Origin of the sequence: Pseudoalteromonas sp. S3785, assembly GCF_005887365.1 — a bacterium.
Taxonomy (GTDB): Bacteria; Pseudomonadota; Gammaproteobacteria; order Enterobacterales; family Alteromonadaceae; genus Pseudoalteromonas.
Genome location: NZ_PNCT01000023.1, coordinates 1 through 57,671, shown reverse-complemented (window position 1 = coordinate 57,671; position 57,671 = coordinate 1). Strand labels below are relative to the sequence as shown.

General features: G+C 40.7%; 52 protein-coding genes and 2 pseudogenes (1 of these 54 running past the window's edge). 28 read left to right on the top strand and 26 right to left on the bottom strand.

Annotated elements, in window-relative coordinates; translation table 11 throughout:
- Positions 1–1,261 carry the 5' portion of a type VI secretion system-associated FHA domain protein TagH gene (gene tagH, locus CWC17_RS06495; RefSeq protein ID WP_138541756.1) on the bottom strand. It extends 14 nt beyond the left edge of the window, so 1,261 of the gene's 1,275 nt are visible here — the first part of the coding sequence; the start codon lies at positions 1,259–1,261; its stop codon lies off the left edge, out of view.
- A gap of 484 nt (positions 1,262–1,745) precedes the next feature.
- On the opposite strand from tagH, the gene CWC17_RS06490 reads away from it, so the two are divergent.
- On the top strand, positions 1,746–3,719 hold the full coding sequence (locus CWC17_RS06490; protein ID WP_138612396.1) for a serine/threonine-protein kinase: 1,974 nt from the start codon (positions 1,746–1,748) through the stop codon (positions 3,717–3,719).
- Between the two features lie 171 nt (positions 3,720–3,890).
- Positions 3,891–4,247: a PEGA domain-containing protein gene (locus CWC17_RS06485; protein ID WP_055015760.1), complete on the top strand. Its 357-nt coding sequence runs from the start codon at positions 3,891–3,893 to the stop codon at positions 4,245–4,247.
- 36 nt (positions 4,248–4,283) lie between these two features.
- Here CWC17_RS06485 and CWC17_RS06480 read toward each other — a convergent pair whose 3' ends face one another.
- The gene (locus CWC17_RS06480; protein WP_138612395.1) at positions 4,284–4,655 is read right to left on the bottom strand and encodes a DUF1294 domain-containing protein; all 372 of its coding nucleotides are present in this window, start codon (positions 4,653–4,655) and stop codon (positions 4,284–4,286) included.
- Between the two features lie 53 nt (positions 4,656–4,708).
- On the opposite strand from CWC17_RS06480, the gene CWC17_RS06475 reads away from it, so the two are divergent.
- Positions 4,709–5,239, top strand: coding sequence for a hypothetical protein (locus CWC17_RS06475; protein WP_138612394.1), 531 nt, complete (start codon positions 4,709–4,711; stop codon positions 5,237–5,239).
- Positions 5,240–5,299: 60 nt separating this feature from the next.
- On the opposite strand, the gene CWC17_RS06470 is transcribed toward CWC17_RS06475, so the two are convergent.
- Positions 5,300–5,842 carry a carboxymuconolactone decarboxylase family protein gene (locus CWC17_RS06470; RefSeq protein WP_055015763.1) on the bottom strand — a complete coding sequence of 181 codons (543 nt, stop codon included), beginning with the start codon at positions 5,840–5,842 and terminating at the stop codon, positions 5,300–5,302.
- Between the two features lie 112 nt (positions 5,843–5,954).
- Here CWC17_RS06470 and CWC17_RS06465 point away from each other — a divergent pair, with 112 nt between their 5' ends.
- Positions 5,955–6,542 (top strand): TetR/AcrR family transcriptional regulator, encoded by a 588-nt coding sequence (locus tag CWC17_RS06465; protein ID WP_138612393.1) that lies wholly within the window; start codon positions 5,955–5,957, stop codon positions 6,540–6,542.
- Between the two features lie 92 nt (positions 6,543–6,634).
- Here CWC17_RS06465 and CWC17_RS06460 read toward each other — a convergent pair whose 3' ends face one another.
- From CWC17_RS06460 to CWC17_RS06440, 5 genes are all read right to left on the bottom strand, one after another.
- Positions 6,635–8,755 carry a methyl-accepting chemotaxis protein gene (locus CWC17_RS06460; protein WP_138612392.1) on the bottom strand — a complete coding sequence of 707 codons (2,121 nt, stop codon included), beginning with the start codon at positions 8,753–8,755 and terminating at the stop codon, positions 6,635–6,637.
- A 98-nt stretch (positions 8,756–8,853) separates the two neighbouring features.
- Positions 8,854–10,077, bottom strand: coding sequence for an organoarsenical effux MFS transporter ArsJ (gene arsJ, locus CWC17_RS06455; protein WP_138612391.1), 1,224 nt, complete (start codon positions 10,075–10,077; stop codon positions 8,854–8,856).
- A 29-nt stretch (positions 10,078–10,106) separates the two neighbouring features.
- A complete protein-coding gene (locus CWC17_RS06450) occupies positions 10,107–11,117 on the bottom strand; it encodes an ArsJ-associated glyceraldehyde-3-phosphate dehydrogenase (RefSeq protein ID WP_138612390.1) in 1,011 nt (336 codons plus the stop codon).
- 38 nt (positions 11,118–11,155) lie between these two features.
- The gene (locus tag CWC17_RS06445; protein ID WP_138541766.1) at positions 11,156–11,509 is read right to left on the bottom strand and encodes a metalloregulator ArsR/SmtB family transcription factor; all 354 of its coding nucleotides are present in this window, start codon (positions 11,507–11,509) and stop codon (positions 11,156–11,158) included.
- A gap of 183 nt (positions 11,510–11,692) precedes the next feature.
- The gene (locus CWC17_RS06440) at positions 11,693–12,121 is read right to left on the bottom strand and encodes an organic hydroperoxide resistance protein (protein ID WP_138612389.1); all 429 of its coding nucleotides are present in this window, start codon (positions 12,119–12,121) and stop codon (positions 11,693–11,695) included.
- Positions 12,122–12,249: 128 nt separating this feature from the next.
- Here CWC17_RS06440 and CWC17_RS06435 point away from each other — a divergent pair, with 128 nt between their 5' ends.
- Positions 12,250–12,708, top strand: a complete 459-nt coding sequence (locus CWC17_RS06435) for a MarR family winged helix-turn-helix transcriptional regulator (RefSeq protein WP_138612388.1) — start codon at positions 12,250–12,252, stop codon at positions 12,706–12,708.
- Here CWC17_RS06435 and CWC17_RS06430 read toward each other — a convergent pair.
- Entirely contained in the window at positions 12,697–13,596 is a 900-nt protein-coding gene (locus CWC17_RS06430; RefSeq protein ID WP_249935898.1) for a LysR family transcriptional regulator, read from the bottom strand. The genes CWC17_RS06435 and CWC17_RS06430 overlap by 12 nt on opposite strands.
- 110 nt (positions 13,597–13,706) lie before the next feature.
- Here CWC17_RS06430 and CWC17_RS06425 point away from each other — a divergent pair, with 110 nt between their 5' ends.
- The 3 genes from CWC17_RS06425 to astB all read left to right on the top strand — a co-directional run bounded on the left by CWC17_RS06425 (position 13,707) and on the right by astB (position 17,582).
- Positions 13,707–14,723 (top strand): zinc-binding alcohol dehydrogenase family protein, encoded by a 1,017-nt coding sequence (locus tag CWC17_RS06425; protein WP_138612386.1) that lies wholly within the window; start codon positions 13,707–13,709, stop codon positions 14,721–14,723.
- Positions 14,720–15,823 carry an L-dopachrome tautomerase-related protein gene (locus CWC17_RS06420; RefSeq protein ID WP_138612385.1) on the top strand — a complete coding sequence of 368 codons (1,104 nt, stop codon included), beginning with the start codon at positions 14,720–14,722 and terminating at the stop codon, positions 15,821–15,823. Before CWC17_RS06425 ends, CWC17_RS06420 begins: the two co-directional genes overlap by 4 nt.
- A 412-nt stretch (positions 15,824–16,235) precedes the next feature.
- A complete protein-coding gene (gene astB, locus CWC17_RS06415) occupies positions 16,236–17,582 on the top strand; it encodes an N-succinylarginine dihydrolase (RefSeq protein ID WP_138612384.1) in 1,347 nt (448 codons plus the stop codon).
- Between the two features lie 152 nt (positions 17,583–17,734).
- Here the strand turns inward: astB and CWC17_RS06410 are convergent, their stop codons facing one another.
- Together CWC17_RS06410 and CWC17_RS06405 are read right to left on the bottom strand one after the other, a co-directional pair.
- The gene (locus CWC17_RS06410) at positions 17,735–18,937 is read right to left on the bottom strand and encodes an MFS transporter (protein WP_138612383.1); all 1,203 of its coding nucleotides are present in this window, start codon (positions 18,935–18,937) and stop codon (positions 17,735–17,737) included.
- Positions 18,938–19,071: 134 nt separating this feature from the next.
- Entirely contained in the window at positions 19,072–20,391 is a 1,320-nt protein-coding gene (locus CWC17_RS06405; RefSeq protein WP_249935897.1) for an alpha-amylase family glycosyl hydrolase, read from the bottom strand.
- A gap of 221 nt (positions 20,392–20,612) precedes the next feature.
- On the opposite strand from CWC17_RS06405, the gene CWC17_RS06400 reads away from it, so the two are divergent.
- On the top strand, positions 20,613–21,488 hold the full coding sequence (locus tag CWC17_RS06400; RefSeq protein ID WP_138612381.1) for a LysR family transcriptional regulator: 876 nt from the start codon (positions 20,613–20,615) through the stop codon (positions 21,486–21,488).
- Between the two features lie 269 nt (positions 21,489–21,757).
- Positions 21,758–22,438 carry an SDR family oxidoreductase gene (locus CWC17_RS06395; protein WP_138612380.1) on the top strand — a complete coding sequence of 227 codons (681 nt, stop codon included), beginning with the start codon at positions 21,758–21,760 and terminating at the stop codon, positions 22,436–22,438.
- A gap of 143 nt (positions 22,439–22,581) precedes the next feature.
- Here the strand turns inward: CWC17_RS06395 and CWC17_RS06390 are convergent, their stop codons facing one another.
- From CWC17_RS06390 to CWC17_RS06380, 3 genes are all read right to left on the bottom strand, one after another.
- On the bottom strand, positions 22,582–22,845 hold the full coding sequence (locus tag CWC17_RS06390) for a Txe/YoeB family addiction module toxin (protein WP_004587014.1): 264 nt from the start codon (positions 22,843–22,845) through the stop codon (positions 22,582–22,584).
- The gene (locus tag CWC17_RS06385) at positions 22,838–23,092 is read right to left on the bottom strand and encodes a type II toxin-antitoxin system Phd/YefM family antitoxin (protein WP_055016076.1); all 255 of its coding nucleotides are present in this window, start codon (positions 23,090–23,092) and stop codon (positions 22,838–22,840) included. The genes CWC17_RS06390 and CWC17_RS06385 overlap by 8 nt, the downstream gene beginning before the upstream one ends.
- A 320-nt stretch (positions 23,093–23,412) precedes the next feature.
- Entirely contained in the window at positions 23,413–23,751 is a 339-nt protein-coding gene (locus CWC17_RS06380; RefSeq protein WP_138612379.1) for a hypothetical protein, read from the bottom strand.
- A 193-nt stretch (positions 23,752–23,944) separates the two neighbouring features.
- On the opposite strand from CWC17_RS06380, the pseudogene CWC17_RS06375 reads away from it, so the two are divergent.
- Positions 23,945–24,129 (top strand): annotated as a pseudogene (locus CWC17_RS06375) (short-chain dehydrogenase); the annotation flags it as partial.
- Positions 24,130–24,216: 87 nt separating this feature from the next.
- Here CWC17_RS06375 and CWC17_RS06370 read toward each other — a convergent pair.
- Positions 24,217–24,597: a VOC family protein gene (locus CWC17_RS06370; protein WP_138612378.1), complete on the bottom strand. Its 381-nt coding sequence runs from the start codon at positions 24,595–24,597 to the stop codon at positions 24,217–24,219.
- A gap of 195 nt (positions 24,598–24,792) precedes the next feature.
- Positions 24,793–25,359 carry a GNAT family N-acetyltransferase gene (locus CWC17_RS06365; protein ID WP_138612377.1) on the bottom strand — a complete coding sequence of 189 codons (567 nt, stop codon included), beginning with the start codon at positions 25,357–25,359 and terminating at the stop codon, positions 24,793–24,795.
- A gap of 215 nt (positions 25,360–25,574) precedes the next feature.
- On the opposite strand from CWC17_RS06365, the gene CWC17_RS06360 reads away from it, so the two are divergent.
- Positions 25,575–26,888 carry a M20/M25/M40 family metallo-hydrolase gene (locus CWC17_RS06360; protein ID WP_138612376.1) on the top strand — a complete coding sequence of 438 codons (1,314 nt, stop codon included), beginning with the start codon at positions 25,575–25,577 and terminating at the stop codon, positions 26,886–26,888.
- Between the two features lie 66 nt (positions 26,889–26,954).
- Here CWC17_RS06360 and CWC17_RS06355 read toward each other — a convergent pair whose 3' ends face one another.
- The 3 genes from CWC17_RS06355 to CWC17_RS06345 form a co-directional block, all read right to left on the bottom strand.
- Positions 26,955–27,752, bottom strand: a complete 798-nt coding sequence (locus CWC17_RS06355; RefSeq protein WP_138612375.1) for a response regulator — start codon at positions 27,750–27,752, stop codon at positions 26,955–26,957.
- A 121-nt stretch (positions 27,753–27,873) separates the two neighbouring features.
- Entirely contained in the window at positions 27,874–28,590 is a 717-nt protein-coding gene (locus CWC17_RS06350; protein ID WP_138542373.1) for an SIR2 family NAD-dependent protein deacylase, read from the bottom strand.
- Positions 28,587–29,603 carry a Kelch repeat-containing protein gene (locus tag CWC17_RS06345; RefSeq protein ID WP_138542374.1) on the bottom strand — a complete coding sequence of 339 codons (1,017 nt, stop codon included), beginning with the start codon at positions 29,601–29,603 and terminating at the stop codon, positions 28,587–28,589. The genes CWC17_RS06350 and CWC17_RS06345 overlap by 4 nt, the downstream gene beginning before the upstream one ends.
- A gap of 479 nt (positions 29,604–30,082) precedes the next feature.
- On the opposite strand from CWC17_RS06345, the gene CWC17_RS06340 reads away from it, so the two are divergent.
- From CWC17_RS06340 to CWC17_RS06330, 3 genes are read left to right on the top strand one after another with little or no spacing between them, the layout of a single operon-like run.
- Positions 30,083–32,143 (top strand): TonB-dependent receptor plug domain-containing protein, encoded by a 2,061-nt coding sequence (locus CWC17_RS06340; protein ID WP_138542375.1) that lies wholly within the window; start codon positions 30,083–30,085, stop codon positions 32,141–32,143.
- Positions 32,144–32,151: 8 nt separating this feature from the next.
- On the top strand, positions 32,152–32,685 hold the full coding sequence (locus CWC17_RS06335) for a YfiR family protein (RefSeq protein ID WP_138542376.1): 534 nt from the start codon (positions 32,152–32,154) through the stop codon (positions 32,683–32,685).
- 3 nt (positions 32,686–32,688) lie between these two features.
- On the top strand, positions 32,689–34,722 hold the full coding sequence (locus CWC17_RS06330) for an EAL domain-containing protein (protein WP_138612374.1): 2,034 nt from the start codon (positions 32,689–32,691) through the stop codon (positions 34,720–34,722).
- Here the strand turns inward: CWC17_RS06330 and CWC17_RS06325 are convergent, their stop codons facing one another.
- The 5 genes from CWC17_RS06325 to trhP all read right to left on the bottom strand — a co-directional run bounded on the left by CWC17_RS06325 (position 34,723) and on the right by trhP (position 41,822).
- Positions 34,723–35,358 (bottom strand): methyltransferase family protein, encoded by a 636-nt coding sequence (locus CWC17_RS06325; protein ID WP_138612373.1) that lies wholly within the window; start codon positions 35,356–35,358, stop codon positions 34,723–34,725.
- Positions 35,359–35,456: 98 nt separating this feature from the next.
- Entirely contained in the window at positions 35,457–38,384 is a 2,928-nt protein-coding gene (locus CWC17_RS06320; RefSeq protein WP_138612372.1) for a TonB-dependent receptor, read from the bottom strand.
- Positions 38,385–38,708: 324 nt separating this feature from the next.
- Positions 38,709–40,034 carry a methyl-accepting chemotaxis protein gene (locus tag CWC17_RS06315; RefSeq protein ID WP_138542379.1) on the bottom strand — a complete coding sequence of 442 codons (1,326 nt, stop codon included), beginning with the start codon at positions 40,032–40,034 and terminating at the stop codon, positions 38,709–38,711.
- Positions 40,035–40,166: 132 nt separating this feature from the next.
- Positions 40,167–40,421 (bottom strand): YfhL family 4Fe-4S dicluster ferredoxin, encoded by a 255-nt coding sequence (locus CWC17_RS06310; protein WP_138542380.1) that lies wholly within the window; start codon positions 40,419–40,421, stop codon positions 40,167–40,169.
- 9 nt (positions 40,422–40,430) lie between these two features.
- Positions 40,431–41,822: a prephenate-dependent tRNA uridine(34) hydroxylase TrhP gene (gene trhP, locus CWC17_RS06305; RefSeq protein WP_138612371.1), complete on the bottom strand. Its 1,392-nt coding sequence runs from the start codon at positions 41,820–41,822 to the stop codon at positions 40,431–40,433.
- A gap of 217 nt (positions 41,823–42,039) precedes the next feature.
- Here trhP and ndk point away from each other — a divergent pair, with 217 nt between their 5' ends.
- The 9 genes from ndk to der all read left to right on the top strand — a co-directional run bounded on the left by ndk (position 42,040) and on the right by der (position 52,872).
- Positions 42,040–42,471: a nucleoside-diphosphate kinase gene (ndk, locus tag CWC17_RS06300; RefSeq protein WP_004586996.1), complete on the top strand. Its 432-nt coding sequence runs from the start codon at positions 42,040–42,042 to the stop codon at positions 42,469–42,471.
- A gap of 184 nt (positions 42,472–42,655) precedes the next feature.
- Positions 42,656–43,786 carry a dual-specificity RNA methyltransferase RlmN gene (gene rlmN / locus CWC17_RS06295; protein ID WP_004586995.1) on the top strand — a complete coding sequence of 377 codons (1,131 nt, stop codon included), beginning with the start codon at positions 42,656–42,658 and terminating at the stop codon, positions 43,784–43,786.
- A gap of 126 nt (positions 43,787–43,912) precedes the next feature.
- Entirely contained in the window at positions 43,913–45,808 is a 1,896-nt protein-coding gene (gene pilW / locus CWC17_RS06290; protein WP_138612370.1) for a type IV pilus biogenesis/stability protein PilW, read from the top strand.
- The gene (locus CWC17_RS06285; RefSeq protein WP_138612369.1) at positions 45,805–46,701 is read left to right on the top strand and encodes a RodZ domain-containing protein; all 897 of its coding nucleotides are present in this window, start codon (positions 45,805–45,807) and stop codon (positions 46,699–46,701) included. Before pilW ends, CWC17_RS06285 begins: the two co-directional genes overlap by 4 nt.
- Before the next feature lie 5 nt (positions 46,702–46,706).
- Positions 46,707–47,825, top strand: a complete 1,119-nt coding sequence (gene ispG, locus CWC17_RS06280) for a flavodoxin-dependent (E)-4-hydroxy-3-methylbut-2-enyl-diphosphate synthase (protein ID WP_055016093.1) — start codon at positions 46,707–46,709, stop codon at positions 47,823–47,825.
- Between the two features lie 396 nt (positions 47,826–48,221).
- Positions 48,222–49,502, top strand: coding sequence for a histidine--tRNA ligase (gene hisS, locus CWC17_RS06275; protein WP_055020187.1), 1,281 nt, complete (start codon positions 48,222–48,224; stop codon positions 49,500–49,502).
- A 19-nt stretch (positions 49,503–49,521) separates the two neighbouring features.
- A complete protein-coding gene (locus tag CWC17_RS06270) occupies positions 49,522–50,142 on the top strand; it encodes a YfgM family protein (protein ID WP_138612368.1) in 621 nt (206 codons plus the stop codon).
- A 10-nt stretch (positions 50,143–50,152) separates the two neighbouring features.
- Positions 50,153–51,331, top strand: coding sequence for an outer membrane protein assembly factor BamB (gene bamB, locus CWC17_RS06265; protein ID WP_055016096.1), 1,179 nt, complete (start codon positions 50,153–50,155; stop codon positions 51,329–51,331).
- A gap of 74 nt (positions 51,332–51,405) precedes the next feature.
- Entirely contained in the window at positions 51,406–52,872 is a 1,467-nt protein-coding gene (gene der / locus CWC17_RS06260) for a ribosome biogenesis GTPase Der (protein WP_055016097.1), read from the top strand.
- Positions 52,873–52,983: 111 nt separating this feature from the next.
- Here the strand turns inward: der and CWC17_RS06255 are convergent, their stop codons facing one another.
- Both CWC17_RS06255 and CWC17_RS06250 read right to left on the bottom strand, forming a co-directional pair.
- Positions 52,984–53,484 carry a TFIIB-type zinc ribbon-containing protein gene (locus CWC17_RS06255; protein WP_138612367.1) on the bottom strand — a complete coding sequence of 167 codons (501 nt, stop codon included), beginning with the start codon at positions 53,482–53,484 and terminating at the stop codon, positions 52,984–52,986.
- 39 nt (positions 53,485–53,523) lie between these two features.
- Positions 53,524–54,111: a DUF4202 domain-containing protein gene (locus CWC17_RS06250; RefSeq protein ID WP_138612366.1), complete on the bottom strand. Its 588-nt coding sequence runs from the start codon at positions 54,109–54,111 to the stop codon at positions 53,524–53,526.
- Positions 54,112–54,339: 228 nt separating this feature from the next.
- On the opposite strand from CWC17_RS06250, the gene CWC17_RS06245 reads away from it, so the two are divergent.
- The 4 genes and pseudogenes from CWC17_RS06245 to CWC17_RS06230 all read left to right on the top strand — a co-directional run.
- On the top strand, positions 54,340–56,067 hold the full coding sequence (locus CWC17_RS06245) for a DUF885 domain-containing protein (protein WP_138612365.1): 1,728 nt from the start codon (positions 54,340–54,342) through the stop codon (positions 56,065–56,067).
- Between the two features lie 49 nt (positions 56,068–56,116).
- Complete coding sequence (locus CWC17_RS06240) at positions 56,117–56,827, top strand: winged helix-turn-helix domain-containing protein (RefSeq protein WP_138612364.1); 711 nt, start codon at positions 56,117–56,119, stop codon at positions 56,825–56,827.
- A 151-nt stretch (positions 56,828–56,978) separates the two neighbouring features.
- A complete protein-coding gene (locus tag CWC17_RS06235; RefSeq protein ID WP_138612363.1) occupies positions 56,979–57,287 on the top strand; it encodes a transcriptional regulator in 309 nt (102 codons plus the stop codon).
- A gap of 72 nt (positions 57,288–57,359) precedes the next feature.
- Positions 57,360–57,671: pseudogene (locus tag CWC17_RS06230) on the top strand (IS982 family transposase); the annotation flags it as partial.

Below are 57,671 nucleotides of genomic sequence, written 5' to 3'. Positions count from 1 at the left end.
GAGTTTTATCATTATAAGCCTTTAAAAAATCGTCAGATAACGCCATGGCACCTTTGGCATTTACGTCCTGTGCTAACTCTTCATGAAGGCTTTGGTATATCTTCCAACATTTTGCTTCTGACTGGCCTGGAATAATTTTTAATACATTCGAGTTTTCGTTTACTTGCTGGGATATCTGCTGAGGAGAAACCTGCTCTAAAATCCCTTTAAGTACACCATCAGCTCCTGCTAATAAAGCATGTTCATGTCTTCGAGTATCAGTAAAGCTTTCTTTAATCGATTCACGAGACGACAGGAAGCTTGCACTATTTCTGATGAATAAATTCTGAATAACATCATCAATATCTGCAGAAAACTTAATCGGGTTATTTTGTTTAGTTTGAAACATGGTTTGATTCAAGCGTAATTGATTTTTTACCAAAGCTCGTTGTCTTAATGACTCCATTAACTCGTTTAATAATAAATTTAAGCTTTGACCCATTTCGAACCACAACTCAGGTGTATTGAGAGCATTTTGAAGCTCAGCTTTAACACCTAAACCTTTTAAAAACGCCTCAGATAAGGCGGAATTAGCGCTTGCGGTACTAGCCTGTGTTTGCGATTGTTTTACTGGCTGCTTAACGGGTTCTGGTGTTTTTTGAGGCTCAACGTTAACGGGTTGCTCTGCCACTGCAATATCATCAAAATGGTTTTGCGGTGAGACTGACACATCAGGGTTCATTAGATGTGATAATTCATCCCAATTTTCAGGAATTTGATTATCAGGCTGTGCCATGCTTTCTTCTTTCATTGAAACAGAAGGCATTGACTCATCTAAAATAGATTCATTTAAAAATAAATCACTTGAAGAAAAATTATCTATTTCGGGTGCTGGAGCACTATTTCTTAGTGCAAAGTCATCCGTATTTGAGCGGGCTTCTGTGTATGCTGTCGTAGATTGAGAATCAGCTAACTCGACTTCAATTTGAAAATCCCCCACAGTAATCACATCACTGTGGGCTAAACGGTGTTTATTACCTTGACCAAGCGCAGACACGCCAAAATTAACAAACGTTCCGTTAGTGGAGGTATCGTATAAATAAAACGAATCGCCTTCTTTTTCGATACGGCCGTGTCGGCTAGAGATTATTTTTTCAGGATCGGGCAAATGCCAATCGCACGTTTCGGACCGGCCGAAAATAAGGGAGTGTTTAGTTGTTTTAGAAGCTTCAATTTCAGGCGAGAGTCTATGATAACTAGTTATATTTAGTATCAGTTCCATTTGATAAGTTAGTCCCATAAATCTACATTTTCAGTAGGATAAAGTAGAAGCGAAACTATTGTCAACATTGAAATTAATATATAAAAATATACACAGATATTTAAATTTGAAGACAATGATAAATTTAATAAACCTAAAAATATGAAATCCAATAATTAAACTCCTGTTTGAATGTTCCTTTTTCAGCACACTTTCGCAAACTTTATCTCATGAAAATTAAAGTGAATGATTATCGCTGAATGTACCTTTAACGCCTTTTGCAGCTGTTTTAAGGAAGTTATTTTTTAAGTTTAAAAATAAAAATAAGTTTTAAGTGAGTTTAAACAGACGACGTAACCGATTTTGTATGAAACTTCTACGCCAGAAAGATTGCTAAAGTAATCTTTTTTTGTAAAAATACTGCAGTTATCAAAGGGAGAATTGATAAAAACGATAAAAATTCACCTTTGCAATTATTTATATATACACAATAAAAGGATTTATAATGAGCGGTATCAATAACTCTAACGATAAAACTCAGATAGCGTCGCTTGATTCAAATCTCAAAAAGCCACAGGCTAAAAATAAACTCAACCTAATTGGTAAAAAAATATCAGCTCGTTACTTGGTTGAAGAATTAATTGGCCAGGGCGGTATGTGTTATATCTATCGTGCAAGGGATTTATTTTTAGAAAGCCCAAGTCGCCCTGAAGTATTTGTTGCAATAAAGGTGTTACTCGAGGAGTTTTCACACTCAGAAGAGGCCATCACTCTCCTGAAAGATGAAACCACTAAAACACAACAGTTAGCCCATCCCAATATTGTTAAAGTGTATTCTGCAGGTTCAGATGGCGATCTTCATTATGTAACGATGGAGCTTGTTGAAGGCGAAACACTTGAGCAAATAATAAAAAGAAACAAACCCACAGGTATGGTGTTTAAAAAAGCGAAGGTGATTTTAGAACAATTAGCTAATGCCCTGATTTACGCGCATGCACGCGGTGTCATCCACAATGATTTAAAGCCATCAAATATTATTTTTGATTCTAACGGCAACTTAAAAGTGCTTGATTTTGGTATTGCAAAACATAAAACCATTGAAGATGCTTATGCTGTTCAAAACGAGCAAAATGCTGCTGTTGTAGGTGGTTACACTCCCACCTATGCAAGCCCAGAGCAACTTAAAGGAGCTGAGGCTTCAGTTAAAGATGATGTGTTTTCTTACGCATGTATAGCGCTTGAACTGTTAAGCAGCAAACACCCATTTAATCGTGTAGCAGCTGATAAACTAGCAAAAGATACCTCAGCAAAACGCCCTAGTAACTGTCCGTTATGGTTATGGGGTAGCTTAAACAAAGCAATTGCATTAAACGCGTCTGATAGATTAAGCTCGCTCAACCCCGTTTTAGCTAAATTAAAGCAAAATTACAAACCGGCTGTCGCATTAGTCGCAAGCTTGGTAATTGCCTCAGTATTGGCAGGACAATATTACTTATCTAATAACAACACTGTAAAACAGCTCGAAGCTAAGTTAGACAATGCTCAAGCTATAAACCAACAAGTAAAAACATGGATGTCATGGAATGGCCCCAGCATACTCGATAAACTTTCTGAAATACCGCCTCAATACGACGTTCTAAAACAAGGGTTATTGCGTGTAAATCAAGAGAGTGTTTTGCAAAGTTTCGATGGTATGGCTAATCAGATAAACAATAGTGGTGGCAAGTTTAAGAACTTCGACGAAACTATAGATGTTTACACGCAAGCACTTGAATACTACCCTGACTCGGAAAAGCTCTCTGTACAGCTTGAGAGTATTTTAAGAGAAAGGCAATCTATAATTTTTGATATTACATCACGAATTAATCTACTTTTAGAACAATCTCGTTATAACGAAGTTGATAATAATAGTATTCCTCAGCTAATTATTGATTTAAAACAGGTTGATGACACCTACGTCTATCAACCTTCGCAAATTCACTTTGATAATTACAAGCTAGCGCTCGAAAAAGCTATAGAAGAAGACAACGTTATTGAACAAAAATCGTTATTAAACGTAGGGAAAGCTATCTTTACTGATACGCAAAAACAAGAGCTGCAATTTGCTGAACTGCTCAAAAGAGAGGCGGCAATCGACGCTCTTAGCTCGTATCAAGAAAGAATCAATAAAGGCCTACAAGCTCAATTTCCAACAGCGGATGCTATTGTATTTTACCAGCCACGCTTTGATCGCTACACAGAAAAACTTGAAAGCGTTGAGCAATACAAAGAACTATTAGAATTTGAAGAGCAAATTAACGTGGAGTCAGTGGATTTACCATCAGACTTTTCGCTTTTGGTTTCTTTAAAACAGGAGTTATCTAAACGATACATTACAATGGCGAATACCTTAATGAAGAGAAAGATGTATCGTACTGCCGAGCAACTAGTAGAGCGAAGTGAAGCCATTACTCAATCACTTGATAATGTTTTATTGTAACTTATTAACTATAAAGCAAAGCGATTGTGGCTTTGCTTTTACAATACACTTTAAAAGTTGATGAACACTTAGTTTTACCGACGAAAGTCAAGGATGACGAGTTAAGCTAACGCTTGTACTCCTCCATGATATTTCGCAATTTTAATTACTATAATGATTTATGGAGTACCAATGAAAAAAATAACCGCACTAGCAGCATTACTCATTTTAAGTGGCTGTGCAAACACTTCAAATATGAATGAAACTGAACAAAAAGTTGAAGACAATGTTGCCGATGTTCAAGCTGAAGTAGCCGAGGTGGTTGCTCCAATCTCACTTACCGTAATTACTAACCCTAATGACGCGCGCGTGCGTATTATGAATATCAAACCGGTATACCAAGACGCGATTGAACTAAAAGAAGGTGAATACGATATTGAAGTAAGCAAGCCTGGCTACCAAACTTATCGTAAGTGGGTCGTGGTTGATAAAAAAACCATACTTACAGTTAATCTAGATGAAGTAGCAAAAACTGAAGCTGCAAACTAAACGCCATGTAAATGTATTTATGCCTTTAAATACGCATTAATTTAAAGGCATAACTCTCGCATTTTTTTCAAACAATATAATACCCCCTATTACACTCACATTCCCAAAAATACATAGCCATAACACCACTATAAAACGTCGCTTTTGCGATTTATGCCTAAGCCATTGCTGTGCAATGAGTGCACCGGGCCAACCGCCAAGTAGCGCCAGTATATGTAGCGTGCGCTCTGGGGTGCGGTTTACTTTTTTATGCGTTGATTGCTTTGCTTGTCGTTTATCCCAAGCGTACATTATAAATGTGATTAGGCTTAACGCACTTACATAAACTGGCAAATATTGTGATAGATACGCGAGCCAAATCACAGCCAAAAAAAGCAGTGAGAAGATGATTAATGTTTTCTTTATCAATTCATGATCGCCTATACTAAAAAGAGTTAAACCAAAATAATAAGAGCCAAATTATGACATACTTTAAAGCCCTATTTTTAGTATTATGCTTATACGTCTTTAATAGTTACGCCGCTGATACCCCAAGTAACCTTGATAAAGAACTCGCTGTATTTAAACCTTATTTAGGTACTTGGCAGGCCGATTTTAAAGTGCCTGAGGGAGCCAAACCAGTACAAGATGTTGGTCGATGGGAGCGAGCATTAAATGGTAAAGCGATACATACCAAGCACTCTATTAATGAAGGTGAATATGGTGGTGAGTCGATGATTTTTTACGACAGTAAGAAAGAGTCGTTGGTGTTTTACTATTTCACTACCGCAGGTTTTTACACAAAAGGCACCATGAAAGTGCTTAGCCCTACCCAATTTGTCGCGTATGAAGAGGTAACAGGGAGTAAAGAAGGCATTACTAAAGTACGCTCGATAAGCGAGCTAAAAAACGATGCGTTTGTTGTTTCAACGTCTTATTTAAAAAAGGGTGAATGGACTAAACCTGAGCAACGTACATACACACGCAGCACTAAAGCCGTTAAATTTAAATAACGTTGTATTTAAAACACAAAAAGGCAGCTCAGGCTGCCTTTGTCATTTATAAAGCCGCTATTATTTAGCAAACTTTTTAAATGGTTCATCAACGGGTGTATCAGCAAGGTGGTTAGTGTAGTTGCTCATTACTTTTTGCGATAAACCAACAATAATTTCTAGTAGTTGCTGTTTACCGTAACCTGCTGCAAAAAATTTCTCAATTTGCTCATCGCTAATTACGCCGCGATCACGCGTCATTGCAAGTGTAGTCTCACGCAAAGTTTCAAGTTTTGCATCTGCTAGTGGTGTTTTGTTTACTAGTGCATCTACAATATCTTGGTCAACTTTCATTGAAGCGGCAATTGCGCTGTGCGCTGGTACACAGTAATGACACTCGTGCTCAACGTTAATTGTTTGCCATACCACAGTTAACTCTTCTGCGTTAAACGACGTTTTTTGAAATAGCTCATGCAGTACTTGGTAGCCTTTAAGTAACGTAGGCGCCTCTGCCATTACTGCGTGAAGGTTAGGCAGCATGCCAAATGCGGCTACTGAATCAGCCATAAGCGATTTTGATTCTTCAGGTGCGTTGTCTTGGGTATATAACGTAAATTCTGCCATGTTCTGCTCCAATAAATTAATGTGTTTGAGTAACTTCGAGACACATACTATTTGATTTTGAGCGACTGTTCAAGTTAAAATTGAGCATACGTTCAAAATAGTTGAGATTAAAATGGCTAACAAAGTTAAATTTGAGCGCGATAATGTAATTCGCGTTGCAAGCCAATTGTTTTGGGAAAAGGGGTTTAACGCCACCTCAACCCGCGATTTACAAGAGGCCATTAACATGCGCCCTGGTAGTATATATGCGGCGTTTGGCTCTAAAGAAGGCCTATACAGCGAGTCTTTAAAAGACTACACAGTACAAATGAAAAGCCAAATTGATGGGTTTTTAGCAAGTTCTGATTCTGTTTTAGGTGGTTTGCGTGCGTTTGTTGAAAACGTAATTGTCAAAACCAAAGACTGTAGCCCAAGTGCTATTTGTATGCTGGTAAAAGCAAACAGTGAATTTGCAGAAAAAGATGCCTCATTATATGAGCTGAGTTTAGACTTATCGGCAAAGTTTGAAGCCTACCTAACCAGCTTGTTTGCTCAAGCTATTAAAAATAATGAGCTGAGCAGTAAACTTACGGCACTTGAATATGCGCAGTTTTTTCAGGTGCAGTTTACTGGGCTACGTGGCTATTTTAACCGCCCGGGCGTTGATCAATTAGCGCAGCCGATGATCGACCAAATGTTTACCTTGATCAAAAAGCTATAACTTTTCGCATTACTCACAGTTAAAGTCTCAACTAAAAAAGCGGCTAATTCGCACGAATTAGCCGCTTTTTTATTTTTGAGAACAAACTTCACTTATGTTTTAAGTTTATTTAGCTCGCTATCTTGTTGCGCTACCAATGCATTAAGCGCTTCATTACTATCGCCCGCTTGGGTAGATAAGTCAGCAAGCTGCGATGCGGCATCAGAAATAAGCGTAAGGTTACGGTTTATTTCTTCTGTTACTAGGCTTTGCTCCTCCGCTGCGGTGGCAATGTGGGTAATTTGATTTGTAATTTCATCCACTTTTACTACAACACTATGCAGCGCATCAAACGCTACTGAGGTTTCGTTTACTGCACTTTCAGCACGTATAACACCATTTTCAATAACGGTTGATGCGTTACCTACTTCTAACAATAAGCTATCAATCAGTTGGCTAATATCATCGGTAGATGAACGTGTTTTAGAAGCAAGTGCACGCACTTCATCGGCAACCACTGCAAAGCCTCGACCATGTTCGCCAGCTCGCGCAGCTTCAATGGCGGCATTAAGTGCAAGTAAGTTTGTTTGCTCTGAAATGGTTCTGATCACATCTAAAATTTGCGTAATATCTTTACTACGCGACGCCACTTTTTCAACCGCTTGGTTGGCTTCTTTTATTTCTTCAGACATGGTTTTAACTTGGCTCATAGCCGATGATAAGCTCGACTCACTACTTACCACTAAACCATTTATTTCATCCGCTTGTTGAGCAGATTGCTCAGAGGCTCTGGCAACTTCAAGTGCGGTGGCGCTCATTTCGTTCATGGCCGTTACTACGCTTTCAATTTCTTGAAATTGCGATTGCACGTTATGTTTTGTATCAATAGCAATATGCTGTGCTATTTCGCCTTGCTGCTTAGTTTGTGCTGAAACATCTTTAAGCTCTGCAATTAAGCCTCGCAGTTTAGCTAAAAAGGCATTAAAACCACCGGCAAGCGCTATTAGCTCTGCGTGGGTGTCAACATGCAGTGTATGCGTTAAGTCACCTTCTGAGCTGGCAAGGTTATCAACACGTTGTTGGATTTGCTCAAGCGGTGCAACCACGCTACCTACTACTATTTTCATAATAATAAAGGCAATTACAGCTATCACACCGCCCGTTATTAAAATAACTAAACCTAACTGGTTTGCCGAGTCGCTCATATTTTTAGCTAACGCATTAGGCCCCTCTAGTGCTAAATTACTTGGCACTTCAATAAGTAAGCTCCAATGAGTGTTAGCAAGTTTAATATTTATAGGGTAATTAACCAAGTATTCATCCGCTGTTTTTATTAACGTGTTCTGGCCTTTAGTATTAGCAAGTTCGCTGTAAGTATTGCTGCTAACAGCTTCTTTAAACGGACGGCCTAATTTAGATTTATAATGACTGCTGCCTACTATTAATCCCATATCACTTAACAATGTAACCTTGGCTTTACCATTATATAACTCACTAGAAAGCTGCTCTGTAAGGCCCTGAAAAGTTGGTAGTGTTAAATCAACACCCGCTAAACCAATAAAGCGGCCTGATTTAATAATTGGCACTGTTAATGAAGTAAGCATAACAGAATCGCCAGAGGGGATTTCGTAAAGGTACGGTTCCATAATACAAGGCTTAAGTGTATCTTTTGCACACAAGTACCAGTGGGCCTCGCGAATACCAAACTCGTTTAACGATGTTAAATATTTATCAGCGGCATTAGCTACTTTTTGTTGCTCAATATTGCCGTTTTGGTCGCGCGTTATATACACCTCTAACGTGCCATCGCCATTAACAGAGTGTTTAAAACCTTGCGTAAATTGCGCGTCTTGCCCATCAAATGCGTTAGCTTCAAACTGCGAATAAATAGACGATAAAAATTGATTTTTCTCTAAAATAGAGCGATTAATGCTCACCACAGTATCACGATTTAGCGTTTGAGTTTTAGCCGCATCACCAAGCAATGCAGCTAAAGAATTAGGTACTCGGTAAGCTTCATTTATAAACCCAGCTATTTTTTCACCGTAAGCAGCCGCATTTGCATTAAGCTTTTGCTCAACCTCAGCCACTATATAATTTTCAGATTCTTTTGCGAGCGCTTCACTGTTTGATGACATTTGCCACCACAATACGCCAGAGAGAACTAGCACTGTTAAAAATGTACTACCTACGGTTATCCACAATAACTTTTTTGCTAACGAGATTTCTTGCACTTAAATTACCCTTTAATTAAAACTACGGGTACAGTTTAGTAGATCTTAAAAATGAAGCTATTAAAATCGTTACACTAATAAAAAACTAATACAAACGTTTAGCTTTTATTTTTGATTAAAAAGGCCGTGGCTATAGAGGCCAAAATAAGCAAAATTACACTTACCCATAAACACGCTACAAAACCATAAACCTGAAATACCCACCCTGAAAGCACCGTGCCTAGTAAACGCCCCATTGCATTGGCCATATAATAAAAGCCAACATCAAGCGATACACCATCGCTTTTAGCAAAGCTGACAATTAAGTAACTATGCACTGAGGAGTTAACAGCAAATACACCGCCAAAAATAAGCAAACCTATAATCAGCGTGGCATGAACGGCCACCTCAAGTTGCATAAAAAGTGCTAATAGTGCTGTTACACCACTTAGCAGCAACACCCATAAATAGGCATGTTTAACGGTATCAACACTTGAGTTACTGGTGCCGGTAATACGCGGCGCTTGCGATTGCACGCCGCCATAACCAATAACCCAAAGCGCCATAAAGCCACTAACCCACCAAAAGTTCCAATTAAACTGCTGGGCTAAATAAATAGGTAAAGCCACTACAAACCACACATCACGCGCGGCAAACAAACATAATCGCGCTGCGCTTAATAAGTTTATTGCACGAGATTTAGAAAAAAGCTCTTTAGACTTGGGCTTATTTTTAGCCTTGCCCATGTCGCCTTTTAAAAATACAACGCTAATAATCCACGCAATAGTAAGTAGTAAAATAAGCGCCTTCAAAGCACCTACAAAACCCAATACCGTAAGGAGTAAACCACCTAAAAAGAAGCCGACCCCTTTTAACGCATTTTTTGAGCCTGTTAAAATAGCCACCCATTTATAAAGCTGGCCTTGTCCGCTTTCTCCCTCGGGCACTAAGTGTTTAATGGCGCTTTTGGCGCTCATTTTATTTAAATCTTTGGCTATGCCACTAAGCGCTTGTGCTGCCATAACATAAGCCACTGTGAGCCACTCACTTGGCGCGCATAACATGGCAAGGGCTATTATTTGCAGCGCCAAGCCAAAGTTCATGGTTTTATTAAGGCCTAAATGAGCCCCAAGCCAACCACCCACTAAATTGGTGATCACACCAAAAATTTCGTAAAACAAAAAAAGCATGGCAATGGCCAGTGCACCATACCCTAACTGATGAAAATGCAGCACCACCAGCATACGCAGTGCGCCATCGGTTAAGGTAAATGCCCAGTAATTACCGGTTATAATTAAATACTGTTTTATTGCTGTAGGTAAATTAGCGAGTTGCTCAAACATGGTTTACGCCCTTAAAACCTTTTAAATGGTTAAACCAAGTTGCTTTTAGCAACTTTAAGCATAAGCTCGGCGGTACGATTAGCGTAGCCCCATTCGTTATCGTACCAAGCGTATAATTTAAGCTGGGTATTATTTATAACCATGGTAGAAAGCGCATCAATAATGCTACTGCGTGGATCGGTTTTGTAATCTATCGATACCAGCGGTTTTTCTTCGTAACCTAATACACCTGCAAGCTCGTTTTTAGATGCTTGAGCAAACCATTCGTTAACCTCAGCGGCAGTTACACCACGCCCAAGCTCAAATACACAGTCGGTAATGGATGCGTTAGTTAAAGGTACGCGCACGGCATGGCCATTTAACTTACCTTTTAACTCAGGGAATATATGTGTAATAGCTGTTGCACTACCGGTTGTAGTAGGTATTAAACTTGTCCCGCACGAACGGGCGCGGCGTAAGTCTTTATGTGGCGCATCAATAATCGTTTGGGTATTGGTAATATCGTGAATAGTGGTCATTGAGCCGTGTTTAATGCCTACTTTTTCTTGTAGTACTTTTACAATGGGTGCTAAACAGTTAGTCGTACACGACGCCGCAGTCACAATTTTGTGCTCATCTGGGTTATATAAATTATCGTTAACCCCCATAACCACATTTAAAATGCCGTCTTCTTTTACTGGTGCGGTTACTACAACGCGCTTAACACCTTGTGCTAAATATTGCTTTAACAGCTCAGTGGTTTTCATTTTACCGCTGGCTTCTATTACTACATCGCAATCAGACCAATCGGTATCACTAATGGTTTTGTTATTGGTAACGGCAATAGTGTGTTTGCCCACACTAAAGCTATTTTCGTTTGCTGTAACGCTGTGTGCTAAGCGCCCATGCACTGAGTCAAACTCTAATAAATGAGCATGTGTTTTAGCATCGCCTGCAACATCGTTTACTTTAATAAATTCTACTTCTGGCCATTCTAATGCTGCGCGCAGTGTTAAACGTCCCATGCGGCCAAAGCCGTTAATACCTACTTTAATTGTCATAATAAATACCTTTAGTAAAGTTATATCAATTTGCTTAATTAACAGCAGCTTGCTGCACGCTCTGGGCGATTCCCCATAGCATTGAGTCGATTTAAATCATCGCTAAAAAACGCAGAATTTTCGTTTCGGGTTTGTGTTAGTACGCTAATAGCCCACTCAGGCAAGGCTTTGTTAATGCTGTAGTAAACCCATTGATTTTGCTTGCGGTCGCTTAATAAGCCACATTGCCTAAGCTGCGCTAAATGGCGCGACACTTTAGGTTGGCTAAGCTCAAGCGCGGCAACAAGCTCACACACACATAGCTCTTGCTCATGGCTAATTAATAACATGGCTTTTAAGCGCGTATCGTCGGCTAAGCATTTGTAAAATTGAAGTGGGTTGAGTTGTTCCATAGCATCCTCGTTTAGTTAGTGTGCATACAATAAAACAAAATGAGAATATATGAAATATTGAATATACGATTTTTCGTATATTTTTTAGAAGGGTTTAATTAATATGAACTTTGCTAAATTTCAGCACACAAAAAAGCCCAGTGGCAAACCACTGGGCTATTACAATGCTAAGTAATCAGTTAATTAAATAACCGAAAGCTCTACTTCAATGTTGCCGCGTGTAGCGTTTGAGTATGGGCATACTTGGTGTGCTTTATTTACAAGCTCTTGCGCTGCTGCTTTATCCATATCACCGAGCGATACTGCTAATTTAACTGCAATGCCAAAACCGCCTTCAATCGCGCCAATAGATACTTCAGAGTTAATATGCGTGTCACTTGGTAAATCAATTTTTTCGCTACCTGCTACAAATTTTAGTGCGCCAATAAAACACGCTGCGTAACCTGCTGCAAATAACTGCTCTGGGTTAGTGCCTTGTCCGTCGTCGCCACCTAGCCCTTTTGGGGTTGATAGGTTTACATCTAAACGGCCATCGTCAGATTTAGCTACACCTTCACGGCCACCGGTTGCAGTTGCTTTTGCTGTGTAGGCAACGTTTTGTAATACATTCATAGTGAACTCCAAAGTTTATCAATTAATTTAGTTTGCATGCAAAATAATAGGTCAAGTAATTAGAGATTGCAAATACTTTGCATGCAAATTAAAATGTTTTTTGAATTTAAGGTATTTAGGAGTTAGGTATGTCGTTTGAGCAATTAAAATTAAAAAATCAGCTGTGTCATAGGTTATATATGGCATCAAATAGTATTGCCCGCGCTTACCGTGAGCCTTTGGCTGCACTTAACTTAACGTATCCGCAGTATGTAGTAATGATGGCGCTGTGGGAGCAAGACGAAATAACCATCGCGCAGCTAATAGATAAAACCGCTATTGACGGCGGCGCTATGACCCAAATACTCAAAAAAATGACCGAAAAATCTCTGCTGGCTGTTATTAAAGACGAACACGATAAGCGTAAGCGCCTAATTCAGCTTACCCATCGTGGGCAAGCCCTTAAAAACGAAGCCGCTGATATTCCAAAAAATATATTATGTAAATTTGAAAGTGTAGATCCCACACAAGCCAAACAGCTTATGCAGCTGCTTGATTTAGTGGTAAACGATTTAAATACTAAAAGCGACGATGAATTAGCCAACTAACGCGATTATTTTTTGTTGAATAAACGCCCTAAATGCGGTGATCACTGGGGTCATTTGGCGTCGATCGGCGTACATCATATAAAGCGGTAGCGGATCGCTTTGCCACTCTGGGCATAAATGAACGAGCTCCCCACTTGCTAAATCGTCAATGACATCCAAGTACGACTTATACGCAATGCCTTTGCCCTCTAGTGCCCAGCGCCTAACCATTTCGCCATCGTTTACTATGTGTTGGCAATTTAGCTGCACTTTTTGCACCGCGCCATTTTTATAAAATCGCCACTCTTTAAACACTTCGCCAAAGCGCATAAACGTAATGGTAGTGTGCTGCGTTAAGTTAAGGGGATGTGTAAGCAATCCAGTTTTTGCTACGTACTCAGGAGAGGCCACTAAAATACGCGCATTATTTAAAAAAAGTGGCGCTGCAATTAACTGTGAATCTTTTGGTACGCCAAAGCGCAATGCAATATCTATCGATTGGCTATAAATGTCGCTTACTTCGTCACTTAAGTGCAATTTAAGTTTTACATGCGGGTATTGCGCTAAAAACTCATTAAGCCATTCGCTTAGTTTATTACGCCCTAAATCGCACGGGGCCGATACCTGTAGCGTCCCTGTTACTTCACCTACTGCAGTTTGTACTGCAGCTACCCCTTGTTGAATAAGCGAAAGGGAGTCTTTGGCGTAACTTAAAAACTGCTCCCCTGCCACACTTAAGCGTAAACTGCGGGTAGAGCGAATAAACAATACGTTCCCTAAGTCTTTTTCTAGGCGCTTAATAGCCGCACTTACCGCCGCTGGAGTTTGTGCGTTTTGCCTTGCGGCTTCAGAAATACTGGCGCAACTAGCTACATCTATAAAAGTTTGAATATCGTTAAATGATCGCATATTTTCAATAAAAATTTGAAAGTGCTTTAGTTTTTCATGTCTTTTTCTATTTTTCAACTGAGCTATAGTATTTACATATTAAAAAGTACTTAAAATCATCAGGAACGCGCATGAAAGCATTTGGCTACACAAAAAACACTAAAACGCTTACAGCAAGCTCTATACAAGCTATTGAACTTGATACCCCAACCGCCACCGGGCACGACTTACTTATTGAAGTAAATGCTATTTCGGTAAATCCTGTAGATACAAAAATACGTGCCAATGTAGCGCCAGAGCAAGGCTACAAGGTATTAGGTTGGGACGGCGTAGGCATAGTAAAAGCCGTTGGCGAGTCGGTTTCGTTATTTAATGTGGGGGATCGCGTATTTTACGCCGGCGATTTATCGCGCCAAGGCAGTAATGCGCAATTTCAATTAGTTGACGAGCGTATTGTAGGGCGTGCGCCTAAAACATTAACCGACGCACAAGCCGCAGCGCTGCCACTAACTAGTATTACCGCCTACGAAATGCTGTTTGATCGCCTGCAAGTGCCTAAAAATAAGAAAAATACTCAGCAATCTATTTTAGTTATTGGCGCCGCTGGTGGCGTTGGCTCTATTTTAATACAGCTTGCCAAACAGCTTACTGGGCTAAACGTAGTAGGTACTGCATCACGCGAGCAAAGCGTAACCTGGCTTAAAAAGTTAGGCGTCGATCATGTACTCGATCATTCTAAAAACTTAAACGAGCAGCGCAAAGAACTGGGTTTAGCTGAGTTTGATTACGTTATTGGCTTAACCCATACCGACCAATACCAAGACCAAATAGTGGAGTGTATTAAACCTCAAGGTAAATTTGCGCTAATAGACGACCCTGCATCGTTCGATATTTTAAAATTTAAGCGTAAGTGTATATCGGTGCATTGGGAGTTTATGTTTACCCGCTCGCTATTTACTACAGCTGATATAACAGCGCAGCACAACTTACTTAATGAAATTAGTGAGCTTATAGATTCAGGTATACTTAAAACCACGCTTGGGCAAAATTTAGGCCCAATAAACGCCGCTAATTTATATAAAGCGCACCAAATTTTAGAATCGCACACATCACGCGGTAAACTTGTTTTAGAAGGCTTTGAAGCATGAATCAAATTAAAAAAATACTTTTAGCAGCAGCCTGCAGCACCGTGTTTTTAACCAGCAGCACATTTGCTAATACCCAAAATACTAACACCAATTTAAACACAGTCGCCACATTCGACGCTCAGCACCCACCGGGTAACATTGCTATTACGCCATCGGGTCGTAAGTTTTTATCGGTGCATGGTTTTTACGGCCAAAAACAAAAAATTATGGAGCTATTAAGTGATGGCACCACCAAGCCCTACCCTAATGAAGAATGGGCATACGCGTATAAAAACGGCAAAGGCTTTTACGATGTACTTGGCATAAATGTATCAGCCGATGGCGTGTTATGGATGCTTGATACATCAGGCCCTGATCATGCTGGGCGTTTAGTAGGATGGGATACCAATAAAGAGCAGCTGCATAAAATAATTTACTTAGCTAAACCCACCATTACCGACACCTCGTTTTTAAACGATTTAGTCATCGATAATAAACACGGTGTTGTATACATCGCCGATACCGCACAAGGCAGCCAAGCCGCTATTATTACCGTAAATTTAAAAACAGGTGAGGCGCGCAGAGTATTACAAAATAGCCCATACACCACAGCCGAAAACATCGATATGGTCATTGAAGGGCGCACCATGAAACTAGGCGGCCAACCAGCTCGTTTAGGCGTAAACCCAATCACACTCGACCCAAGCGAACAGTGGCTTTACTTTGGCTCTATGTCTGGCACGTCGGTTTACCGTATTGCCACCAGCGATATTAACAATAAAAGCCTGAGTGCAAGCACCCTTGAGAGTAAAGTAACGCGTTACGGCACTAAACCCATTTCAGATGGTATTATTGTTGATGGCGGCGGCAATGTGTATGTTACCGACATAACCAACGGCGCAATTGGCGTAGTAAAACCAAGTGGTAAATACCAGGTATTATTTAAAGACGAGCGCTTAAGCTGGCCAGATGGCTTTAGTTATGGCGCCGATCATAAAATATATTTTACCGTAGATGAGCTACATCGCTCGCCAGTATTAAATGACGGTAAAAATGCCAGCCAAGGGAAATTTAGTGTGCTGTCGTTCGACCCGCTAGTAAAGGGTAAAGTAGGGCGCTAAATACAGCGTATAAACCATACGCCACGCACCCGCTGCGTGGCTTTTTGGTGCAACTTTTAAGCCTTTTAGCCCCAGCATGGTGCTAAGCGCTCAAATGTTATTTTTAGTGTTTTAATAAATACCTGATTTGTATTCATAAAATATTCAATTAACAGTTGGCATAATTCTTTCAAAGTAAAAATGTGTTCAGTGAAACTTTCAAGGAAAATACCATGGCTAACCTATACCACACCCTTTACCTTCTATGGCGTTTAGACATTAGCGTATGGCAGGTAAACGATCCGAGTAATACCCATACCACGTGCGACAAAGAGCGAGTTTACAGCCGATAAATTTCGTATTTATAGGCTTTGCAAGCGCGGCCATTGCGTTGTATTGTTAAGTAACTAAAAACAATATGATTGGAACGTGTATGCACGCCTTAGAAGTAAATTTTGATGGCTTAGTTGGCCCTACTCACAACTATGCGGGTTTATCGTATGGTAACGTTGCCTCGTTAAATAATGCGGCAAGTTTTTCAAACCCTCAAGAAGCAGTGTTACAGGGCCTTGAAAAAATGAAAGCCATGCACGACAAAGGCCTAACACAAGGTGTGTTTGCGCCCCACGCACGCCCCGATTTAAACGTACTACGTCGCTTAGGTTTTACCGGCAACGACTCGCAAGTTATTCATAAAGCATTTAAAGCAGACCCAATTTTATTGCGCGCGTGTTATTCGGCCTCTGCAATGTGGACCGCCAATGCAGCTACTGTTTCACCTTCGCCAGATACCCTCGATGGCAAAGTGCATTTTACCTCAGCTAATTTAAACAATAAGTTTCACCGCTCACTCGAGCCTGCTACAACTACCCGCTTACTAAAAGCCATGTTTAATAACGATAGCTATTTTGCACACCACACGCATTTACCCGATCAGGGCTTTTTTGGCGACGAAGGCGCGGCTAACCATACCCGACTTTGCGACAGCCACGGCGAGCAAGGCCTAGAAATGTTTGTATTTGGTGCAAGTGCCTTTAACAGCCAACTACCAAAACCGGCTAAGTTTCCTGCAAGGCAAACACTAGAAGCCTCAGAAGCCATTTGCCGATTACATAATTTAAAAGAATCGAGCCAAATTTTACTGCAGCAAAAGCCAGATGTTATAGATCAAGGCGTGTTTCATAACGATGTAATTGCAGTAGGTAACGCAAACGTACTGCTTTGCCACCAGCAAGCATTTTTAAACCAACAAGATGCCCTGCAAGAAATTCGCGATGCCTACACCGGCAGCAAACAGCTATACATAATTGAAGTACCTACCGATAAAGTAAGCATTAGCGATGCAGTAAGCAGTTACTTATTTAATAGCCAATTAGTAAGCCTAGAAGATGGCTCAATGCTATTAGTCGCGCCACAAGAGTGCCAACGTAATAGCGCTGTAAACGCCTACATTGAAGAAATGATTTTAGCGGATAACCCAGTAAACCAAGTGCAGTTTTTTGACTTGCGCCAAAGTATGCAAAATGGAGGCGGCCCTGCCTGCTTACGTTTACGTGTAGCCCTTAACCAACAAGAGCTAAGCGCAGTAAACCCTGAGGTTATTTTAACCGATACTAAATACACTCAGCTTTGTGACTGGGCAAAGCGTAACTACCGCGATAAGCTAGGCGCAAGCGACTTTGCCGATTCAGCCCTACTTACAGAAAGCTACCAAGCACTGGATGAACTAACCCAACTGCTTAATTTAGGTTCAGTGTACGACTTTCAATTAGAAGGTTAATACCTCGTCAGTAAAACTAATGCAAAAATAGCGAGCCGAAGCTCGCTATTTTTATTTGGCTTATGCTAATACATATTTAAGCACCTTTTTTAACATCAGCCACGCGCTTTACCGTTAAACAGTACGATAAGTTCGTCAATACCAGCGTATATTCAACACGTTTGTACTGTTGCTTGCTGCCGGTTTAATTGCAAGTAGCTTAAAAACCACATTACCAAGCCGCCTAAAAACAACGCAGCTGCAACATAACCCGTTTGATTAGGTGCTGCACCTTGTGCGATGACAGCCCCGCCAACCCAAGGGCCAATAGCATTTGCGGTGTTAAATGCGCATTGTACTAATGCACCTATCATTGCATGGCCCTCTGGGGCGACATCCATTAATAAAGATTGAATAAGTGTTGCCAAACCCACACTGCAACCAATTAAAAATATAACCGTATACAGCAACCAAATATTGTAACTTGCGCTAACGTAGGCAATGGCAAATACAATGGTGCACACCAGTGCAAGGCCGGTGGTTTTAATGGCAGATTTATCAGCCGCTTTACCTAATAGGTAATTACCTAACGTACAGCCAATACCAAACATCACCATGGCGATAAAAATAGTGTAAGGGGCTGTTTTAGTTACATCTAAAATTGTGTCGGCAATGTATGTATAAATACAAAAAACGCCACCAAAGCCAATAATAACAATCCCTAAAATAGACCACACCAGTTTATTTTTTAGTACGCCAAACTCGTTAAGTAAGTTAGATGGTTTTGCGTTATCAATATTTGGCACTACTTTGTATACAAATATAAACGCAATAAACGCTAAAACGGCAGCGCCCCCTAAGCAATACCGCCAGCTTAGGTTTTGCCCCACCAAGGTAATAATAGGCACGCCAACAATGGTTGCAATGGTCAAGCCCATAAATACTTTTGACATAAAGCTTGCCCGTTTACCCGAAGGAGCGATATCGGAGGCAAGCAAAATAGCAGCACCAAAATAGGCGCCGTGAGGTAAGCCACTTAAAAAACGAAAAACAACAAGCTGCTCTAGTGAGGTTGCTAATGCACTCAAACCATTAGCAATACACATTAAGCTTAAAAAAATCAGCAAAGCTTTGCGTTTTCGCATGTTGGCCGTTGTAAGCATTAATACCGGTGCGCCAACTACAACGCCAATCGCATAGGCGCTAATAGCATAGCCACTTTGCGAAGGGGTTGAGCCAAACGTTTCACTGATCAGCGGCAGCATAGGCATCATTGAAAACTCTGATAATCCTAAAATAAATGTACCTAGTGCTAACACTAATAAAATAGCCGCTTTGTTTAACTGATTAGATGCCGATGCAACATCTGCACTCATAGAAGATCCCTCAACTTTGATTTTAAAATAGCGAATAGCCAAACTCTAACCATGCGCAATTGCGGTCGTAGTATGGCTATTTAAAGTGGAAAACGGGTGGCGTCAGTTATAAAAAAATTTTTAAAACTGCACGCTTATTTTACAAATACCTTATAGCCATAAGCAGGTACAGATAGCTGAGTGTCTGCATTTATAACTGTGGCCTTATTTGAAAAATATTCGGTGTATTCACCTAATTGAATTGTTTCATTAAAAGAGACACTTTGCGCTTTATCTGAAAAATTAATGACTACAAATACTTTGTCTTCAGCTTTTTGGCGAGCAAAAGAAAAAATAGCCTTACTGTTGTTATTAGGCACAGGAATCATTTTACCACCCCAATTACCGTTCCAAAGCGCCTGATTTTTATGCTTTAGTTTAAATAATTGTTTGTATAAATCACCCACCGGGTGCGCCTTCCAAGTGATCTCATCTTTTTCAAAAAATGCCAGTGGCCTGTCCAACCCAGCTTCTTGGCCACTGTAAATAAGTGGCATTCCCTCTGCTGTTACTGTTAATACAATACCCGCATTTAAGTATTTGCCATGGCGCGCAAACATAGACTCCTCCCACGAATTTTTATCGTGGTTATCAACAAAGTTCATTTTAATAGCATTATCAGGCCAAGCACTTAACGCATGCGCAAAGTGAGAATACACTGTTGATGCATCGCCATTCCCTTTATTTACATCTACTAATGTATCGTGAAGCTCCCATGCATAGGTCATATCAAACGCTTTTTTATGTAAATCTCTTGCATCCCATTCTGCAAGCATAAAAACAGGTTTTATTTTATCGAGCTCAAAGCGAACAGTGTCCCAAAAGTTGGTAGGAATAAACCCAGCCACGTCTGCACGATAACCATCAATGTTTGCTTCTTTAACCCAATAAATTAATGAGTCAGTCATGTATTTGCGCAGCTGTGGGTTTTCGTAATCAAAATCAATAATATCGGTCCAATCCCACCATGGGGTAGGCTGAAAACTTCCGTTGTGATCTTTTGTGTACCACTCGGGGTTGCTTATTGTGAGGGGGTTATCCCACGCAGAATGATTAGCCACCCAATCAAGTATGACGTACATGCCAAGTTCATGTGCTTGCTCAACTAGCGACTTAAACTCATCCATAGTGCCAAACTCTGGGTTAACGGCTTGGTAATCCTTTACAGCGTAGTAACTGCCTCGTTCACCTTTGCGATTTTTTTCACCTATGGGTTGAATTGGCATTAACCACAGTATATCTACGCCTAAGTCTTTTAATCGAGGTAAGTGCGAGGCAAACGCGTTAAAAGTACCTTCGGGCGTATACTGACGAATGTTAACCTCATAAATAGTGGCATTTTTACTCCACTGAGGATGAGTTAACTCTACATACGGTTGGGGTTCATAAGTATGCAATTTATCTTGCGGTTGCACGGTATTGCATCCGTTTAAAAATAGCAACGAAACAAAAAAAGTAAAAGCATACGCTTTATTTAATATTATATTTTTAAGTACCATTAATGATCTCTGTTGAGTAAAAGTGGCACTATTGTCGAGTATTTAAAAACGAGAACAACCGCCTAAAAACAAAATCACTGTTTACATATAAAAACAATAACTGATAATGTTTTTATATAAACCACATAAGCACTATTATGAAATTAGATGATGTACGCCTATTTGCTGAAGTAGTTAAGCAAGGTAGTTACTCAAAAGCAGCGCTTAGTTTAGGCGTTTCGAAGGGGTATTTATCAAAACAAATAAAGCAACTAGAAGCCCAGCTAGAAAAACAACTATTAGTGAGAAATACGCGCACTATGCGACTAACATCTGCTGGAGAAGTTCTTTTTGAACAATCGAGTAAATTAACCCGGTTTTGGTCCGATACTCAAACGTTGTTAAATAACAACGAAGACTCAATAGCAGGTGAAGTAAAATGTACAGCGCCCGTAGGGCTTGCTCAATATAGCTTATGGCCTATTTTATCTGACGTTATGAATAAGCATAACGGCCTTTCTATTTGTCTTGACACCGGAAACCCTACTCACAACCTAATTGCTGATGATTACGATTTTGCAGTCAGAATATGTAACGCCCCACCTGAAGATATGATTGCCAAAAAAATAGGCCAAGTAAAATACGTATGCTGTGCTTCACCCGAGTTTATTGCACTAAATAACTCCCCTGTTACACCTGAGCAGTTAATAGACTTTCCATGCTTAGTACTCTCGCATTGGAGAGAATGGACATTTTATAAAGAGCAATTAGCTATAAATATTCAGTTACAAGGTAAATTAATGTCATCAGACAACGAGGTGTTAAAAAAAGCGTGCCTAGCACATAAAGGTATAGCGCGTTTACCTCGTTATATGGTGCAAAAAGAGCTAGAAAAAGGGACTCTAGTCAGTTTGTTTAATAGCTACCAAATAGAGACAAAAGATGTATATATTTTATACCCTCAAATAAGCAGCCGACCCAAACGTATAAAGTGCGTTATTGACGCTATTATTGAAGCAACCGAGTTAATTTAACCTAGTATGTATATAAGTCGCTAGGTGATCTTTTATATACCACACTAGGTAAAAACGATTAAAAATCAGCTAATTAAAAAGTGTCACCATTTTTAAATTAAGCAACTTTATGCCTAAAGCCCCCTAATAGTGAGCGCTGAAAATTCAACCTAAAAATATAAACAGCCTCTTCATTCAACCCCTGTTAACCCAGTACTGTTACAGTGAACAGCACGTATTAGATAAAGCGTTCTTATCATTTTGAATATGTAAACATAGGAGAAATAATCATGGCGAAAGAAAAAGTAGTCCTCATTACAGGTGCCTCAAGTGGCATTGGTGAAGCAACGGCCAAAACATTGGTTAATAACGGTCACAAAGTCATTCTTACCGCCAGAAGTGAAGATAAATTAGCTAAACTAGTTGAGTCATTAGGTGAAGATAACGCACTGAGTGTACCTGCAGATGCCACCGACTTTACCGAGCTTGAAAATGTAGTAACAAAAGGGCTCGAAAAATTTGGCCGACTAGATGCCGCATTTGCCAATGCAGGTATGGGCGTTTCAACCGCAGGCACCGAAAAAGGCGACCCCGATGAATGGTCAACCATGATAGACATAAACATTAAAGCCCTACTTTGGACCGCAAAAGCAACCTTGCCCCATTTACGCCAAAACAAAGGTCATTTTATATTAACCAGCTCAGCTGCTGGCCGTAAGCCAATTAAAGGCTCTATTTATGGTGCAACTAAATGGTTTGCTTACGGGTTTGGCCAAAACTTAGCTGAGGAAATGAGCGAGTGGAATGGCCGCTGCACAACCATAGCCCCTGGCATGGTAAACACCCCATTTTTTGATGAAGCTAAGCCCGACAAACTCGACCCGCAAGATGTAGCCGATGCCGTACTGTTTGCCATAGAAGCAAACCAGCGCAACAACGTACGCGAGATTTATTTAATGCCAACTAACTAACGTTGATTGGTTGAGTTTGAGCTGTCAGGTTTAATGCCAATGACATTAAACCTGATGGTTGCTAATTCTAAATACTGGCTGGATAGAATGAAGAATTTAAGATGGGTGTCTTGTTTATTTGCGTGTTTATTTATCTTGTTTATTTAGTAATGGTAACGGCACGAGATAACTGTAATTGCTGTATCATCCACGGCATATACCAAACGATTTGTATCATCTATTCTGCGAGACCAAAAGCCTGAAAGATTTTCTTTAAGGGGTTCCGGTTTTCCAATCCCATCAAATGGAGAACGCTTAACATCGACAATTAGCTTATTTATACGTTTCAAGGTTTTCTTATCTTGAGTCTGCCAGTAGACGTAACTATTCCAAGCTTCATCAGTCCATGATAATAACCTGTTACTCATCAATAAGTTCTCGTGGAGTCGTTTTGCCCGCTTTATACTGCGCAATTGAACGGTTTAAATGTTCAGCGTTCGCTGGAGAGCGAAGTAAATGAACAGTTTCCATAAGGCTGTTGTAGTAATCTAATGACATTACAACCGCATCTTCAGTGTCACGACGAGTTATTACTGTCGTATCTGCATCATTAATTACATTATCCAAAACGGTTTTTAGACTATTTCGGGCTTCGGTAAAAGAGACTATTCTCATTTCGCACCTCACTTGTACATTATATAGGACAAGTTTAGCTGGAAAATTATTACATGTACAGGATGCTGTGCATTACTTTGTCGTGGTAGCAAATTTCTAAATAAAGCGCACAGACATACGGGCTAAAACAAAGGCACTCTATATTAACTAGCCCAGCTGCTGGATAGAATGAAAATTTAAGATGGCTGTCTAGTTTATTAGTATATTATCTAAGTGAGGCGTACAGACATACGATCTAAAATTCGAGCCGGCTGCAATGTGCACGTGCTATTATCCTTGTGCGCAGCTTAATATGAACTAGCTCAAAATTAATATGATTGTTAGCAGTTTATAACAACAACGTCTGCATCTTTAAAAATCTCTCTTGCATACTCAAAAATGGGCTTCGCTAAACGATCGCTTGGTGTCCAAATATCAACAGCATTATCACTCGCATTGAAAAAACTAACATAATTACCAGCTAACTGGATTTTAGTAACCGAAGACTTAGGAATAGTTTTCCCGTACTTTTTATTAAATCTAGCAACGGGGAGGTGAGAAATGAACACTTGCTCCCCCATGTCTACCAACACTTTTTCGGGATTATAATGCCTAGACCCATAACTAAAATACAAAGATGTTACGCAAACAAAAAAGCAAATTAATAAAAACCATTCCATACACTACTCCTTGAACTGTTAAAATCTAGTCTACGACATTTGCCGTATTACAAAACAAAAATATTTAAATATTACAAAAACTTACTATGACCAAAAAATATTCAAATGTATACAATTAGTTAGCTTCGCCTTACCTAAATGCAGGAGGAAATTAAAATAGGTGTCTAGTTTGCTTATATTTTGTTTAAGTGCCCAAAACTTAGCTGAGGAAATGAGCGAGTGGAATGGCCGCTGTACCATCATAGCGCCAGGTATGGTAAACCCCCATTTGTTGATGAAGCTAAACCTGACAAACCCGACCCGCAAGATGTAGCCGACGCGGTATTGTTTGCAATAGAAGCAAACCAGCGTAACAACGTGCGCGAGATTTATTTAATGTCAATGGTGTTAAACCTGACGGTTATTTGTATTTTTAGGTTAGATTTTAATAGCGTAAAGTTGAACACTGCATAATTAAAGATCAGATTAGCTGCTTACTTCTACACGCCAAGGTGGATTAACTCTATTAACACCCGCCCAATATAGCTTAATTTTATGACCTGACGGATCATGCAGTACGGCCTCTCGCCATAAATAACTCTGGTCTGTAGGTTCTTGTATAAACACAAAACCTTTAACTTTTAAAGCCTCAACCAGTTCATCTAATTGTTCATGTTCAAAATATATTACCGTGCCACAATCAAACTCACCTCGATCTAAAGACAATGAGAAAGTTGAATCCCCATCCGGGCATTCAAAGCGAGCATAATGCGGGGTATTTACAATTTGAGTAAAACCTAAGTCGCGATAAAATTTAGTCGAAATTTCCATATCTGTAACGGGTAATGTAATTTGATTTAAGTTCATTGAACTTCCCTGTAAAAATTAAAGGTGGCAAGTATGCCAGTTGTTTAGGCACTGCCATGTAATATTTTGCTTTTATACAAACAAAAGCCTGAAGCTTAGCCTATCAAAGTGAACACTATAAGTGGTTAATAGGTTAATGGGTTTTATTATGGATCACTCACTACAACGTACTCTCCATTAGGATATGACGGCTGCCTACCTGACACCATAAGCGCTGCAATAGTAAAGCGTCTGATCCAATGAGTTACTAAAGCATCGCCACTGTTTTATGGTTAAGGTGTACTGTTTAACTGCCTTTTTGTGATATTGGCCCAGCTCAAACACACCAAACCCAAGCTTCTCGACAACACTAATTGATCCCGTATTTTCAGGCTCCACAATCGCAATTATTTCTGGAATATTTAAGTTAGTGAAAGCATATTCTAGAACTGCACAAACAGCTTCAGTGGCATAGCCTTTATTCCAATGCTCTCTGCCAAGTCTATATCCTAAATTAACGACTAGCTTATCATTATATGTTTCTTTATTAAGGCCTGAAAAACCAAGCAACTTGTTATTATTTTTATCAATTATTGCCCAAGGCCCGAAGTCATATTCTTCATAGCTTTTTTGACACCATTGGACAAAATTTGATGTTGCGATTTCATCCATAACGCCATTTAAAGAATACAACATAACCTCAGGATCAGATAAAATTAGCGATAAAGGTTTAATATCGTTACTAGTTAATGGGCGAAGTAAAAGTCTTTTAGTTTCTAGCAAATTTAATCAAGTCCTTATAATTAATATGACACCCACTTTATTTAATCTGTTAAAGTGGGTGTCATATTTAATTTCTTTAATTTTATAACGCATACATCCATTAACCCTTAACCTTGTAACTCATTATTTTTTATAAAAGTCATAAACCATGCCTATTGAAACCTCAGTATTTTTATTTCATATTAGCTGAACTATTTTTCAATTATTAGGCTGTTATGTCACTTTTAAAATTTAGCCAAGCACTTATATTTACCCTTGCGAGTACCCTACCGCTTACAAGCCACGCGGCGCTTAATAAAAATGAGCGTGAAATAGTAAAGCAGGTTGAGCAAAATATTCCTCAAGCGCTTAAAGAAATAAAACAAGCGGTAAACATTAATAGCGGCTCACTGAATATTGAAGGCGTAAAAAAGGTAGGCGCGCTGGCAAGCGAGCAATTAAAAGCGATTGGTTTTAAGGTTGAGTGGTTAGATGGCAGCGCGTTTAATCGTGCAGGGCATGTGTTAGCAACTCATGTGAGTAAAAACCCCGATGCAATAAAAATACTGATGATCGGCCATCTTGATACGGTGTTTGCCAAACACGATAACTTTACGACCTATAAACAAATTGATGAACACACCGCGAGCGGCCCAGGGGTAGCCGATATGAAAGGCGGCAACACTATAATAATTACCGCGCTTAAAAGCTTACAAGCCCTTAATTTGCTTGAAAACGTAAGCATAAAAGTACTGCTTACCGGCGATGAGGAAAGCAGCGGTCGCCCACTTAGCTTATCTAAGCAAGCTATTGTTGATGGCGCAACTTGGGCTGACGTAGCGCTTGGTTTTGAGAACGGTGATAACAATATTAAAACCGCTATGGCGGCGCGCCGTGGCTATACCGGCTGGACGCTAAATGTAACGGCCAATGCTGCACATTCGTCGCAAATATTTAGTGACAATGTGGGCTATGGCGCTATTTACGAGGCGTCGCGTATTTTAAATAACTTTAGAGTGCAACTTGCCACGCAACCTAATTTAACCTTTAACCCTGGGCTTATTGTAGGCGGCACTGATGCACAGTACGACAGTGCTAACTCGTCAGCCACGGCATATGGTAAAAGTAATGTAATTGCACAAACCGTGCATGTGGCGGGTGATTTACGTGCGCTTTCGCCAAAGCAGGTAGAGGGCGCTAAAAAAGTGATGCAACAAATAGTGACTAAAAGCTTAAATGGCAGCCAAGCCGAGCTTATTTTTGAAGACGGTTACCCACCAATGGGGCTCACCGAGGGCAATAAAAAGCTGCTTGCACTGTATAGCCAAGCAAGCCAAGACTTAGGTTATAACAAAGTGGTGGCTGCAAACCCTCGTAATGCCGGCGCTGCTGATATTTCGTTTGCTGCAAATCATGTTGATATGGCGCTTGATGGCCTTGGCCTAATGGGCAGTGGCGCACATACTAAAAACGAAACCGCCGATTTAACCTCTCTGAATAAAAACACAGCTAAAACAGCGCTGCTTATATACAGATTAGGGCAGATGTAAAAATGTTTAAAACGAGTGCTGTTACTTTTGCACTCGTTTTAAAATACATTTATTAAAAAATGTTAATCACGACATTATTTTATACAGTAATTCTCGCACTGTGGCGGGTTCAAACGGCTTATCACAAATAGCATCAACACCCGCTTGGGCAATATTAGCTAGGTGGGTGTCATTTGCCTCTGAGCTCACCATTAAAATAGGAATATGCGAGTAAGCGTTTGAGCCACGCACTGTTTCCGTTAGTTCGCGGCCGTCCATTTCTGGCATGTTGTAGTCGGTAACAATTAAATCAAACGACTGCTCGCTAAGGTGCTCGATTGCTTCTTTACCGTTTTCGGCTTCTACTGGCTCAGGAATACCCATGCCAGCAAGTACGCGTATGATGTGTTTACGTGCAAAGCGGCTGTCATCTACTACAAGCACACGAAGTAGCGTTACATCAAAAAGTTCAAGCTCTACTTCTTCTTCGCTTATTATATCGAGGGTTGCTTTAAGTGCGCGAGTAATGGCTTTTGCGCTAAAAGGCTTAGGTAAAATAGCCAACACGCCCGATTGGCGTAATTGCTCAAGGTATTTTTTATTACGCTCGCTCGATATAAGCATAAAAGGTTGATGCTCTGTGGCAGGATTAAGTCTTATTTTTTGCAACAATGAGTCGGCTGTACCGTCAGATAAGTACATTGAACTAATCACTAAATCTGGGTGGTAGCTTTCAAGCATCGATAGAACTTGTTCTTGAGTAGCCGCTGTTACAACTTGCTTAACCCCACTTTCTACAAGCGATTTTATTATTATTTTTTGCTGAACCTCTGAAGGTTCTACAAGTAAAATGGACAAATTTGCTATTGCAGTTAAGTCGCTCATTCAAGTCTCTTTGGTATTGTTATAATCAGGATAATAATAACATTATTGACTCGTTAATATTATATAAAGAGATTGTAATATTTGAGAAAACATTAGCAATCCCCTTAAAATATAGCACTTATTAATTAGATTGAATGTAATCTAACGCATTCATTTTTTTATACGTGACGTTAGCGTGCAAAATATGTGCAGGTTCAGGGTCAACTACTTCAACGGGTATATCGTAATTTCGTGCAATTTCAATTGCCATTTGCGTGATATTGACACTAAATGAAGTGCCCATAAATACAATTTTATCGGCATTGAGCATACGCTGCTGCGCTTCTGTTATTCTGTAAAGCTCGGTGTAGTATTCATCAAATAACAAAACAAAGGGCTTAAATGAATGATTTAGCTCAGGCATTTGGTTTTGAATATTAAATAGCTCAAAAAGAGAGTCATGCAGGCGGCTTTCGTCTACGCTATCCCACGGGGTCATAAGCGGTTTAACTGCTTCGCCTTGCTCATGAAATAATGTCATTTGATCGAGCCTGCCGTGTATAGCAATGTAATTTTTGTTACCTGCTTTGCCATCAAGGCCATCTATATTTTGGGTAATTAAATTTTTATCGCTAAGCCAATGGTGAACGTCATTAGGGCCGTGATTCCGATAGGCTGCAAAACGGTTGTAATACCAAGCTAAAAACTCGCGTGGATTATTTTGATACATAGCTCGCGTGGCCATTTCCATGGGGGTATAATTTTTACTGCCTATAGTCCAAAAGCCATCTTCCCCTCTAAATGTAGGTATGCCACTGGCTGCGCTTACCCCTGCGCCGGTAATATAAAGCGTATTCACTGTGTTACCTCGTACCCTAATACATCACTTATTACTTGCTGTTGGTTGTTCATTCCGCCAATACGATATAAAAACCCATTGTGCTCAAGTAAGCCACGGTGATCCATACTGCCAACAGCTACATTAGGTAATACTTGCCACGAGTTTTGCTTTATATTAAAACGCCACACATGGCTGCTCGCCGGAGCGGGCTTTTTATTGTAACCAATACCGTTGTAGTTATACGGGTTATTAGAGCCACCCAGCATGTAAATATTGCCATTGTAACTAGTCGCAGCCATACGGTAATGCGACTCACCTGTAGGGTGTGGCAAAGTACGCCAATCTATTTTTAGCGGATTGCTTGCATTAATAGTGCCTTTTAAACACTGCGCAACGCCTGCAAACGAGCGACGTGAATCTGGGTTAGCCTGGGTTTTAACCCCATCGCAAATAACTATAGTATTACCACTAATGGCTGCTGCTTGGCCAAAAACAGGTTCTCCTAAAAACGGTGAGGCCTGTTGCCATGTGTCAGTTTGGGTATCGTATACTTGTACTAAATTTACATTGCCATCGTTATGCCAACCGCTAATAAGGTATATGTAGCGCTCTTTGTAACTTAGCGCTACGCTGTCATCAACTGGTACTGGCATACTTGCAAGGTGTTTGTATGTATTGCTTTTTATATCAAAGCGGTAAACATCGGGGCTTGAAATTTCAGTATGATCGCTATCTACCGTATAACCACCAAATATATAAGCGTATTCACCTAAGCCCACAGCAGTACTCGCTAAACGCCCTTTTAAGGGTAAGCTTGAAGGTACGCTTGCTTGCTGCTGCCATGCACTCTCACCTAATTTAAGTGAAAACACCTTGTTGTGTACATCGGTATGCTGTTTGCTTTTACCCAGCCCCATAAAACTTAAAAAGTAGCGTTGGTTTTGTACTGTAACCTTAGCTACGGCATTGTTTGCAACGGGTTCGGGTAAAGCAGGAAGGCTTGCTAACACAACAGAGAAAAGAAGGCTCATAAAAACAAGTAATATAAAAGTGACTAATGCACTTAGGGTAATTTATTTTACCTTTATGAACCAGTAATCATCAGGTTATTTAAGTAATCTCACTGGGTTTACCTACAGCAATACAAATACTATCGATTAATAAGCATATTAATGTAAGTGCTATATATGGCATAAATAAATCGTTTTTACCTAATAAGTGTAAATAAATCATTAAACTGTATTAATGCGAGTTCATAGCAACCGCTCTTTATTCCATTGCTTAACTTGTACCTTTTTTATACAAATGTGCTGTATATTAAGGTAAACAAAGCAATAACTTAATTCTTTAGGTTTACCCTTTTCTTATTAGTTAATTCAAAATGATTTGTTTTGAATTAATAATAAAGTGTACTTTTATAGACATAAAGTATGTTAATATTTTGTGGCGTAAAATGTTTTACAAAAACATACCTTGTTTTTGATTTTTGAACCGTGTGGAGAAAACCTAGGTGAAAGTACCTCAAACGTTGTTGTTCTCAATTCTTATTGTTTCACCAATGCTCGTTGCAGACCCATTAAACGACGATGACTTAGACCTTGATGCGTTAATGGGAATGGATGTGCAGGCCACCTCTGCAATGAAACGAGCACAATCGGCCTTTAATACAGCCTCGTCTATTTACGTACTAAGCAAAGAGCAAATTGAAAGTTCGGGAGCCACCTCTATTCCTGAGGCGTTAAAAATGGTGCCAGGGCTTGCCGTAAGACAGCTTGATAACAATCAATGGGCTATTTCTGCCCGCGGTGTTGCTTCTCGTTATTCAAGCAAATTACTGGTAATGATAGATGGGCAAAGCTTATATACGCCGAAATTCGCCGCTGTATACTGGGAGTCATTACATGTGCCCTTATACGACATTGAGCGCATTGAAGTTATTCGAGGTCAGGGTGGGTTGTTATGGGGTAATAATGCAAATAACGGCGTTATTAATATCATTACTAAAAACAGCATAGATACACGCAACACATACGCTAAAGCAATTACAGGTAATCAAATTAATGCTGATATAAGCCTTCGCCGTGGCGGCGATATTTCAGATATTGGTAGTTACAGGGGCTATTACAATACTAAAAATACTGCACCTTCTAAAAAAGGCAGTCGCATTAAACCGAATGACTTTACTAAGCAACATTCCGGTGGCTTTAGAGCCGATTTTACGCCCAGCGATGAGTGGTCAATACTCTTCCAGGGGGATCATACTCACACGCAGCACGGTCAAAACCTTACTGGCGTTTTAGATTCGTCGAATCGTAGCCAGCAGTTTCCAACAACCGCTGACAGGCGCGACACGCGCTTAATGACCCGTATTGAGCATCGCCTTTCTGAGAATGCAAATCAAATGTTGCAAATGTCGTGGCTTAAACAGCAAGGCGATCAGCCCTATATAAATGAAGATTTTGAATCGATTGATATTGATTATCAAATGAACTTTATTGCCGGTGCATTACAGGTAGATTGGGGCCTAAATTATCGCTTTAATAATATTTCTTTCCAAGATAGTATTTTTATTAATAGCGATAAAGACTTGGATAATCTTTATCAATACGGTGCCATGCTACAAGCACAATACAGTGTTATACCTGATACGTTAAACCTCATTGTTGGTACAAAAATAGAGCATAACGATTTAACCGGCTGGGAAAACCAACCTTTAGTTCGTTTTACCTATCAACCAAATCACGATCACTTAGCTTGGGGCTCAATTTCTCGAAGTGTCCGTATTCCTACCCTGATTGAATATAATGATAACTTTAGAGTCAATGGCCAAAAAATTTCAGACGTCATTGGTATGCAATCGGGCGTACCCGAAATAGATGAATACCATATAGCCACATTTTTAAATGGTAACGATAAAGTAAAAGCTGAAAACTATACCTCCTACGAGCTAGGTTACCGTGTATCTAAGGCTGACTGGTCTTTAGATGTTTCTGCGTTTAATACGCAAGCAGATGATGTTGCCGTAATTAGCTTAAACCCTCACGTAGAACAATTTATACCTGCATTAAATTTTTACCTTTTAGGGCAAATACCTCAAGTGTTTGCGGCATTGCAAAGAACAAGCTTAGACTACGACTTTGTCTCGCTCGGTGAAACCACCACCACCGGCGGTGATTTGTTATTTTCGATACAACTAATAGACGATTTAAGCAGCGAAATTGGCTACAGCTACACTAAAATAGATTATGATTTACCTAATGCAACGCGCCCCACTATTGGCTACGACTCGATAAACAGGCAGTTATTTACAAAACTCAACTATCATCTAAATGAACAGCATACTGTTTTTGCTACATTAAGAGCCGAAAACTCAAGCACCTATAATACAGATAACTACACGGCGGTAGACCTTACATGGAGCTGGAAAATAAACAACAACTGGGCCACAGCCGTATCAGGCAAAAACTTATTTGCAGGCGCCCATATTGAATACGGCAATACTCGCGAAACATTTACGGTTCCTAATTACATAGACGAGTGTGTCACGTTTTCTGTTAGCGCAACATTTTAAGAGAGCCAATGCTTAAGCTTTTAAATCGACTGCTTTACCTATTTTTATGCCTTGGGCTTTGTACAAGCCCAAGCGCCTTTGCTGTGCAAAAAGAATATGTACTTAAAGCAGGCTTTTTATATAACTTTGCCCGATTAGGCCAATGGCAATCAGCTAAAGAAAACACGCCCGATTTTTTAATCTGTAGTCCCGATAGCCAATTTATAGCCATAGCCAATGCCGCTTTAGAAAATCGCAAAGTGCATAATCGCTACCTACGTAATAAATACACCCCCCTTAAGAGAACCGTACTTGAGGACTGTGATATAGTCTTTATTACCGATAATACCTACAAATTATGGTTAGAGGCTCACTCTGCCCTTGAGTTAAAAAATACAATGGTAGTTGGCGAAACCGATGGCTTTATAGCCGCAAATGGACATATTCGATTTTTTCTATCAAGTAGTAAGGTACGCTTTGAAGTTGCCCCTAACAAGCTCAAAAAAGCAGGCATTACTATGAGCTCAAAAGTGCTTCGCCTAGCTCGTGTAGTTGAGGGGTAAATAATGAAAAACTACTTCTCGCTTAACTCAATGAGCAAAAAGCTGCTGTTTATTTTAATGAGTGTTGCGCTTATCTCTACCGCTACCGTTACTGCTGTTTTTAGCGCGTATGAGCTCAAAACAGCTAAAGAAGAACAAACGCAAAGCCTAAAATCGCTATCTCAAATATTGGCTCCCAATATAAGTACGGCCTTAATTTTTTACGATATTGCTGCCATTAAAGAGCTCATTGAGCCGCTATTAATGCGCTCCGACATTGTTTCTGTAGAAGTGCTAGACAATTTTAGCCAACAACTCGCAAGCGTTGCAGCACCTAAATACAATAAAGAAAACTCAGCTGCGCATACTACAGAAGTAAAAACACCACTAAAAATTGATGCACAGCGCTATGGTACACTTATTGTGCGCGCCGACGACAGTGACCTAGACAACAGAGCTGCTTTTTATGGTCGGTTTATTATTATATTAATGATTTTTAGCTTTATTTTAAGTTTGCTTGTATCGCTAATGCTTAGAAAACGTTTTTTAAACCCCATTTTATATTTAGCACAAACTGCGGAACAGATAACCTCATCTAACGACTATAGTTTACGAGCTAAAGAGCTTTCAAAGGACGAAGTGGGTAAACTAACCAGCTGTTTTAATACCATGCTACACACTATAGAACAGCGCGATAACCTACTTGAAAGCCAAGTAAAACGAAGAACAAAAGAGCTCGAAAATGCGAATGTTCAATTGCATCAATATGCTTATCAAGATGGCCTAACCGACCTACCTAACCGCCGCTACTTTTACGAGCACCTGCAACAACTTGTAAGTCCCCCTGAGCAACCATTTTCTTTGGTGTTTATTGATTTAGATGGCTTTAAAGAGGTAAACGATAGCTTAGGCCATGACTTTGGTGACTTATTACTCCGCGAGGTGGCTAAGCGACTTCGCCGCTGCTTAAAACAGCAAGATATTGTGGCGCGTTTAGGCGGTGATGAATTTACCCTTATACTTAAAGGAGTAAACGATACAACAACGGTCTCCCATATAGCTCACGATGTAATGAAAAGCCTTACCCGAACCATAACTATTAAAAACGAGCATGTTCAGGTAACTGCAAGTATGGGCGTGGCATTTTTCCCACAAGACGGCGACTCGGTAGAAACGTTGATCAAACGAGCCGACCAAGCAATGTATTTATCAAAAAGTAAGGGGCGCAATAGGTTCGAATTTTTTTCCTATGAAATGGAAGAGCTCGCTATTGAAAAACGTCGTCTTATAGAAGAGATACGCATCGGCTTGCATAAAAACCAGTTTGAACTTTACTACCAACCAATATGGGACCCACATTCACATACGCTAAAAAAAGCGGAAGCGCTGATCCGTTGGAATCATCCAAAAAAAGGCATTATTGGCCCTGCCGAATTTATTGATGTAGCAGAACAAAATGGCTTAATAAAAGAGCTAGGAGAATGGGTTAAATCGCAAGCTGTTCGCGATGCTGTAGAGTTTAATAAACTAAGTTATACACCGGTGCAAATTAGTGTAAACACCTCACCTTTAGAAATTGACCGCGACGGTGTGTGGGTTACACAGTGGGTAGAGGCATGCAAACTTTATAAATTGCCCCCTCACACGATTCTAATTGAAATAACTGAAAACAGCTTAATGGACCCAGATAACGCAATTCAACACCATTTAAAGCGGCTTAACGCGCTTGATATAGACATTGCCATTGATGATTTTGGTGTTGGCTACTCATCGCTTGCGTACCTGCAACAATTAGACATTGATATACTTAAAATAGATCAATCGTTTGTACAAAATATTGAAGCCAATAGTAGCAGTATAGCGCTAATTAAAGCCATAATTACAATGGCGCATAACTTAGGGGTAGAAGTGGTCGCCGAAGGGGTAGAAACACCCACTCAACAAGCGCAATTAATTGCATTGGGCTGTGACTATATTCAGGGCTATTTATATTCAAAGCCACTTTCAAAGCAAAACTTTATAAATAGCCATCTGCAAATAAAAGCCACCACCGAATAATTACAGCCAGCGCGGTACGGTTTGCTTGTAGTTTAGGTAGTCACTATTAAAGCGTGTTGCTAAATGTGCTTCTTCAACCACTATTTGTTTATAAAGTGCAATTAAGCCCACGGCCAAGCAAATTAAACTAAATACACTCGGTAAGGCTAAAAAGAATCCCAGCTGAGCAGTTGCCACACCTACATACATGGGATTGCGCGAAAAACTATATAAGCCTGTGGTTTTAAGCGTTTGCGGTCCATTTGGATCTATACCCGAGCGCCAAAGTGACGCCATATGAAAATGCACCACCATGCTAAGTGTAAAGCCCGCCGTGAGCAAAATATTGCCAAACATAACACCTGGCCACCCATTTAAGGAATTAAACATACCTAAGTAGTTGTCGGTGGCAGGTACAAACACACGCAGCACACACACTAACCATATAGCAGCCCGAAAAAACTTAAACGCCATATGATTCCACCAGCTAGTACAAAACTTAGCGCCAGGAAAAATAACACCCGCAGGCGTAGAACGGTTTTTATAAATAATTCTAACAGTGTAAAACCCCGCCACAAACGTATAAAAAAGCGCTAAATACACACGCGTAAATTCGATTAGCGAAGCAGAATCATCTATAAACGGTTGGTAGCTCATTAATTTATTTTCTTCATCCTTTTATAATAATTTCATCATAATAGCCATGCTATTTATTAACAAGGTTAGTGTGCTAAAAACGTATAGTGGGTTTTTACCTAAAAACTATAATTTATACCCGCGTAGTAGCGCCTACCTGAGTAACTTGAACTTAATAAACGCGCATCGGTATCATTACCTAAACGCGTAACAGTTTCCGATTTAGTTAAATTAATAACAGAGGCTGTTAAACTTAAGCTATCAGATATATTAATGGCGGCATTTACATCAACTTGCTCGTAAGGGTCTTGATATACATTTAAACCACTGTTTAAGCCAAGTACTGTTTCGCCGCGTTTATTGTACGACGCGCGAAGAGTAAAGTACTCGCCTTCGTAATAAGCGGAGGTGTTGTATTGGTATTTAGCGCTTCCAATTAATGGCGATTGGCCAAATTCTTCACCATTTACACTTACATCGGCTTTATTGGTTTTGTTATAGGTGTAATTAGCATAAAAGCCAAAACCACCTGCAAATGCATGTTGTATAAATACTTCAGCCCCTTTTGATACTGCATCAGTGCCGTTACCCACGGTGCTGTATGGCGCAACGGTAATTACCCCGCTTTCTACTATATTTTCTTTGCCTGCAAACTCTTGCTGCATATCTATTACCAGCGGCACAACAAAGTTATCAACCTTTTTATGAAACAGCGCTAACCCGAATGCTGAGCCCTCGGCGTAATAATATTCAATAGATAAATCGGCCTGCACTGATTCAAAAGGTTTTAAATTTTTATTACCGCCACTGCCACTAAAGCCTGCAAGCTCGTTAAATGCAGCTCTGTCATCTGCCCATTCATTTGATACAAACGTAATACGCTGCTGCGAGCCTAAATCGCTGTAATCTGGTCGCGCCATCACTTTAGCAATAGCGCCTCTAATCACTAAATCGTCGGTGGCATCCCACGCTATATTCAAGCTGGGTAGAATTTGTGTGTCGGTGTTTTTTTGTGTAACCAACTGATAGTCTTCTACAAAACGCGCATCGCCAGTTACCGGCTCGCCTGTTTCATCATTGGTGTGATCACGTTGATAAGTATATAAATCGGTAGAAGAGGTTAATGTTTTAGTTTGTACTACGCGCACACCTAAATTACCCCTAATGTCACTCAATTCAAAATCGCCTTGAATGTAAAACGCTGATATTTTTTCTTCAATATCGTATACAAAATTATCTTCTATGCGGGTATAAGGTGTGTAGTTGTTTGTTACTAAATTTCGGTATTTATCCCAATCTATGCTGGGCATTTGGTTTATGTTAAACCCGCCCACTATATTGGTTTGATTAATAAACACCTCCTCGGCCAGTGGCATACCGCCATTCCATTGATAGCTATCAAATTGCGTTATGCCTTGCTCACTCGCTTCACCTGCAGCAATATCAAAGTTAGAGTCTACAAAAAACGTATTGCCGGTCTCGCGGTGTAAGTTAGCGTGGCGATATTTAGCACCGGTTCTAATGGTTTTTAAAAACCCCCAATCAACATAAAAGTCGATGTCGGCCTGGTAATAATCTTCCTCGAGTTCACTGCGAACAAAGCTTGAATTTGACGAGCCAGCATCACGGCCGCCGCCCAAACCACTTTGCAAGTTAGCGAATGTATTTGGGTCAATATTAAGTGATACATTATCTTGCGCTATTGACCAGCCAGCTGTTTGAGCTGCATTTTCTATAACGGCTTGGTTTTCACCAGCGTTTGAGCTTTTATATGCGGCTTCCCAGCTTTCTTCAGGCCCACCCTCAGATTGAGTGTTACCAATAACAAAACGTGCTTTAAAGGTATCGCCTTCGTAGGTTAAATTAAAATCAAACGTATCGGAGGTAGACTCTTCGCGTACATAACTGCCACGCATCCACGGAAACTGCATATCGTTTTCAACACCGCTAGCACTGGCATTATATTGCATACCCGTTGCAATAGTGCCTGTTTGATCAAGTGTAACGGCGGTTAAAAAATCAGGATTAAGTGACCATTCTGGTATATCAATGACTGATTCAGTTCTGTCTTGCCCAAGCGTAAACCCAAAGTAGTTAAAGCCAAGCTCTAAGTTGTTAGTTGGTCGCCACTGCGTACTAAATTGAATACCTTCACGCTCACGTTTTTCATTAAGCACTGAACCACGTACTACCTGCGGAAACCACACGCCATCATAACGATTACCACTGGCATCATTAATAGTATCCCAGCCATTATTGTTATCAACGGCATTTCCATTAATATCAGTAGGTTGGCCGTCACCAGTGTAACGCCATACATTGGCATCGGTGCTGCCTGTTAATGTGCGATTAGTACGCTCTTGATAGGTATAACCCACTAATACGCCAAAGGTGTCGTCGTCATTTTTCCAAGAATATAAGCCAGTAAATTGCGGCTCGTATTCTTTTGTTACATCAGCGTAAGTGGATTCAACATTAAATACACCTGAGTTTGCCTCCATGCTTAAAGGCTTGCGGCTATGCATCAATACTGTGCCACCCACGCCGCCTTCATCTAAACGTGCTTCTGGCGATTTATACACTTCTACGCTTTCTATCATGGCAGAGGGCAGTAAAGTGTAATCGAACGAACGAGAAGGCTCCCCGGGTGATGACGCTATAAAATTGCCATTAAGCTGAGTAAATGTAAGCTCAGATGATAAGCCGCGAATACTAACCGATGCCCCTTCTCCGCCGTCGCGTTCAATAACAACACCGGGCACTCGCTGCAACGAATCCGCTACGTTTTTATCAGGAAATTTCCCGATATCTTCGGCTGTAATTGCATCCACCACAGAGCCAGACATCCGCTTAACATCTAAATTCTCAGCCATACTTGTGCGTATTCCTCGCACTTCAATTACTTCCATGTTTTTTTTAAGCTGAGTTTTAGCGTTTTGTGAGGTAACACCATCGGCTAAACTAAGCGAACTTGAGCTAATAAGGGATACACAAAACAAAGATTTATATATTTTAGAAAAGGGGTAATGACGTGGGCAATTAATCATTTTTACAGCTATTCCATTTATGTTGCTTTTAGCTAAGCAAATAAGTGATTCCGTCAACGTATTGAGGTACGCAATAGTAAATTTTCGCAAAGTTTACATGGCGAAACTTAATCTATTGTTAACGTATGGCTTAATTTCCCCTTATCATGATTTAAAAACTGACTTACACCTCACTACCTAGAGCCTATTTGGTTTATATGGCTAGTTTTAAACGCTGTTTTAAGTGTAAAAAAACGCCTAGGGTATTGTGTAAAATACGCCATAAAGCAAAAAACCGCGAACGCGGTTTTAGTATATGCTTGTTTTTTATCGCACTATAGCCAATCAACTATTAGAGTTTAATTGGCTTGTGAATTGCCCCACCGCATTTACTACCTTTTGTGCTCCATCTTGGATTTCAGCCATAACATCACCGGACTCTTTAGAAAGCGCTAAACCTTGCTCGGCTTTTTCTTTACCTTGCTCAATAACGGCCACTGTACTTTGAGTTTGGGATTGATTGCGCTGCACAACTTCCACAATTTCTTCTGTTGCTTTTGATGTTCTTGACGCCAAATGCCTTACTTCATCAGCTACTACAGCAAACCCGCGCCCTTGCTCTCCTGCACGCGCAGCCTCTATTGCGGCATTAAGGGCAAGCAAATTGGTTTGCTCAGCGATACTACTAATACTTTGCACTATGCTGGCTATTTGTTGTGACTGCTGATCAAGTGCCGATATTTCATTAGCGGCTTGCTCCATATTTACGGCTAACTCATTCATAACAGAAACTGTTTCTTGTAGCACGCTACTACCACGCTCTGCGGTTTTATCTGTCTCTGTAGAGGTGCCGTAGGCAATTTCGGCAGCTTGCGATATAGCAATTTCGCGGTTTACTTGCTCAGTAATTACGGTGGCAAACTTCATTACTTTATAAAGTTGATCCGCATCATTTGATATTGGATTGTAAGTCGCTTCTAACCAAATCACGTTGCCATACTTATCTATCCGCTTAAACCTATCTGCAATAAATTGGCCTTGCCTTAATTTACTCCAAAATGCTTGGTATTCAGCCGAATTAGCTTCTTCGGTTTCACAAAACACTCGGTGATGCTGACCTATTATTTCTGATTCACTGTACCCCATGGCCGACAAAAACTGATCGTTTGCCGTTAATACGTGCCCCGCTAAATCAAACTCAATCACGGCCATAGAGCGATAAATCGCTTTTATTGTGTCGCTTTGCTCACGAGAAGTCGCAATCGTTTTGGTAAGTACAGTGCCAAACACAGAAAAATACAATAACTGGTTTTGCTCGCCCACCACTGGGTGCACTATTAACCTTAGCCATTCTGCATTGCCATCTTGGCGTATAAACTCTATGGCACCACTCCAGTGGCCTTCTTTTTGGAATGCTTTTTCAAGTTCTTCGTATTCAGGTGATAACCGCGACTGCTCAGAAATAAAATCGCCTAACTGATTATTTGTTAAATTATCTTCGTTATAACCTAATGCGTTTAAAAAGTTATCGTTAGCATGCGAAATGCGCCCATCATAAAGTACATTAAGTACCAGCATTTCTTTGTAAAGCCCTTCCCATACCTGCTCCAAGGGATACAGCTGGGCTTTTAAAGCGGCTATTTCGTTTTGCTTACCTTTTGAAAAAAACATTAATTTCCCTACCAAAAAACACTAAATCAAGTTACTTCCAGTATAGAAGGTATTAATGATAACGCGATAATTAATAAGTAGTTTAAGCTAAATTTTTACTCTATTTTTAAGCATATGCTTGTTTTTATGTGTTCAGCTATCACTTTCAACAAGGTTTACATACTTTTGTGCGAGCTGCTCAAGTGACTCCTTATTTAAAGGGTCGCTTTTAATACAATTGATAGGGCACACTATGACACAAGTGGGTTTATCGTAATGCCCCACACATTCTGTGCATTTATTTGGGTCTATTTGATAGATTTCTTCCCCCATAAAAATCGCGCTGTTGGGGCACTCATCTACACATACATCACAGTTAATGCATTTATCACTAATAAGTAGTGCCATGCCTATCCCTTACACACTTGCTATTTTTTTATAAGGGTTACGCGTATCTTGCTGCTCATCTAAATTACGCATCAAAATGGCATGCTCTACATTAATGCTCTCATCTAATGGTATTTTTACACTATGCCCAGACCCTTTTGCATCACTAATCCTTTCGCCCTGTTTGTTTTGCATGCTATCAAGTACAAATGTGATGTTACCTTGCGGGGTCATTAGCTCTAAAGAATCTCCTACACAAAATTTGTTTTTAACATCTATGTTTACTAACCCCTTTTCGTCGCGCCCTAACACCTCTCCTACAAATTGCTGCTTAGTCGATACCGAATGACCATATTCGTAATTTTGGTAATCTTGATGAGCATGGCGTTTTAAAAAGCCTTCGGTGTAGCCTCTATGCGCTAAGTTTTCGAGTGTTTTAAATAAGTTAGGATCAAACGCCTTACCTGCAACCGCATCATCAATTGCTTTACGGTAAACTTGCGCAGTGCGGGCAACGTAATAAAACGACTTAGTTCGCCCTTCTATTTTTAAACTATGTACGCCCATTTCTGTTAGCTTTTCAACATACTGTACGGCGCGTAAGTCTTTTGAATTCATAATGTAGGTGCCATGCTCATCCTCAAAGGCGGGCATATACTCACCAGGGCGTCCTTGCTCTTCAAGCATGTAAATATTATTTGTTGGCGCACCTTCACCAAGCGTTGGTATCACTGATTTAGGATCAATTCTATGAACCATTTCACCCGTTTCATTCTCAACACCTAGTTTAACGTCGTATTCCCAGCGGCAGGCATTGGTGCACGTACCTTGGTTTGGATCGCGCTTGTTTATATAACCTGAGAGCAAACAACGCCCAGAGTACGCCATACATAATGCACCATGCACAAACACCTCAAGTTCAGTGTTTGGGCATAGTGTGCGAATTTCTTTTATTTCTTCAAGCGAAAGTTCGCGCGATAAAATAACCCGCTCAATACCTTGTTTTGCCCAAAACTGCACGCTTGCATAATTAACGGCATTTGCTTGCACCGATAAATGAATAGGCATAGTGGGCCATTTTTCACGTACCAACATAATTAAGCCAGGGTCTGACATAATCAGCGCATCGGGCCCCATCGCAATCACCGGCTCTATATCACGTAAATACGATTTAACTTTGCTGTTATGCGGCGCAATATTAGAGACCACATAAAACTTTTTATTTTGCGCATGGGCTTCATTAATGCCTATTTGTAGTGTCTTTAAATCAAACTCGTTATTGCGTACCCGCAAGCTGTAGCGAGGCTGGCCGGCATAAACGGCATCAGCTCCATATGCAAAGGCATAGCGCATGTTTTTTAAACTCCCCGCAGGGCATAACAGCTCAGGTATAAAAGCAGTGATAGAAGAACCAGCTGGCATAAACGCTCCATACAGCTAACCGAGTACTCATCGGCTATGTGATTAATTAATTTACAAGCGCGGCATTATAAATGCGCCAAACAATGTGCTTTTGATCAAGATCATAAAACTGCAACCAAACTGGTTTTTAATAAAATTAGGTTTTTTCAATTAAAACGCGTATAATTCGCGCCCGTAAATATTCACACTTTTATTTAAAAATTATTGGAGCATAAAGATGGCTTTAGAGCGTACTTTCTCAATCGTAAAACCTGATGCAGTAGCAAAAAACCACATCGGCGCAATCTACAACCGTTTCGAAACTGCGGGTCTTAAAATCGTTGCAGCTAAAATGGTTCACCTTTCAAAAGAGAAAGCTGAAGGTTTCTACGCAGAGCACAGCGAGCGTCCTTTCTTCGGTGCTTTAGTATCTTTCATGACATCTGGCCCAGTAATGGTTACTGTTCTTGAAGGCGAAAACGCTGTTCTTAAAAACCGCGAAATCATGGGTGCTACTAACCCAGCTGAAGCACTAGCAGGTACTTTACGTGCAGACTACGCTGATAGCATCGACGAAAACGCTGTTCACGGTTCTGATGCTGTCGAATCTGCTGCTCGCGAAATCGCGTACTTCTTCGCTGACGAAGAGCTTTGCCCACGTACTCGTTAATTCGAGTTTTACAGCTAACGCTGTAATGCAAAGTAAGAAAAGGGCTTTCGAGCCCTTTTTTAGTCATTACGTAAAGTATCCTTAAGTACATTTTTGATATTTTACTTAATGATTAAAGTGGGTGAATTGTGTACAATTTATCCTTGTAAATTTTATCTCCACCGTCACCGATTGAGGTTGTTTCATGACCGAGCAAAAAAAGATTAACTTATTAGATTTAAACCGAGATGCAATGCGCGAGCTGTTTGTATCATTCGGTGAAAAGCCATTTCGTGGCGACCAGGTGATGAAATGGATTTATCATTTTGGCGTTGATAACTTTGACGATATGAGCAACGTTAATAAAAAGCTTAAAGAAAAGCTTAAAAACGAATGCGAAATTGTTGCGCCAGAAATCTCAGTGCGCCAGCAAGCAAGCGACGGCACTATTAAGTACGCTTTAGTGCTCGATGGCGGCCAAGAAGTTGAAGCGGTATGGATCCCAGAAAAAGACCGCGCCACTTTATGTGTATCTTCACAAGTGGGCTGTGCCCTTGAGTGTACGTTTTGCTCAACTGCGCAACAAGGCTTTAACCGTAACCTTAAAGTATCGGAAATTATTGGCCAAGTTTGGCGCGTAGCTAAAGACATAGGCCTTGATGGCAACAGCGAAAAACGCCCTGTTACCAACGTAGTAATGATGGGTATGGGCGAGCCACTACTTAATATTAAAAACGTCGTGCCAGCAATGGAACTAATGATGGACGACTGGGGCTTTGGTTTATCTAAGCGCCGCGTAACATTAAGTACCTCAGGCGTTGTACCTGCGCTTGATTTACTAAAAGAAAAAATAGACGTCGCACTTGCTATTTCACTTCACGCACCCGATAACGCACTGCGTGACGTACTTGTACCAATTAATAAAAAATACCCTATTGAAGAATTTTTAGCGGCGTGCCGTCGTTATATCGATGGCTCTAAAGCCAATAAAGACGTAACCATTGAATACGTTATGCTAAATGGCGTTAACGACAGCACCGACCAAGCCCATGAGCTGGTTAAAACGCTTAAAGGTACACCTTCTAAGGTTAACCTTATTCCGTTTAACCCGTTCCCAGGTAACGAATACACACGCTCTAGCAACAGCCGTATTGACCGTTTTTCTAAAGTACTGCAAGCAGCGGGTATTACGTGTATTGTGCGCCGTACCCGTGGTGACGATATTGACGCCGCCTGTGGGCAATTAGCTGGCGATGTTGTTGACCGTACAAAACGTATGGCGAAAAAGAAAATGCGCGACGATAACGCCATTAGTGTAAATATTCAGCAAGCATAAGCCTGCCACCACCCTGTGTATTTTCCCTATACAGGGTGGTTAAGTTGTTTATTTTTAAATAAATGATGCAACACTAAAGGTTTTAGGTAAGATAGGCGCTATGGATAGAAAAACAGAGACAAGGTAATGCGATCTTTACTTGCTTTAACACTTTCAACACTAGCCCTTAGCGGATGTGTAAGTGAAAGTAGTTATAACGGCAGTGACAAACCCGTCGTCGAAAACAAAATCAATAATGCAGGCGCAGCACGCACTCGTATCGCCCTCGCTTTACAATATTTAGAAACAGGCAACAACTCGCAAGCAAAGTATAACCTTGAGCGAGCTATAGAATTTGCCCCTAATCTGCCTGAAGTTCATTACTCTCTTGCTTATTATTACCAACAAGTAGGCGAAAAAGAGCGTGCCGATAAAGCCTATCAAAAAGCATTAGCAATTAAGCCTGACGATCCGAATACGCTTAATAACTACGGTGTGTTTTTATGTAGCATTAAAGAGTATGATCGCGCAACCGATCAGTTTTTAAAAGCAATTGATATCCCAAGCTATATACGCGTTGCCGAAAGCTACGAAAACCTTGCATTATGTGCCATTGAATTTAACGACTTTGAAAATGCAGAGAGTTACTTTAAACAAGCACTTAATCACAGCTCGCAACGTACATCGACCCTAATAAGCTTAGCCGCCCTTTTTTATGCTAAAAGCGATTTGCATAAAGCCAGCGAAGTACTAAAGCGCCATGACGACACCGGCCGAGTGTCTGCACGGGCTTTATTGCTTGGTTATTTAATTAAGCAGCGTATGGGCAGAATAGAAGAAGCAGAAAAAATTGCCGCTACTATAATGCAAACTTACCCGACAAGTAAGCAAGCCTATGCTATTCGCGATAATCGTACCAAACAAACTGAGTTTGAAATTCTACGCGAAAAATACCGTAAAGCGCAGCTTGAAGAGCTTCAAGAGCAGTACGGCGAAGAGCAAATTAGGGTTGAGCAACCAAAAATTAAAATTATTCGTAAAAAACGCCCAACTACCGATAATTCGACCAGCTTAATTTCCCCAGGGGTTGAGCCTTCAAGCTCAGTATTAAATGAGGCGCCAAGCGCGCAGGCAACCATCGCAGCTGTAAACAAACAAAAAAGCGTAGCTGAGCAAAGTGATGACGCTAACACTCTCACGCCAGCCCCACAACCCGCGCAAACTAAAGTAGTTACAACAACTAAAGCTGTGGTGCCAGCTGCGGCAGCGGCTCCAACCGTAAAAAATACTGCCCAAGCGCCTGAAACTAACAAAGAACAACCTGCCCAAGAGGTAAACAAGCCTACACCTGCAGAGTCTAAAACAGATACCGCAGCCGTGCTTATGGCATTAACAACGGATCACCAAGCGCAACACACGGCTAAAACCACAGCTGAGCCGCCAAAAACTGCCACTACACAAACAGCTAAAGAGGATGACGAAGTAAAAATAATTTCATTTGGCGCACCAAAACAAGCTAACTTTAATACTCCACAAAATACACGTTCTGCTGCAAATGGCCCCCAGAATACGGGCTTAAATAATGCAGTTGTATTTTACGAGGCTAAAAAAGACAGCGCTGTATTTAGTGGTAATTCATACAGCGACAACCAAGACATTACACTCAAAAACTATCAACCAAGTGTAAAACAAGTGCCACCAATGCTTAATCCAAAAGTCCCCCCTTTAAAGGTGCCTTTTCATATTATTGAGTTTGGTGAAAACCTATTTAGCATTTCAGTGCGATACAATGTTAAACTACAAAAACTCCTGCAGTGGAATGGTCTAAAGGAGTCGGATCGTGTTATCAACGGAAGTAAAATTTATTTAAACGATCCTAATATTTATTACGAGATTAAAGCTGGCGATACCCTTTACGACATAGCTACCCAGCGGCATGTATTAATTGATGAATTAATGCGATGGAATAAATTAAGCCCAGATATAGAACTTACACCTGGGCACAGACTATTACTAGTGGATCCAAATTCGTACCTATTATGACAGAAGAAACTACGCAACAAAGCGATGAGCCAAGTGTTGGGCAACTATTAAAAGCGCACAGAGAGCAGGCTAATGTAAGCTTAGAGTCACTTACTGGCCCACTTAAGCTTTCTATTTCTCAATTACAACGCTTAGAAAGCGATCAGTATCAAACATTAGGCCCTATTACCTTTGTAAAAGGCTACATTAAAAACTATTGCCGTGAACTACACGTCGATAGCGCCCCTATATTAGCCAGATTGCCTGCACCGCCTGAGCCTACAAAGCCGGCTAACATGCAAAGCTTTTCGCGCCGCACAGAAAAAGAAGCCCACGACAGCCGCCTAATGCTGGTGAGCTACATTATTTTAGCCATTGTTATTGGCTCATCTGCCTTATGGTTTTGGCAAAATGCCACCCCTATCGATGAGCAAACAAGCACAATCAATATTGAAAATTCAGTTTTAGATAACCTGCAAACTAACAACGCGCTAAATAACGAAAGTCAGAACACCTCTCAAATGCAAGCAACACAGGCTATTGAGCGCACACCGGCGGTAATGCCTATAAGTGCTGAACAAGTCCCCTTAAGTGAAGCCGTTAATGCCACGGCGCCTATTGCCGCTGACACCCAAGCAGCCACTAACGAGCCCGACACGCAAAGTAACACCAGTACAATTAACATGGTGTTTAACGATGAGAGCTGGGTAGAAATACACGATGGCGAGGGTGAGCGCATTGCATTTGGCGTAAAAAAAGCAGGCTATAAAATGGCTGTAAGCGGTACCCCGCCTTTTTCAGTTGTGCTAGGTAAGCACGACGTAGTTAGTGTTTCTCTAAACGGCGAACCAGTTGATATCTCTGGTTATCCTAAAAATCGTTTAGCCAAATTTAAATTACCATTAGCAGAGTAGTCGCTATGTTTTCAGAATCTCCAATTAAACGCAGAAAATCAACCCGCATCAATGTAGGCAACGTGCCTATTGGTGACGGAGCCCCTATTGCCGTGCAGTCGATGACCAATACCGACACCCTAGATATAGATGCCACGGTTGCGCAAATCCAAGCAATACAAGATGCCGGCGCCGATATAGTGCGTGTATCTGTACCAACAATGGATGCTGCAGAAGCGTTTAAAAGTATAAAAGAGCAAGTTAGTATACCGCTTGTAGCCGATATTCACTTTGATTACCGCATAGCGTTAAAAGTGGCAAAATACGGCGTAGATTGCCTGCGCATAAACCCAGGGAATATAGGTAGTGAAGAGCGCATTAGAGCTGTTGTAGACTCAGCGCGCGAGCATAATATTCCTATTCGTATTGGTGTAAATGGCGGCTCATTAGAGCGCGACCTACAAGAAAAATACGGCGAGCCAACTCCCGAGGCATTACTTGAATCAGCAATGCGCCATGTAGATATATTACGCCGCCTTGACTTTGACCAATTTAAAATATCAGTAAAAGCATCAGACGTATTTTTAGCTGTAGGCGCTTATCGCTTACTTGCTAAAGAAATAGATCAACCCCTGCATTTAGGGATCACCGAAGCCGGCGGCATGCGCTCAGGCTCGGTAAAATCGGCTGTAGGCTTAGGCATGTTACTTGCCGAAGGTATTGGTGATACGCTGCGTGTATCACTTGCTGCTGACCCAGTTCAAGAAATCAAAGTCGGTTTTGATATTTTAAAATCGCTGCGTATACGCTCACGCGGTATTAACTTTATTGCCTGCCCTAGCTGCTCACGTCAAGAGTTTGATGTCGTAAGCACCATGAACCAGCTTGAAGAGCGCCTTGAAGATGTGGTTGAGCCAATGTCTGTTTCAGTAATTGGTTGTGTCGTTAACGGCCCAGGCGAAGCCCTTGTGAGTGATATTGGCCTTGCCGGTGCAAACCGCCGCTCAGGTTTATACATTAATGGCGAGCGTCAAAAAGCGCGTATTGATAACAACAACATTGTTGACCAGCTTGAAGGCTACGTGCGCGACTTTATTGCTCAAAAAGAGCAGCAAACACCTATCGACATTAAAATAGTCGAATAAATACCGTATAAAGCGCCAAACCATGCTGTTTGGCGTTTACCTTTATAGCTAGAGGATACCCAAACGACCCCAAGATACAGAATTCAGCGTTTCACAGGCTCTTAATATCAAGGCGTTACTTTGCAAAAATGGCAATCCCTTTTAAAAAGTAACAACGATGAGAATAAGTGTCTGTAAACCGCCCAACGGGTTGGTTTAAAAGCGATTTATACTGCGTTATTGATTTTAACAATAGAACCACTATTACTTTCAATCAATGCCTTGCCTAAATCGCTTTTAATTCAAACGACGCTCGCATCATGGGGTCATTTGGGTATATAATGACGGGTCAATTTTTAGCATTCTTGTTGTGTAAGCATTTTTTTATTACACATAAACAGTAATTAGGATTTATCAGTGGCAAAACAAATTCAGGCAGTTCGCGGTATGAACGATTGTCTGCCGGGCGACACGCAAGTTTGGCAGAAAGTAGAAAACATTTTACGCGAGACAGTAGCATCGTTCGGTTATCAAGAAATTCGTTTTCCTATTGTAGAATCAACCGACTTATTTAAACGCTCTATTGGTGAAGTAACCGATATAGTAGAAAAAGAAATGTACACTTTTGCCGATCGTAACGGCGACATGCTAACCCTTCGCCCAGAAGGCACCGCAGTATGTGTACGCGCAGGTAATCAAAATGGCTTGCTTTATAACCAAGAGCAGCGCCTGTGGTACATGGGCCCAATGTTTCGCCATGAACGTCCGCAAAAAGGTCGCTACCGTCAGTTTCACCAATTTGGTTTAGAAACATTTGGTATTGCCACAGCCGACATAGACGCAGAAGTTATATTATTAACAGCGCAATTATGGAAAGCGTTTGGCATTAGCGAGCACGTACGTTTAGAGCTTAACTCGTTAGGGTCTAACGAAGCGCGCGCCGATTACCGCGATGCACTTGTAGCCTACCTTGAACAACATACCGACGTACTCGACGAAGATTCAAAACGCCGTATGTACTCAAACCCATTACGTGTACTTGATAGCAAAAATCCAGACGTGCAAGCAATCTTAGTGGATGCGCCTAAATTGTCTGAGCATTTAGATGCTGAATCAAAAGAACATTTTGCAAATTTATGTGAACGTTTAGACGCAGCTGGCGTCATATACACGGTTAATGAAAAGTTAGTACGTGGTTTAGACTACTATAACCGCACCGTGTTTGAATGGGTAACCGACAGCTTAGGCGCACAAGGTACAGTATGTGCCGGCGGACGCTACGATGGCTTAGTAGAGCAACTTGGCGGTAAAGCCACCCCAGCGGTGGGTTTTGCAATGGGCCTAGAGCGTTTAGTGCTGTTACTCCAAGCACTTGAGTGTGTAGGTGACATTCGCCGCAATGCTGATGTATATTTAGCGGCAATGGGCGACAAAGCAAGCATTCAAGCCCCAGCCATTGCAGCTCAATTGCGTAGCGACGTGCCAGGTTTACGCGTTATGGTGCATGCTGGCGGCGGTAACTTTAAAAAACAACTAAAACGAGCTGATAAAAGCGATGCACTAGTGGCTGTTATTATCGGCGAAGATGAATTAGAAAAAGGCGTTGTGACCATCAAATATTTACGTGAGCGTAAAGAGCAAGTCACACTAGAATTAGAACAAGCTAAAGCGCTATTAGCTGAGCTTATCAATAGCTAAGCTAACTTAAGAGGTAATAATGGACATTTATTCAACAGAAGAACAACAAGCAGAAGCCATTAAGCGCTTTTTTCGCGAAAACGGTATTTCACTTGCGCTAGGTGTAATTGTGGGTTTAGGCGGATTATACGGCTGGAAAGCCTACAACCAAAACCAAATTACAACGGCTGAGCAAGCGTCTGACGAATATACAACACTTGTACAAAGTGACGATGTACTTGACGCGGCCGATACATTCATTAAAAACAACCAAGACACAAGCTATGCAACTTTAGCCGCTTTTGTTGCGGCAAAAGACGCTGTTGATGCAAAAAAATTAGACTTAGCTAGTGAAAAACTAAGCTGGATTGTTACAAACGCTCAAAGCGAAGAGCTTAAAGCCATTGCCATTACGCGCTTAGCACGTATTCAACTTGCACAAGGCAAGTATGACGAAGCACTTACAACGTTAAACTCGCCACTACCAGAAGCATACAGCGCCAATGTAGCAGAACTTAAAGGCGATATTTACATTGCGCAAGGTAATAAAGACCAAGCTCGCTCTGCATACCAAGCAGCGGCTGAAGCAGCGGGCTCAGCTACAAACCCTTTATTACAAATTAAATTAGACGACCTAGCAGTAACTAGCCCAGCGGCATAAGGTTTTAGGTATGAAAAAAATAACAACAGCAACGCTCGCACTATGCATGGCAACACTTATGGGTTGCTCATCAAGTGATGACGAAGATGAGTTAGTACTTCCTGAAATTGTTAATCAGTTTGAAACAGAGGTAGTGTGGCAAGAGTCGGTTGGCAGTGGTGTAGAGCATTATTTTTCTCGCTTATCGCCTGCTGTTTACAAAGACACTATTTATGTAGCCAGCCGCGAAGGCCAAATTGAAGCACTGTCGCTTACTAATGGCGATACACTATGGGAAACCGACATACGTGAAGACGTATCGTTTTGGCCATGGTCAGATAACGGCACTGCAAAATTATCAGGCGGTATACTACAAGCTTATGGTAAAATTTACGTAGGCTCTGAGCACGGCTTTATTATTGCGCTTGACCGTGAAACCGGTGAAGAAGTATGGCGTAAAAATGTACCTGGCGAAGCACTGTCTAAACCAGCCGCAGGCGATGGCCTAATTTTTGTAAACTTAGGCTCGGGTAAATTATTAGCACTTCACCCAGATACAGGCGAAGAACGCTGGAACTTTGAACAAGAAGTCCCCCCGCTTACATTACGTGGCCAAAGCTCGCCAACTGTAGCAAACGGTGGGGTGTTACTGGGCCTAGAAACAGGCAAACTAAGTGTGCTTATTTCAGAAAGTGGCTACTCAGCATGGAGCGCAGAAATTGCCGTTGCTAAAGGCGCATCAGAATTTGAGCGTTTAGTGGATGTAGACACGCAACCTATTATTAGCGGTCCTTACGCATATGCTATTGCATATAATGGTAACCTAGCAGCAGTAGATATTCGCTCAGGTAATGTTGTATGGAAACGTGAATACAGCAGCTATCGCGAAATAGCGATGGATGCCCAAACTATTTACCTAGTAGATAGCGAAGGCGTAATTTACGCATTAGATAAAAATTCAGGTATTGAACGTTGGAGCCAACCCGCTCTGCGTGGTTGGTACCTAACAGGCCCTGCAGTAGCAGGTAGCCACTTAGCTTTAGGTGACCAAGAAGGTAACCTTCATTGGTTAAACAAAGACACTGGCGAGTTAGTATCTCGTGAAGAATTTGACAGCTCGGGCTTTTTTGTAGAGCCGGTTGTAGCCGACGACAAGCTAATTTTATACACCCGTGATGGTGAAGTTAGCGCGGTTACAATACCGAACTAACTAGCTAACACTTAAAGGTTTTTTGTAAGGCTTCGCACTGCGAAGCCTTTTGTTGTTTTTTAAAGAGGTAGTTTATGCTTCCCGTGATCGCTCTAGTTGGGCGACCCAATGTGGGCAAATCCACATTATTTAACCGTTTAACACGTACTCGTGATGCACTCGTAGCCGATTTTCCAGGTTTAACACGAGATAGAAAATATGGCCAAGCTAATTACGATGGCTATGAATTTATCGTGGTAGACACGGGTGGTATTGATGGCTCCGAAGAAGGCATCGAAACCGAAATGGCTGATCAGTCATTACTCGCCATTGAAGAAGCCGATATTGTGCTGTTTTTAGTTGATGCCCGCGTAGGCATGACCGTAGCCGACCAAGCCATTGCAAATCACTTGCGAAAGCAAGAGAAAAAGTGCTTTGTGGTTGCCAACAAAACAGATGGCATTGACGCCGACTCAAACTGTGCTGAATTTTACCAATTATCATTAGGTGAAGTACATCATATCGCGGCAGCCCATGGCCGTGGTATAACACTATTGCTTGAACAAACGCTGCAACCTGTAATTGCTGAGCTTGCCGCGCTTGACGAAGACGTTGCTGATGATGACGAAGAATTAATTGACCTTTATCAAGAAGCCGAAGGCGACGATACAGACCATCAAGCGTTTGCCGATAAACCAGTAAAACTGGCTATTATTGGTCGCCCTAACGTAGGTAAGTCTACACTTACAAACCGTATACTTGGTGAAGAACGTGTAATTGTATACGATATGCCAGGCACCACCCGCGACTCTATTTATATTCCGATGACCCGTAACGACAAAGAATATATTTTAATAGATACCGCAGGTGTTCGTAAGCGTAAAAAAGTAAGCGACGTAGTTGAGAAATTCTCAGTAATTAAAACACTTCAAGCCATTGAAGATGCAAACGTTGTACTACTAGTTGTTGATGCTCGCGATGGCATTTCTGATCAGGACTTAAGTTTATTAGGTTTTGCGCTTAACTCAGGGCGTTCATTAGTAATTGCTGTGAACAAATGGGATGGGCTTGATGATTACGTTAAAGACCGTATTAAAACAGAGCTTGATCGCCGTTTAGGCTTTATCGACTTTGCACGCTTACACTTTATATCTGCGCTTCATGGTACAGGTGTTGGCCACTTATTTGAGTCGGTTGATGAGGCGTACGAGTCAGCAACTAAGCGTATTAGCACCGCAATGCTACGCCGTATTATGGACATGGCACAGGCCGATCACCAGCCGCCACTTGTTCGTGGTCGTCGTGTTAAGCTTAAGTACGCACATGCCGGTGGTTATAACCCGCCACGTATTGTAATTCACGGTAACCAAGTTCACGATTTACCAGATAGCTACAAACGCTACCTGATGAACTACTACCGTAAAGCACTTAAAATTATGGGCACACCAATCAAAATTGAATTTAGAGAAGGTGATAACCCATTTGCAGGGCGTACAAACAAAGTAACGCTTTCGCAAAAACGTAAAATACGTGCCTTTGCAAAAGAAAACCGTAATAAATAAACTGCATAAGCATTAATTTATTTCAAGAAAAAACGGCGTACTTTTTAGTACGCCGTTTTTTATGCTTTATACCAATTCACTTAATTAAGTGAGCTATTTTGATGCTTGGTATTAAAGATTAAGTAATGCTAATTGCACCAGCCGCTCAACCGTGGTGTTTTGGGTATTTTTGGGCGCTTTGGGGTAATACTTAGATTTTGGCGACTTAATAGTTATAAACCCATGATTGGTTGCCATTTCGTGCGCTAACAGCTTTCGCTCTTTGGGGGTTAAATGGTTTTCGTGTATTTTTGCAAGCTCCCCGCTATCAAGCCATATGCCAGCGCAACCTGGGCACTCGTCTATCTCAACCACTTTGAGCGGTGAAAAAAACCGGCGCATCATCACCACTTTTTTGCACTTTGGGCAATTAATTCGTTGCGATACATCGTATTCACTCTCGCTATATTCACCCAAGTACTTAAGTAGCACCTGGCCATGCTTTAACTCAGGCGAGCTAAACTTAAAAATTTGGCTGTTATCAAAAAATACGCCGCCTTGTGCTGACGTGTAAACAGTAATCCCGCCAATTAATAACGGCTCAAGAGAGGTATTTGTGCGTGGGCATAACATTCTAAAATCCTTTTATTTTAATACTTAACTTACACTACTTTACTCAAGTGCTTTATGAATAAGCCCAACAAGCGGTGGTGGCAATGTAATATGTCCAGCCAATACAAACTCATGTGCTTCGTCTGACATTTTTTGCCAAGTACGGCGAATAATCCCTATCCATTTCAGCTCATCGTAATCAGGCTTGCTATTAGCAAACCCGAGCATGTAATGCTCAATAAATACAAGGCTAGCTACATCTTCTACTAATTGGCTGTCGGGGTTATGTTTAATATTCTTTTTAGCCACTGCATCGTACACTCTGTTTTGCTCAGTCTCACCGTACCCAGCTTGCTGCATAAGTGCGACAACACTACTTGCATGAAATATATAAAGTGCACTGCGCCAATGATGATAGCCCTGCTTATTCATTGCAAAGTCACTACGCGGCGACTTCCAGCGCTGAATATGCTGCCCACGCACTGCAATTTGCATTAGCTCGTCAGCACCTGGGTTAAAACGGCTAAGCATGTCGCTCATTCGAGTAGCATAAAGGCTTTCTTTGGGAACACTCTCACCATTAAGTTGCTCAGTATTAGGGTCTTGGTTGTTAGCTTCATCAATTAGGGCGATTACTTTATTAAACATGACGGTCATTTTTTATAATAAGTTTTAATTATTCTAAACGCTGATAAAACAATAAACTAGTGCGCCAATCAGTTATGCAGTGAAATTTGTTCAATCAAAAAGTAAAACCTAAAGGTACAAGTTATAAAAGTAAGCGCATTGATTAAGTTAACTTGTTATTATCTTAGAAACAAAAATAACATATGTGCGTAAACCAATAAAAATCAACGCGCTAAAAATGAGAATGATATGTTTAAAAAAAGTATTTTAGCCATTTGCTTAGCGGTTGCGTCGCTACCAAGCCTAGCCGACAGTAACAGCGATTTAAAAACCATTATTGATAACCACTGGCAAAACGCCAAAGCTGAAAAAATATTTTTTCGTACCGACCCAGACGGCTGGAAGCCGAACGGTACATTGCCAAATTGGAGCGAGCAAGCCATTGCTAAGCGCCAAGCTTATAACAGCAGCGTACTAAAAAGCTTAGCCAGTATTGACCCAAAAACACTCAACAACGATCAGCTAATGAACTACCGCTTATTTAAATATGAGCGAGAAACCGAGCAGCAAAGCTACCTTTATCAAGATAAGTATTTTCCGGTTAATTTTTTAAGTGGCTGGCATACTTACTTTGCAGAAGCGCCCGCTAACATGGCTTTTTTAACAGCTGATGATTACAACGCATTTTTAATCAGCCTTGCCGACTACCCACGCTTTAATCAGCAAAATATTGATTTAATGAAAGAAGGTATAAAAACAGGCTTTACCCATTACTGTAAAACCTTTGAAAATTACAGCCAAAGCATTAGCGCGCACATAGTTAACAACCCCGAAAACAGCGCGCTTTACGAGCCCTTTACGCGTATACCTAATACCTTTAGCGCAGCGCAAAAAGCAAGCTTAAAACAAAAAGCCCAAGCTGTAATTAAAGATAAAGTAATTCCTGCCTATCAGCATTTTTATGACTTTTTTAAAAATGACTATATGCCACATTGTAGAACGCAGCCGGGCATTGCAAGCGTTAAAGGCGGGCTTGATTACTACAAGTACACGGTTAATTACTACACCACAACAAACGCCACACCAAAGCAAATTCATGAGCTTGGCCTTAAAGAAGTCGCGCGCATTAAAGCGCAAATGCAAAGTATTATCGATGAAGTAGAATTTGATGGCACCTATAGTGAGTTTTTAGAATTTTTAGCAACCGATGAGCAATTTTACGCAAAAGACGCGCAAGACTTGCTTGAAAAAACCGCGTTCATCACGCAAAAAATGTATGGCAAACTCCCCACTTACTTTGGCCATTTACCGCGTAATACCTTTACTATAAAAGGCTCAGCGAGTCGTGGTGCGTTTTATATGCCACCTGCTGATAACCGCTCTCCTGGCACTTACTTTTTAGCCTCAACACCTAAACTGCAGCCTTTGTATAATTTAGAAGCACTTAGCTTACACGAAGCCATACCTGGGCATCATTTACAAAATGCCATTGCTATGGAGTTAAATGTACCCGAATTTAGACGCACACTTAGCCACTCAGCATTTGGCGAAGGTTGGGCACTTTACACCGAACGTTTAGGTAAAGAAGCCGGATTTTATCAAAGCCCATACAGCGACTTTGGTCGTTTAGGTTACGAAATGTGGCGTGCCGTGAGGCTTGTTGTTGATACTGGGATTCATGCCTTTGGCTGGAGCCGCCAAAAAGCAATCGATTACCTAGCAAGCCACACCGCTTTGCCACAAAGCGCGGTGGAGGATCAGATAGATCGTTATATTTCATGGCCAGGCCAAGCGCTCTCTTACAAAATGGGCGAAATAAAAATACGCGAATTACGTGCAAAAGCCGAAAAAGAACTCGGCACACAATTTGATATTCGCAGCTTTCACGACACTGTAATAGGTCAAGGCTCGCTCCCTATGGCAGTACTTGAAGACGTTATAAACGATTGGATAGCACAACAAAAACCGGCTATTTAACATTAATGAGGGCGGTATTATTTGCCGCCTTTTTCTAAACGGACTTTTAATGAAACACCTATTTATTTTTATATCACTCATTTTATTTAGCAGCCAAGCTAATGCGTTTTGTTTAGAAGCGTCAAACTACATGGAGGGAGTAAAGTATGGCGTTTGTGGGGAGCAAATAGATTCAATTTCCCTTACGCCTTATTTTATTATATGGATGCTTTTAAACGTGTTGTTTGGGCAAATGCTTAATAAGCCAAATATACACGTAGGGTTTAAATATTTACTTTTCCTATGTGCATTCCCACTGAGCCCACTAGTACTATTAATGAATTTAACTGGAATGGTGGTATCTCGCGTTTATAAAAAATATTCAAACCCCGCAATAAATAAAGCCCAACCTAACCATGATTGCGCAGAACCCGTTATTGAAAAGCCGAGTGTTAATCAGCTAACAATTGGCGAGTACACTTTTGACAGCCTGCAGCAGTCTTTAACTAAAGAAGATAGCCTCTACACATTAGAGCCTAAATGCATGCAGGTACTTAGCTATTTAATAGAGCAACAACCAAGGATAGTTAGCCTTGAAGAGTTACACAATAATGTATGGGAGAATCAAATAGTAACCGACACCGCAGTTAGGCGAGTTATTAGCAAACTACGTGTAGCCCTTAACGATAACGACACAAAAAACCCCAAATATATAAAGTCTGTAATGAAGCGAGGTTATCAGCTTATAGCTGAAGTAAAAACACAACCTATTGAATCATAATGACTTATAAAAGTTATAACCAAGGTAATACCATGGTTATAACTTTATAATAACTAGTTAATGGCTTTGTTATCGTTATTTTTTGCCAATCGTTTTAATTTGTTTAGGCGCTGTAGAGCAGCCCACAAAATTAAACAATTAAGGAAAAAATATGAAACACTTATTACCTCTATTACTAGTATTAATCATAACAGTAATTACATTAAGCCTTATCAACAGCAACGAGTGTATAGAAATAGGCAACGCATCTATTGCCAGTATTACATTTGGCACGTGTGATTTATCTAACCCTCAATCAAACATATCACCACTTTTAGCTTTATTTTGGTTAGCCATGAGCGTTTGCTTTGCAAGCATATTACCTAAATCAACCATTGCTAATAAGTACAAAATTGCCTTATTTATACTTGGTTTACCACTCACTGTTTTTGTTTATTTAATTGACCTGAGCTGCACATAAGAAATGGAACTAAATGCCCTTGCGGTGATCAGATCTTTCGACCAAGAAACATAAGATTACCGAGGCAAGGGCATGAATAACTTAGATGCAATTTACGTAGATGTCGATGATTTTTGTTTATTGTTTGAACCTCAGTGGCTTAAACACCTAATAGAATCAGGTGAAAAGCAACGCATTAAGCCATCTCGACTATCTTCTAGCGAAGTGATGACTATATTAATTGCTTTTCATCAATCAGGTTATCGCGATTTTAAAACTTACTACACCAAATTTGTTTGTCAGTATTGGCGACATTATTTTCCTGATTTAGTCAGCTATACACGTATGTTGAAGTTACTTCAGGCCACGTTACCTGCTCTGTGTAGCTATCTGAAGCAGCGCTTT

Bases quoted from the DNA above. Each gene is read 5' to 3' on its own strand.
- CWC17_RS06490 (WP_138612396.1), top strand. From the start codon at position 1,746: ATGAGCGGTATCAATAACTCTAACGATAAAACTCAGATAGCGTCGCTT.
- CWC17_RS06485 (WP_055015760.1), top strand. From the start codon at position 3,891: ATGAAAAAAATAACCGCACTAGCAGCATTACTCATTTTAAGTGGCTGT.
- CWC17_RS06475 (WP_138612394.1), top strand. From the start codon at position 4,709: ATGACATACTTTAAAGCCCTATTTTTAGTATTATGCTTATACGTCTTT.
- CWC17_RS06470 (WP_055015763.1), bottom strand. From the start codon at position 5,842: ATGGCAGAATTTACGTTATATACCCAAGACAACGCACCTGAAGAATCA.
- CWC17_RS06465 (WP_138612393.1), top strand. From the start codon at position 5,955: ATGGCTAACAAAGTTAAATTTGAGCGCGATAATGTAATTCGCGTTGCA.
- arsJ (WP_138612391.1), bottom strand. From the start codon at position 10,077: ATGTTTGAGCAACTCGCTAATTTACCTACAGCAATAAAACAGTATTTA.
- CWC17_RS06450 (WP_138612390.1), bottom strand. From the start codon at position 11,117: ATGACAATTAAAGTAGGTATTAACGGCTTTGGCCGCATGGGACGTTTA.
- CWC17_RS06445 (WP_138541766.1), bottom strand. From the start codon at position 11,509: ATGGAACAACTCAACCCACTTCAATTTTACAAATGCTTAGCCGACGAT.
- CWC17_RS06440 (WP_138612389.1), bottom strand. From the start codon at position 12,121: ATGAATGTATTACAAAACGTTGCCTACACAGCAAAAGCAACTGCAACC.
- CWC17_RS06435 (WP_138612388.1), top strand. From the start codon at position 12,250: ATGTCGTTTGAGCAATTAAAATTAAAAAATCAGCTGTGTCATAGGTTA.
- CWC17_RS06430 (WP_249935898.1), bottom strand. From the start codon at position 13,596: ATGCGATCATTTAACGATATTCAAACTTTTATAGATGTAGCTAGTTGC.
- CWC17_RS06425 (WP_138612386.1), top strand. From the start codon at position 13,707: ATGAAAGCATTTGGCTACACAAAAAACACTAAAACGCTTACAGCAAGC.
- CWC17_RS06420 (WP_138612385.1), top strand. From the start codon at position 14,720: ATGAATCAAATTAAAAAAATACTTTTAGCAGCAGCCTGCAGCACCGTG.
- astB (WP_138612384.1), top strand. From the start codon at position 16,236: ATGCACGCCTTAGAAGTAAATTTTGATGGCTTAGTTGGCCCTACTCAC.
- CWC17_RS06410 (WP_138612383.1), bottom strand. From the start codon at position 18,937: ATGAGTGCAGATGTTGCATCGGCATCTAATCAGTTAAACAAAGCGGCT.
- CWC17_RS06400 (WP_138612381.1), top strand. From the start codon at position 20,613: ATGAAATTAGATGATGTACGCCTATTTGCTGAAGTAGTTAAGCAAGGT.
- CWC17_RS06395 (WP_138612380.1), top strand. From the start codon at position 21,758: ATGGCGAAAGAAAAAGTAGTCCTCATTACAGGTGCCTCAAGTGGCATT.
- CWC17_RS06390 (WP_004587014.1), bottom strand. From the start codon at position 22,845: ATGAGTAACAGGTTATTATCATGGACTGATGAAGCTTGGAATAGTTAC.
- CWC17_RS06385 (WP_055016076.1), bottom strand. From the start codon at position 23,092: ATGAGAATAGTCTCTTTTACCGAAGCCCGAAATAGTCTAAAAACCGTT.
- CWC17_RS06380 (WP_138612379.1), bottom strand. From the start codon at position 23,751: ATGGAATGGTTTTTATTAATTTGCTTTTTTGTTTGCGTAACATCTTTG.
- CWC17_RS06370 (WP_138612378.1), bottom strand. From the start codon at position 24,597: ATGAACTTAAATCAAATTACATTACCCGTTACAGATATGGAAATTTCG.
- CWC17_RS06360 (WP_138612376.1), top strand. From the start codon at position 25,575: ATGTCACTTTTAAAATTTAGCCAAGCACTTATATTTACCCTTGCGAGT.
- CWC17_RS06355 (WP_138612375.1), bottom strand. From the start codon at position 27,752: ATGAGCGACTTAACTGCAATAGCAAATTTGTCCATTTTACTTGTAGAA.
- CWC17_RS06345 (WP_138542374.1), bottom strand. From the start codon at position 29,603: ATGAGCCTTCTTTTCTCTGTTGTGTTAGCAAGCCTTCCTGCTTTACCC.
- CWC17_RS06335 (WP_138542376.1), top strand. From the start codon at position 32,152: ATGCTTAAGCTTTTAAATCGACTGCTTTACCTATTTTTATGCCTTGGG.
- CWC17_RS06330 (WP_138612374.1), top strand. From the start codon at position 32,689: ATGAAAAACTACTTCTCGCTTAACTCAATGAGCAAAAAGCTGCTGTTT.
- CWC17_RS06325 (WP_138612373.1), bottom strand. From the start codon at position 35,358: ATGAGCTACCAACCGTTTATAGATGATTCTGCTTCGCTAATCGAATTT.
- CWC17_RS06320 (WP_138612372.1), bottom strand. From the start codon at position 38,384: ATGATTAATTGCCCACGTCATTACCCCTTTTCTAAAATATATAAATCT.
- CWC17_RS06315 (WP_138542379.1), bottom strand. From the start codon at position 40,034: ATGTTTTTTTCAAAAGGTAAGCAAAACGAAATAGCCGCTTTAAAAGCC.
- CWC17_RS06310 (WP_138542380.1), bottom strand. From the start codon at position 40,421: ATGGCACTACTTATTAGTGATAAATGCATTAACTGTGATGTATGTGTA.
- trhP (WP_138612371.1), bottom strand. From the start codon at position 41,822: ATGCCAGCTGGTTCTTCTATCACTGCTTTTATACCTGAGCTGTTATGC.
- ndk (WP_004586996.1), top strand. From the start codon at position 42,040: ATGGCTTTAGAGCGTACTTTCTCAATCGTAAAACCTGATGCAGTAGCA.
- rlmN (WP_004586995.1), top strand. From the start codon at position 42,656: ATGACCGAGCAAAAAAAGATTAACTTATTAGATTTAAACCGAGATGCA.
- pilW (WP_138612370.1), top strand. From the start codon at position 43,913: ATGCGATCTTTACTTGCTTTAACACTTTCAACACTAGCCCTTAGCGGA.
- CWC17_RS06285 (WP_138612369.1), top strand. From the start codon at position 45,805: ATGACAGAAGAAACTACGCAACAAAGCGATGAGCCAAGTGTTGGGCAA.
- ispG (WP_055016093.1), top strand. From the start codon at position 46,707: ATGTTTTCAGAATCTCCAATTAAACGCAGAAAATCAACCCGCATCAAT.
- CWC17_RS06270 (WP_138612368.1), top strand. From the start codon at position 49,522: ATGGACATTTATTCAACAGAAGAACAACAAGCAGAAGCCATTAAGCGC.
- bamB (WP_055016096.1), top strand. From the start codon at position 50,153: ATGAAAAAAATAACAACAGCAACGCTCGCACTATGCATGGCAACACTT.
- der (WP_055016097.1), top strand. From the start codon at position 51,406: ATGCTTCCCGTGATCGCTCTAGTTGGGCGACCCAATGTGGGCAAATCC.
- CWC17_RS06255 (WP_138612367.1), bottom strand. From the start codon at position 53,484: ATGTTATGCCCACGCACAAATACCTCTCTTGAGCCGTTATTAATTGGC.
- CWC17_RS06250 (WP_138612366.1), bottom strand. From the start codon at position 54,111: ATGTTTAATAAAGTAATCGCCCTAATTGATGAAGCTAACAACCAAGAC.
- CWC17_RS06245 (WP_138612365.1), top strand. From the start codon at position 54,340: ATGTTTAAAAAAAGTATTTTAGCCATTTGCTTAGCGGTTGCGTCGCTA.
- CWC17_RS06240 (WP_138612364.1), top strand. From the start codon at position 56,117: ATGAAACACCTATTTATTTTTATATCACTCATTTTATTTAGCAGCCAA.
- CWC17_RS06235 (WP_138612363.1), top strand. From the start codon at position 56,979: ATGAAACACTTATTACCTCTATTACTAGTATTAATCATAACAGTAATT.